Annotated in this window: 46 protein-coding genes, 1 CRISPR repeat array and 1 other annotated feature; of the genes, 6 read left to right on the top strand and 40 right to left on the bottom strand. The window is 34.4% G+C overall.

The genetic code is table 11. The features are described from left to right. Positions 1-105 precede the first annotated feature (105 nt). Positions 106-317: a binding site (T-box leader), on the bottom strand. Positions 318-363: 46 nt separating this feature from the next. Next, positions 364-918 carry a TetR/AcrR family transcriptional regulator C-terminal domain-containing protein gene (locus Q0E86_RS06090; RefSeq protein WP_295755347.1) on the bottom strand — a complete coding sequence of 185 codons (555 nt, stop codon included), beginning with the start codon at positions 916-918 and terminating at the stop codon, positions 364-366. A 10-nt stretch (positions 919-928) separates the two neighbouring features. Next, entirely contained in the window at positions 929-1,486 is a 558-nt protein-coding gene (locus Q0E86_RS06085; RefSeq protein WP_288518487.1) for a manganese efflux pump, read from the bottom strand. Between the two features lie 37 nt (positions 1,487-1,523). Between Q0E86_RS06085 and Q0E86_RS06080 the strand changes: the two genes are divergently transcribed. Continuing rightward, positions 1,524-2,618 carry an Mbeg1-like protein gene (locus tag Q0E86_RS06080; protein WP_295755345.1) on the top strand — a complete coding sequence of 365 codons (1,095 nt, stop codon included), beginning with the start codon at positions 1,524-1,526 and terminating at the stop codon, positions 2,616-2,618. Here the strand turns inward: Q0E86_RS06080 and Q0E86_RS06075 are convergent. The 13 genes from Q0E86_RS06075 to Q0E86_RS06015 all read right to left on the bottom strand — a co-directional run bounded on the left by Q0E86_RS06075 (position 2,615) and on the right by Q0E86_RS06015 (position 18,066). Further along, positions 2,615-3,241 carry an SdpI family protein gene (locus Q0E86_RS06075; RefSeq protein WP_295755343.1) on the bottom strand — a complete coding sequence of 209 codons (627 nt, stop codon included), beginning with the start codon at positions 3,239-3,241 and terminating at the stop codon, positions 2,615-2,617. The two genes, Q0E86_RS06080 and Q0E86_RS06075, sit on opposite strands and share 4 nt — an antisense overlap. After that, positions 3,228-3,521, bottom strand: a complete 294-nt coding sequence (locus Q0E86_RS06070) for an autorepressor SdpR family transcription factor (protein WP_295755341.1) — start codon at positions 3,519-3,521, stop codon at positions 3,228-3,230. The genes Q0E86_RS06075 and Q0E86_RS06070 overlap by 14 nt, the downstream gene beginning before the upstream one ends. A gap of 103 nt (positions 3,522-3,624) precedes the next feature. Next, on the bottom strand, positions 3,625-4,515 hold the full coding sequence (locus Q0E86_RS06065) for an O-acetyl-ADP-ribose deacetylase (protein WP_295755339.1): 891 nt from the start codon (positions 4,513-4,515) through the stop codon (positions 3,625-3,627). A 2-nt stretch (positions 4,516-4,517) separates the two neighbouring features. Further along, a complete protein-coding gene (locus Q0E86_RS06060; protein WP_117923966.1) occupies positions 4,518-4,811 on the bottom strand; it encodes a hypothetical protein in 294 nt (97 codons plus the stop codon). A gap of 51 nt (positions 4,812-4,862) precedes the next feature. Then, entirely contained in the window at positions 4,863-5,783 is a 921-nt protein-coding gene (locus Q0E86_RS06055; RefSeq protein WP_295755337.1) for a patatin family protein, read from the bottom strand. Positions 5,784-5,815: 32 nt separating this feature from the next. Beyond that, positions 5,816-7,177: a radical SAM protein gene (locus Q0E86_RS06050; protein ID WP_295755335.1), complete on the bottom strand. Its 1,362-nt coding sequence runs from the start codon at positions 7,175-7,177 to the stop codon at positions 5,816-5,818. Between the two features lie 202 nt (positions 7,178-7,379). Then, a complete protein-coding gene (bilR, locus tag Q0E86_RS06045; protein WP_295755333.1) occupies positions 7,380-9,383 on the bottom strand; it encodes a bilirubin reductase, long form in 2,004 nt (667 codons plus the stop codon). A gap of 8 nt (positions 9,384-9,391) precedes the next feature. Then, positions 9,392-11,314: an FAD-dependent oxidoreductase gene (locus tag Q0E86_RS06040; protein WP_295755331.1), complete on the bottom strand. Its 1,923-nt coding sequence runs from the start codon at positions 11,312-11,314 to the stop codon at positions 9,392-9,394. Between the two features lie 243 nt (positions 11,315-11,557). Further along, a complete protein-coding gene (rlmD, locus tag Q0E86_RS06035) occupies positions 11,558-13,177 on the bottom strand; it encodes a 23S rRNA (uracil(1939)-C(5))-methyltransferase RlmD (protein WP_295755329.1) in 1,620 nt (539 codons plus the stop codon). After that, a complete protein-coding gene (locus Q0E86_RS06030) occupies positions 13,174-13,935 on the bottom strand; it encodes a putative RNA methyltransferase (protein ID WP_295755327.1) in 762 nt (253 codons plus the stop codon). The genes rlmD and Q0E86_RS06030 overlap by 4 nt, the downstream gene beginning before the upstream one ends. Positions 13,936-13,986: 51 nt before the next feature. Further along, a complete protein-coding gene (gene thiI / locus Q0E86_RS06025; RefSeq protein ID WP_118320011.1) occupies positions 13,987-15,177 on the bottom strand; it encodes a tRNA uracil 4-sulfurtransferase ThiI in 1,191 nt (396 codons plus the stop codon). Then, a complete protein-coding gene (locus Q0E86_RS06020) occupies positions 15,161-16,291 on the bottom strand; it encodes a cysteine desulfurase family protein (RefSeq protein ID WP_295755324.1) in 1,131 nt (376 codons plus the stop codon). The genes thiI and Q0E86_RS06020 overlap by 17 nt, the downstream gene beginning before the upstream one ends. Then, the gene (locus Q0E86_RS06015; protein ID WP_040466092.1) at positions 16,291-18,066 is read right to left on the bottom strand and encodes a septation ring formation regulator EzrA; all 1,776 of its coding nucleotides are present in this window, start codon (positions 18,064-18,066) and stop codon (positions 16,291-16,293) included. Before Q0E86_RS06015 ends, Q0E86_RS06020 begins: the two co-directional genes overlap by 1 nt. 263 nt (positions 18,067-18,329) lie before the next feature. On the opposite strand from Q0E86_RS06015, the gene rpsD reads away from it, so the two are divergent. Then, positions 18,330-18,938: a 30S ribosomal protein S4 gene (gene rpsD / locus Q0E86_RS06010; RefSeq protein WP_003864353.1), complete on the top strand. Its 609-nt coding sequence runs from the start codon at positions 18,330-18,332 to the stop codon at positions 18,936-18,938. 89 nt (positions 18,939-19,027) lie between these two features. Here rpsD and Q0E86_RS06005 read toward each other — a convergent pair whose 3' ends face one another. The 7 genes from Q0E86_RS06005 to rdgB form a co-directional block, all read right to left on the bottom strand. Beyond that, positions 19,028-19,336, bottom strand: coding sequence for a single-stranded DNA-binding protein (locus tag Q0E86_RS06005; protein WP_003864354.1), 309 nt, complete (start codon positions 19,334-19,336; stop codon positions 19,028-19,030). Between the two features lie 174 nt (positions 19,337-19,510). After that, positions 19,511-20,764 carry an EF-P 5-aminopentanol modification-associated protein YfmH gene (locus tag Q0E86_RS06000; RefSeq protein WP_295755320.1) on the bottom strand — a complete coding sequence of 418 codons (1,254 nt, stop codon included), beginning with the start codon at positions 20,762-20,764 and terminating at the stop codon, positions 19,511-19,513. After that, complete coding sequence (locus tag Q0E86_RS05995; RefSeq protein WP_295755318.1) at positions 20,754-21,953, bottom strand: pitrilysin family protein; 1,200 nt, start codon at positions 21,951-21,953, stop codon at positions 20,754-20,756. The genes Q0E86_RS06000 and Q0E86_RS05995 overlap by 11 nt, the downstream gene beginning before the upstream one ends. 67 nt (positions 21,954-22,020) lie before the next feature. Further along, entirely contained in the window at positions 22,021-23,265 is a 1,245-nt protein-coding gene (locus Q0E86_RS05990) for an NlpC/P60 family protein (protein WP_295755316.1), read from the bottom strand. 207 nt (positions 23,266-23,472) lie between these two features. Continuing rightward, positions 23,473-23,853, bottom strand: coding sequence for a hypothetical protein (locus Q0E86_RS05985; protein WP_295755314.1), 381 nt, complete (start codon positions 23,851-23,853; stop codon positions 23,473-23,475). Positions 23,854-23,983: 130 nt separating this feature from the next. Next, complete coding sequence (locus Q0E86_RS05980) at positions 23,984-24,505, bottom strand: tRNA (cytidine(34)-2'-O)-methyltransferase (protein WP_288535878.1); 522 nt, start codon at positions 24,503-24,505, stop codon at positions 23,984-23,986. A gap of 2 nt (positions 24,506-24,507) precedes the next feature. Then, positions 24,508-25,083, bottom strand: coding sequence for an RdgB/HAM1 family non-canonical purine NTP pyrophosphatase (gene rdgB / locus Q0E86_RS05975; protein ID WP_288535881.1), 576 nt, complete (start codon positions 25,081-25,083; stop codon positions 24,508-24,510). Positions 25,084-25,175: 92 nt separating this feature from the next. On the opposite strand from rdgB, the gene Q0E86_RS05970 reads away from it, so the two are divergent. Both Q0E86_RS05970 and tgt read left to right on the top strand, forming a co-directional pair. Further along, a complete protein-coding gene (locus tag Q0E86_RS05970) occupies positions 25,176-26,315 on the top strand; it encodes an MFS transporter (protein ID WP_295755312.1) in 1,140 nt (379 codons plus the stop codon). A gap of 32 nt (positions 26,316-26,347) precedes the next feature. Continuing rightward, on the top strand, positions 26,348-27,559 hold the full coding sequence (gene tgt, locus Q0E86_RS05965) for a tRNA guanosine(34) transglycosylase Tgt (protein WP_295755310.1): 1,212 nt from the start codon (positions 26,348-26,350) through the stop codon (positions 27,557-27,559). Between the two features lie 47 nt (positions 27,560-27,606). Here the strand turns inward: tgt and Q0E86_RS05960 are convergent, their stop codons facing one another. Continuing rightward, positions 27,607-28,707 carry a methionine synthase gene (locus tag Q0E86_RS05960; protein WP_288535907.1) on the bottom strand — a complete coding sequence of 367 codons (1,101 nt, stop codon included), beginning with the start codon at positions 28,705-28,707 and terminating at the stop codon, positions 27,607-27,609. A 126-nt stretch (positions 28,708-28,833) separates the two neighbouring features. On the opposite strand from Q0E86_RS05960, the gene Q0E86_RS05955 reads away from it, so the two are divergent. After that, positions 28,834-29,868 carry a hypothetical protein gene (locus Q0E86_RS05955; protein ID WP_295755307.1) on the top strand — a complete coding sequence of 345 codons (1,035 nt, stop codon included), beginning with the start codon at positions 28,834-28,836 and terminating at the stop codon, positions 29,866-29,868. A gap of 23 nt (positions 29,869-29,891) precedes the next feature. Here Q0E86_RS05955 and Q0E86_RS05950 read toward each other — a convergent pair whose 3' ends face one another. The 17 genes from Q0E86_RS05950 to Q0E86_RS05870 all read right to left on the bottom strand — a co-directional run bounded on the left by Q0E86_RS05950 (position 29,892) and on the right by Q0E86_RS05870 (position 45,244). Next, positions 29,892-31,700 (bottom strand): Na/Pi cotransporter family protein, encoded by a 1,809-nt coding sequence (locus Q0E86_RS05950; RefSeq protein ID WP_295755305.1) that lies wholly within the window; start codon positions 31,698-31,700, stop codon positions 29,892-29,894. A gap of 158 nt (positions 31,701-31,858) precedes the next feature. Beyond that, positions 31,859-32,500: a site-2 protease family protein gene (locus Q0E86_RS05945; RefSeq protein WP_295755303.1), complete on the bottom strand. Its 642-nt coding sequence runs from the start codon at positions 32,498-32,500 to the stop codon at positions 31,859-31,861. Continuing rightward, on the bottom strand, positions 32,493-33,596 hold the full coding sequence (gene ychF / locus Q0E86_RS05940; protein WP_270742414.1) for a redox-regulated ATPase YchF: 1,104 nt from the start codon (positions 33,594-33,596) through the stop codon (positions 32,493-32,495). The genes Q0E86_RS05945 and ychF overlap by 8 nt, the downstream gene beginning before the upstream one ends. Before the next feature lie 18 nt (positions 33,597-33,614). After that, positions 33,615-33,806, bottom strand: a complete 192-nt coding sequence (locus Q0E86_RS05935) for a DUF951 domain-containing protein (protein WP_003864368.1) — start codon at positions 33,804-33,806, stop codon at positions 33,615-33,617. A 2-nt stretch (positions 33,807-33,808) separates the two neighbouring features. Continuing rightward, the gene (folD, locus tag Q0E86_RS05930; protein ID WP_295755299.1) at positions 33,809-34,663 is read right to left on the bottom strand and encodes a bifunctional methylenetetrahydrofolate dehydrogenase/methenyltetrahydrofolate cyclohydrolase FolD; all 855 of its coding nucleotides are present in this window, start codon (positions 34,661-34,663) and stop codon (positions 33,809-33,811) included. Next, entirely contained in the window at positions 34,663-35,112 is a 450-nt protein-coding gene (gene dtd / locus Q0E86_RS05925) for a D-aminoacyl-tRNA deacylase (RefSeq protein ID WP_295755297.1), read from the bottom strand. Before dtd ends, folD begins: the two co-directional genes overlap by 1 nt. Then, the gene (gene ispF, locus Q0E86_RS05920) at positions 35,109-35,594 is read right to left on the bottom strand and encodes a 2-C-methyl-D-erythritol 2,4-cyclodiphosphate synthase (protein ID WP_295755295.1); all 486 of its coding nucleotides are present in this window, start codon (positions 35,592-35,594) and stop codon (positions 35,109-35,111) included. Before ispF ends, dtd begins: the two co-directional genes overlap by 4 nt. After that, complete coding sequence (locus Q0E86_RS05915) at positions 35,587-36,102, bottom strand: nitroreductase (RefSeq protein ID WP_295755293.1); 516 nt, start codon at positions 36,100-36,102, stop codon at positions 35,587-35,589. Before Q0E86_RS05915 ends, ispF begins: the two co-directional genes overlap by 8 nt. 87 nt (positions 36,103-36,189) lie before the next feature. Further along, positions 36,190-37,254, bottom strand: coding sequence for a C40 family peptidase (locus Q0E86_RS05910; protein ID WP_295755291.1), 1,065 nt, complete (start codon positions 37,252-37,254; stop codon positions 36,190-36,192). 134 nt (positions 37,255-37,388) lie between these two features. Then, positions 37,389-38,135, bottom strand: a complete 747-nt coding sequence (tpiA, locus tag Q0E86_RS05905; RefSeq protein WP_003864374.1) for a triose-phosphate isomerase — start codon at positions 38,133-38,135, stop codon at positions 37,389-37,391. A gap of 18 nt (positions 38,136-38,153) precedes the next feature. Continuing rightward, positions 38,154-39,338, bottom strand: a complete 1,185-nt coding sequence (gene pgk, locus Q0E86_RS05900) for a phosphoglycerate kinase (RefSeq protein WP_295564085.1) — start codon at positions 39,336-39,338, stop codon at positions 38,154-38,156. A 107-nt stretch (positions 39,339-39,445) separates the two neighbouring features. After that, a complete protein-coding gene (locus Q0E86_RS05895) occupies positions 39,446-39,919 on the bottom strand; it encodes a 23S rRNA (pseudouridine(1915)-N(3))-methyltransferase RlmH (RefSeq protein WP_288535942.1) in 474 nt (157 codons plus the stop codon). A 46-nt stretch (positions 39,920-39,965) separates the two neighbouring features. Further along, complete coding sequence (locus Q0E86_RS05890; protein WP_295755288.1) at positions 39,966-40,664, bottom strand: AAA family ATPase; 699 nt, start codon at positions 40,662-40,664, stop codon at positions 39,966-39,968. Between the two features lie 106 nt (positions 40,665-40,770). Next, positions 40,771-42,738, bottom strand: a complete 1,968-nt coding sequence (locus Q0E86_RS05885; protein ID WP_295755286.1) for an ABC transporter permease — start codon at positions 42,736-42,738, stop codon at positions 40,771-40,773. After that, positions 42,731-43,498: an ABC transporter ATP-binding protein gene (locus tag Q0E86_RS05880; RefSeq protein ID WP_270463524.1), complete on the bottom strand. Its 768-nt coding sequence runs from the start codon at positions 43,496-43,498 to the stop codon at positions 42,731-42,733. Before Q0E86_RS05880 ends, Q0E86_RS05885 begins: the two co-directional genes overlap by 8 nt. 91 nt (positions 43,499-43,589) lie before the next feature. Continuing rightward, positions 43,590-44,579 (bottom strand): sensor histidine kinase, encoded by a 990-nt coding sequence (locus Q0E86_RS05875; RefSeq protein WP_295755284.1) that lies wholly within the window; start codon positions 44,577-44,579, stop codon positions 43,590-43,592. Continuing rightward, positions 44,576-45,244 (bottom strand): response regulator transcription factor, encoded by a 669-nt coding sequence (locus Q0E86_RS05870; RefSeq protein WP_295755282.1) that lies wholly within the window; start codon positions 45,242-45,244, stop codon positions 44,576-44,578. The genes Q0E86_RS05875 and Q0E86_RS05870 overlap by 4 nt, the downstream gene beginning before the upstream one ends. 218 nt (positions 45,245-45,462) lie before the next feature. Between Q0E86_RS05870 and Q0E86_RS05865 the strand changes: the two genes are divergently transcribed. Continuing rightward, positions 45,463-45,705: a hypothetical protein gene (locus tag Q0E86_RS05865; protein WP_295755280.1), complete on the top strand. Its 243-nt coding sequence runs from the start codon at positions 45,463-45,465 to the stop codon at positions 45,703-45,705. 526 nt (positions 45,706-46,231) lie between these two features. Continuing rightward, a CRISPR array of direct repeats spans positions 46,232-46,655; the repeat unit is 33 nt; unit sequence CAAATAATACAAATAAACTTAGTCCTCAAGAAC. Positions 46,656-46,750 lie beyond the last annotated feature (95 nt).

Raw genomic sequence — 46,750 nt, 5'->3', positions numbered from 1 at the left:
AACTAAAAAATCTAGTTATTTGATATTTTCAAACTTTTTCATAAATAATACTTGAATTTTATATAGTTAGCTTTTTCTTTTATCCATAAAAAAAGGCACTTGCCACAAAGGGACGAAGTGCTCGTGTTACCACCCTAATTTACCAGACAAATCACTTTGTCCAGCCTTAGTCACTGTCTATAAACAGCGCTTCCTTTAATGCAGGAAATACAAATAGCTCCAAGTCTTTATTCCCAATTAGTCCTACGCCTTTTTTCACCAACCAAAAGCTCTCTAAAGTATTTCTAAAAGGTACTCGCCCTCTTCATTGCCTTTTTATACGCTTTTATCCTACTAGACAATACACAATTTGTCAATTTAGATTTAGTCCTTATATCGAATATTTAATTCTTTAATACTGTTTTTAAATAAAACATCTATCTTAGCATAATATGTTTCTACATCCGGCTCAAAATTATGAGAAATCCAATACTTTAAAAAATATAATAAATCATTCGCATAATAATCCACTAGAAAATCCACCGTGAACCTTGAATCCATTCCACTCACATCTAAATAAGAAAATACATTTCTAAATATTTCTTTAAACACATTACTCATCAAGTCTTCAAAACCATTCTGACCTGTGATTCTGTAACAAGACTTAAAGAAGTCTCGATTATCACTTACCGTTTGAAAAATATGTTTAATGATTTGTGGATTCGTTTGATTTTCAAACCCCTTAAAAAACATACGATGAATCAAATATTCCAATGCCTCATACTTATCCATAAAATGATTATAGAAAGTTCCACGAATAACGCCTGTTTTATCGCAAATCTGTTTGATTGTGATCTTTTCAAAAGGCTTTTGTTGCATTAAAATATATAATCCCTCACTCAGAAGATCTTTCATTGTCACCTTTTCATTAAATGTCATGAAATCACCTCTACAATCGAATCAATTTTAAAATTAATGATAAACTCATAAATAAGTATACCGCTCCACAAAGAAAATAATAAGCCTTTTGATATCCAGCTCCATTATAATATCCAATATAGAAATGAATCATATACCCACAAAGAACAATTAAAAATAAGACGAATGATTCCATCAAAAAAGGAAGATTCATATAATAACAGCCAACACCAACTAAGAAACAATCCAAGCCACCAATTAACGCAAGCTTAATAATTTCCTTTGTATCAAACTCCTTTAGTCGTTCCACAAACTTTCCACGCTTAAAACTATAGATGATCATTCCATTTCCAAGGATTAAAAACACAAAAATCGCAACATACTTATTAAACGTTGCCCAAGGACGCCCAAATATATACATAGACATTCCATGTCCTAATAAAAACATACCTGCACTGCATAACGCAAAAATCACTCCATAAGTTAACACTTTTGAAAAATGAATATTACGAATTGTAGCCCCATGCTCTAGTGCACATACAAATACATCTAAACTTAGAAAAATACATAAAATCCCAAATATCAACATATACAATCCACCTTCACTAACCTTATTGTATACGAACTTGGATTATTTTAAAAATCGTGATGAACATATTTCAATAAATGTATTTATGAACTACAATAAATCTATGAAAAACATTATTGACTACATCAAAGAATACGGAAATTTAACCCTTGAAGAATACCCATTTAATAATGTGGACTCCCTGATTCTCTCACAAATTTCCTATATTAAATTTGAAGACTCAACCATTGACATTGAATCCGAAGTCCATCTATTAAGTGATTTTGAAAATGAAATCAATGATTTATGTACTAATACACGAGTACCCGAATTAAACGAAGAATTATTCCTTCAAATGATTCATTCACTACGATGTGAAGCCATTACGATTTCTCATCTACAAACCAATTTTGATAAAGACAATGAAAAACAATTCTGTGCCATGACACTTCACTTACCCAACCAAATTGACTACATTGCCTTTCGCGGAACTGATGCTAGCTTTGTAGGATGGAAAGAAGATTTCAATTTATGCTTTCAAGAAAATATTCCCAGTCAAATATCTGCCTTAAACTATGTGAACAACCATCAAACAAAACACAAACTCATTTTAGGCGGACACTCCAAAGGAGCAAACTTAGCCCTATATGCAGGCATCCATACACACAATCCAATTTATTGTATATACAACCATGATGGACCTGGATTTCTTACACCTTATCAAACCGATAAGAAAATATTTAAGACCATACCACAATCTAGTGTATTCGGACTCATTCTAGAAGAAACAACCAACTATCAAATCATTCAAAGTGATGCCATATCTATCCTTCAACATGATCCATTTACTTGGTGTGTTGAAAACGGAGACTTTATTTATCTAGAACAAAATGATCAACTCTCCAAACACACCCAAGCCACTCTATCAAACTGGCTTAGATCTATTGATGTCAATACCCGCAAACAAGTCATTGATACCATCTACTCTATCTTTTCAAATTATGAAAATCCAAAAGATTTAAGAAAAAATATTGATATGGTTGAAATCATTAAATCCATTCAAAATGTAGATAGTCAAACCAAGAAAATGATTATTGAAACCATTCAAGTCTTATTCAAATGCATTCAAAACGAAATCAAGCGAGGATTTTAGATTCCTCGCTTAAATAATATATAGCTATAAATACATGGAATAATAGTTGCCACAAGAATCACAACAATTCCCATAGTCACATAACCGAGTAATCCAAGTATTATAAATAAAATTCCAGCAATCACCATACAATAGCCACCCACACGATTGGATAACACCCAGTTTTCATCACTATTTAATGCCCACGATGTTTTAATTCCAACCGCATAATTCCGTTTTACTTTCGGCAAATAATTACCGAGTACTATCAATAAAATGCCAACAAGAATATTCATCACAAAACTTACATCAAACGAATATCCCAAACCAAAATAAATAATCGTCATACTTGTTACAATACAAACAACAGGACAAATCATAAATAAAATATTCATCATAAAATCCGGAATATTACTTCTTTTTGGATCTTTTACCGTCACAAAACAAGTAAATATATGAATTGCCAAACACAAAAACAACATACCAAACAGCCCCATAAACTTAGGCATTGTACCATCGACTTGACCATTTACATCAAAATGAGTTGGTACAACATCTGGTAGTTGATTATAGAAAACTAGATTCAATGCCAAAGGAATCAAAAACAAAACTAAACTAAAATTAAACCATTTATTTTTCAACATCTTCATTCCCTCCAATAAAAGATTTAAAATAACACAACATCTCTTCAAATACCGATGCGTTGATTTGATAAAAAATAAAATTCTTATCCTTCTCTTCACTAATCAAACCCGCATCCTTTAAAAGCGACAAATGATAAGAAACCGTAGCCTGGCTCATATCAAAATGACTCGCAATATCTCCAGCTGACATCTTGCCTTTCTTTAATAAGTTCAATATGTCTCTTCGTACTGGAGCACCTAATGCTTTAAATGTTTTTTCAAACAAAGTATCACCACCCATTTACTATTTAGAAATATTTCTAAATAGATTATACTCTACAAGAAAAACATGTCAATACTATTTAGAATATTTTCTAAATAGATAGCAAAAATAATCAGGAAGACTACTCTCCCTGATATGTTGTATATTTTTGATATTCCTTTGTCGTTTCATCATCAAAACAATACAAACTGATCTTCATTGTATAATCACTATTCGCATCCAACCAATCCGCAATCGTCTTTAATACAAGGGGCACTGCCTTTTCTACAGGATAGCTATAAATTCCACATGAAATAGCAGGAAATGCGATAGTATGAATATCATACTTACGAGCTAAACTCAAACTATTCCAATAACAATCCCTCAACATATGCTCATCTTCATGTTGACCCGAATAAATTGGTCCTACTGTATGAATCACATACTTTGCCTTTAAATTATAGCCCTTAGTAATCTTGGCCTGACCTGTTTGACAACCATTTAATAATCTACACTCTTCTAATAACTTAGGACCAGCCGCTCTATGAATAGCGCCATCGACTCCACCGCCACCTAAAAGCGATTCATTGGCTGCATTCACGATACAATCTCCATCAAAGGTTGTGATATCGCCTTTGACAACTTTGATTTCACTCTCCAAATTCTTGTTGTCTAAAATCATTTCGATCAACACTTTCGGCAAGAAATATGAATCTTTCCAAGGATTTAATACAACACCACTTACCCCTTGTGTATCATGCACCATATTGAGTACATCCATTACATTTTGATTTAAAGTTTCTGTGGTCTGACCCAAATCCACTTGAGCCTGTGTTGTAAAAGCGACAAATACATCTTGACCATCATCCAATGACAATCTTCGATATACTTTTTCACCTTCTACATCGCCAACTGGAATAATAAATTGTTTTTGTTCCTTAGCCAGTTTTCGAATATGCGAAAGAACCTCCATATTCTTTTCTCTTGTTCCCTCTTGATATAATTCTTGAATCAATGTTTCTAATTTTTTCATACCTATTTCCTTACTACAAATGTCAAACTAAAAGGAAAAGCTCCAATCACATCTTGATAGATCGAGTCATCAATAAAGAATCCTTCTTTCATTGCGCTTTCCTTTAATAGTGAATCAAGCGAAATAAATTCTTCTTCGCTGATTTTAAAATCATTAAAACAATACCCATCATTAAAACGCTGATAGTTAAATACTTCATCCATTAAATCCCAAGTACTCACTTCACTACCATCTTCTAATGTATCCATATAATTTAACAATTCATTTACAATTTCTTGTTGTCTTTCTTGTACCATAAAAATCACCTACACTTATTCTAGCACAAAATGAAAAAGAGGCATGGCCTCTTAATCAATTTCTAAATATTCTTTTACTTTTTGAATCTGATTTAAACCATCCAAATATCCCATGTAGTAAAGATCAGCTAGCTTATCCACATCCCCCTCTACACGCGATACGTTGACCGGCTTACTTGGAGCAATTGTAAAGATACGGCCCTCATTTTCAAGCTGGATCAATTCATCACACTGCTTGTTGTAGTCACTATTCATGGATTCCAACTTCTTTTCTAAAGCTGGATATTCAGCATATAACCTTTTTGTCATTCTTTGAACTAAAGGATTCGCTTCACTTTTGCGATACTCTCTTTGACGCGTACGAACCACAATAATCTTTTCATATCCATGATCCAATGCCCATTGATACGCTATCTTATCACTGCAGCCACCATCTAAATATAGACCATCCTCAATTTCTACCATCTTTGAAACATAAGGCATGGTTGCACTAGCTTGTACAGCTTTAAAAATATCTTGTGACTTGTTCTTACTAAAATATTCAGGTCTTCCCGTTTTACAATTCGTACATACCGCAATAAAATCACGCGTAGGATTCATAAAACGAGGTGTATTTAATGGATCAAAATATTGTGTACCTTTGATTAGAAAATCAAATCCGATAATTCCCTTATTGTTTTTTAAAGCTTCTAAACCAACATACCGAGAATCATGACGATATCCTAAATTAATTCTAGCACTACGACCAATTTGACCAGCCACATAGTTAAATCCGTTTAATGCTCCTGCACTTGTACCAACCGTACACTGCATATTGATTTCAAACTGCATTAGAGCATCCAATACGCCTGATGTATAGAGTCCGCGAAAAGCTCCACCTTCAAGAACAATACATCCTGGAACGATTTTATTTGAAGTATTTCCGTTTGGAAGTTTGGATATTCCCGAAAAACGTTTATTATTCTTCTTCATAACATCCTCCTTCTTAGCTGAAAATTTTAAACTCATTTTTTTAATTTGTCTACTTCTTTTTGTTCATTCCAAAGCTTATCGGCCATTGGCTTCCAGTCTTTAGCATAAGGAACTGTCTTTTCTAATAAATGATCCACATCTTCTAAGGATTCATAATCTGTATTCACAGCCTTACTTTGTTTAACTAACTCTTGAATGCGACCTGCATTTTCAAGCATTGGACAAGGCCTCAACATATTTTCATTAAATGGTTGATTATCATGGTAAGCCTGGAACAAAGGTGATCTTAATGCATCTAGTAATGTTGTATCATGAATATTACAGTTTGAATAATGAATGAATACACATGGTTCTACATCACCTTTGGCATTGATATGTAGATATCTTCTACCTCCGGCAATACATCCACCAACATATTGCGCATCATTTTGAAAGTCCATTGTGAAAATTGGTTTTTCACTTCTGAACTTACGAATCTGATGATATACATACGCTCTTTGTTCTGGTGTTGGAAGCAATTCCTTAACAGCCCCATTTCCAACAGGCATATAGTGGAAGAACCAGCAGAATAAAGCACCTGAATCAATCATTAAATCAAAGAATTCATCACTTGCGATATCTTTATAATTGGCACTTGTATAACAAGTACTAATCCCAAATGGCAATTTATGTTTCTTTAATAATTCCATGGCACGCTTTACATTTTCATAACAACCCTTACCACGTCTAGAATCATTGGCCGTTTCAAAACCTTCCAAACTAATGGCTGGAACAAAGTTTTTCACACGCAACATATCCTGACAGAATTCTTCATCAATCAATGTACCATTTGTGAAAGATAAGAAGGCACAGTCTGGATGCATTTCACAAATCTTAATAACATCCTTTTTACGTGTTAAAGGTTCCCCACCCGTATAAATATACATGTAAGTACCTAATTCTTTGCCTTGACGAATAATCGAATCAATATCATCTAATGTTAGATTTAATTGATGACCATATTCAGCTGCCCAGCAACCTGTACAATGTAAGTTACATGCGGATGTTGGATCTAATAGTACAGCCCAAGGAATATTACAATTATATTTTTCAGACAACTCCTCTTGTTTAGTACTACCATTTAATGATGCATTAAAAATAAAGTTTTTAAATACAGCTTGACGCACACCAGCGTCTAAATCATATAATTTTAAAATATAGTCATACCAAACACCTTTTTCATCGATTTGTTCACGAATCAACTTACGTTGTGATCCATACCAACCTTCAGGCATTACTTTATCTACTAAATTCATTAATTTAGGAATATTTGTTTCTGGATCCTTCTCTAAATATTTTAACGCTTGATTCATACCAAATTTTTGAACACTACTCTGTAAAGAACTAAAATTCATAACTCTTCCTCCGGTTTCATTTATAATTTCATTCTAGTTCTTTAAAAATGAGTTTTTAATAGACAAATCTTCAAATGTGTAAAATTTATGAGCTATGGTCATTATATTTATACAGTTTTGAGATATATATTTATATATGATTTATATATTTATGAACCACGGTCATTTTTTGTGAAAAAAAGAAGGTGTTTAAAACACCCTCTTAGATTTCATTGGCAGCCTTATATCCTGTACGAATTGCACTTGCGATATCTGCGGTTCTTTCGCCACTGCAGTCTCCTACATAAGTGAATGGAACAGTTAATTGATTATCATCAAATACATTCTTTTTAGAACCTAACGCATTTACGATTGTATCTGCTGTAATTTCAACATTCGTTTCATCTTTTGTATTCACTGCATAGATTACATTATCTTTAATTTCACTAACACGTGTATTCACAAATTTTAAAACATTGTGCTTTTCAAAATCAGCTTCCATCAATGGTAATACTGTTTCAGATTCTTGTGCCGCAATCTTATCCATCATTTCAACAATTGAAACTTCTAGACCTTTATTTGCCAAATATTCAGCGGTTTCAGCACCAACTAATCCACCACCTAAGACAACACATTTACCAGATACTTCTTGACCATTCAAAATATCCCAGCTTGATACGACATTTGAATTTTCTACCGACATAGGAAGATCCATATTGTGAGCACCAATTGCCAAGATAACATGATCAAATCCATTTAATTCTTCCATTGTTGGTTCGTGGTTCAATTGAATATCCACTTTACCTGGTAATAATTTTTCATAATATTGAACCGAACGTAAGATCTCATCTTTTCTAGGTGGAACGGATGCGATATTGATTTGTCCACCTAAACGATCTGATTTTTCAAATACAGTTACTGTATGTCCACGTTTATAAGCTACACGAGCTGCTTCAAGTCCTGCAAGACCTGCACCAACGATTGCGACATTCTTCGTTTCTGTACATGGTTTAATGAAGATTGTTTCTTCATCTCCGTTTTCTGCGTTTAATACACAACTTAAGTAACGACGAGATTGGATGGCATCTACACAACCTTTATTACAGTTCAAACATTCACGAATGCATTCACCTGAGCCTACTTTATTTGCAATATCTGGATCTGTTAATAAACTTCTACCATAGCCAATCATATCTGCCGTACCATCTTCTAAGATCTTTTCACCAGCTTCAACACTGACTACACGACCCACTGTTGCGACAGGACAAGAAACAACAGCTTTCACTTTTTCACAAGCACCTAAAGTCCAGTTGTAAGGAACAGCTCCCATAGGAGGAATTGTATCTCCCATGTTTCCTGTATGGTTAGCTTGAGCCACTTGAATCATATCGATTCCAGCTGCATCTAACATTTTCGCAAATTCAACAGCTTCATCTTCTAATAAACCACCTTTACCACGTAAAGATCCATCTGGATTGACTGTGATAATTGGAAGTTTATATTCTACCATCATTCCAGGAGCAGCTTCTTTGATGGCTTGTAAAACTTCTAATGCATAACGCGTACGATTTTCTAAGCTACCACCATAGTTATCTGTACGATGATTCAATAATTTGGAACACAATGAACCAAGTAAACGGTCACCATGGATTTCAATCGCATCAATACCAGCTTTTTGAGCTTTTCTAGCACATTCTGCAATACTGTTTTTGATAGCTGTTAATTGTTCAACACTAGCCTCTGTCACAAAGTGCTGCATATCATGATGTAATTTTGCGTATGCACCCTTTGTCTTTTCATCACAGATTTTTTGTTGTTTTTCAGCCTCTTCTAAATCATTGGCAGCCTTCGCTTTTGCCGCCAATTGACCAGCAATACCCGCTTCCATAATCATTTTTCCAACACCTTGCACATCATATTCTGGGTGGAACAATTGTAAAGCAACTTTACAATCGTATTCATGTAAGGCATCTGCCAATTTTTTATACATTTCAATTTGCGATTCATCATATAGTTTTGGTGTTGGACTTGCCGTACGAACCGGTGCCACATCACCAATAACAATATAAGAACATCCACCCTGTGCAAGACGAGTGTAGAATGCCAATGAACGAGGTCCAATCGATCCGTCTCTTTCTTCATATCCTGTTGTCAAAGGAGGAAACATAATTCTATTTTTAAAAGTTAAGTTACCAACTTGGATTGGTTGTAGTAATTTACTTGTCATAATTTCTCCTAGATATTTTTCGCAATTTCATGCGCATTTGTAATCGCATCTTTTAAAGTTCCAACTTTTTCACAATCACCAATATAGTGCACATTTTCACCTTCTACTTCAACTTTCTTAGGTGCATATCCAACTGCGAAAATTAAAGTATCCGCTTCAGTGATTTTGTGTTCAACACCCTCTTTTACATACGTAATTGAGTCTTCATCTACACTTGTTACTTGTGCATTCAATTCAATGCGAACACCTTTCTGCATCAATCTTTGAGTCAATCTAGATTTTGCAGCTCCACCTTCACCAGGCATTAAGTTGTTTGTCATTTCTAATAATGTAATCTTACGATTCATTGGGAATAAGTCATTAATTAATGGTGCTAAATAATCAGCTGTTTCACAACCAACACTTCCACCACCTAATACGACAATATTACGTCCTGGATATTTCTTTCCTGATAATACATCGTCTGCAGTCATCCAGTTTTTAAATACTTTGAATGGAGGAATTTCTTTTGGAGTAGCTCCACTTGAACATACGATTTCATAATCTTTAAATTCATTTTCAAGCATTTCTTTTGTAACTTCTGTATTTAAACGAACTTCAATACCTTCATGATCCAAACGACGAATCATAAATTTAATTACTTTACACAATTCTTGTTTTGCGATTGGAACAGCCGCAAGACGCAATTGTCCACCAAGTTCATTTGATTTTTCACAAAGAACAACTTCGTGTCCACGTTTTTTGGCAACATAAGCTGCTTCCATACCAGCAGGACCACCACCGATGACTAATACTTTTTTCTTATCTGTAGCTTCTTCAATCGTATCATCTTCAACACTTGGATTTACTGTACATCCAATACGTTTACCCATCATGATACCGGTTAAGCAACGTCCACATCCAATACATGGACGAATGTCGTCTACTTTTCCTTCAAATGCTTTATTTGCGAATTCACTATCACATAAGTTTGGACGTCCAATCATACACATATCACATTTTCCATTGGCAATTAGTTCTTCGGCCATCCAAGGCTCATTAATACGTGCGACAGTCGCAACTGGGATATTCACATGTTTTTTAATTTCTTCACTTGAGTGAGCGTGAGGTGCAGCACTTGTTCCTGGAGCAGGCATACTTGATCCACGTTTGATTGTGTTTCCACCAGAGACGTGAATAAAATCAACTCCAGCTTTTTCTAGTTGCTTACAAACATAGATTTGATCATTTAATGTCAATCCACCTTCACTATATTCATCACCACTAATACGAACGTCGATAATAAAGTCATCTCCACAATATTTACGAACGGATGCGATAACTTCTAAGCATAAGCGTAAACGTCCATCAATATTTCCACCATATTCGTCTGTACGTTTATTATATAAAGGTGTTAAGAAACCTCCTAATAATCCGTGGGCATGAGCACATTGAATTTCAACACCATCGCCACCCGCAATCTGAACACGGTGAGCCGCTTGACCGAATTGATCAACGATTGTATGTAATTCTTCAATGGTTGCAGGTCTTGGTGCACTTTTTGCATAGTAAGGACCTACACAGCTTGGAGCAATCAATTGAGGTGTTCCAGGTACTGGGAATGCCATATAAGCTGGGTGGAACAATTGTGCTAAGATTTTAGTTCCATATTGGTGTACGCCATCTACCAATTTTTTCCATCCCGGAATAAAACTATCATCATAAATTGACATATCTCCAGGAAGATATACATACGTTGGTTCTACAGTTACTACTTCAGTAACGATAAGTCCTACTCCACCTTTTGCACGTGCAGAATAGTGTGCCACTAAATCATCTGTAACATATCCTTTATCAGCCATGTTTGTTGAAATAGGTGGCATAAAAATACGGTTTTTTACTGTTGTTTTACCAATTTCAATTGGTTCAAATAAATGTGGAAAATTATTCATTTTCTAAACTCCTCCTCATAGATTCTTGTTATTTTACTCACAAATAGACGCAAAAAGTCTATCTCTTTTTTTGCATATTATTATGAATTAAAAAATAAAAAGAATGCGCTATCAGTATTAGTATAACGTATTTGTTAACACAAAACTATATTTTTAGTTAATTTGTGAACTTTTTTAGTTAGGTGTACTTAACAAAATCCAATAAAAAAAGGACTTCAGTTTCAATCTGAAATCCTCAATTCTTTATTTTCCGTATCTACGATTGGGTTTGTCGTCTGAAAAACGTTTTGGTTTACGATCATCGTCAAATCTACGTCTAGGTTTGAAGTCACCATCTTTTCGATCATCAAAGCGACGTCTTGGTTTGAAGTCTCCATCTCTTCTTCTTAGTTTATCATCATCAAATCTTCGTCTAGGTTTGTACTCGCCGTCTTTTCGATCATCAAAGCAACGTCTTGGTTTGTCATCATCGAATCTGCGTCTTGGTTTGTAGTCACCATCTCTTCTTCTTGGTTTGTAGTCACGATCTTTTTTATCATCAAAACGGCGTCTTGGTTTATAGTCATCATTACGAACAAGTAGCGTAACACTTTCTACATGAGGAGTTTGACTAAACATATCGACTGGTTGAATCTTAACAATACGATACTCTTTCTTTAATACACCCAAGTCTTTTGCCAAAGTAGCTGGATTACAAGAAACATAAATCATCGTTTTGATCTTTGATTTTAAAATGGTTTCCTTCATTGTATCATCCAAACCAGAGCGAGGAGGATCCACAATCAATGTATCCACATCTTTTTCTTGAACTAAATGTGCTAACGCACTACCTGCATCTTCACAAATAAAAGATACGTTATCGGCATGATTTAACATCGCATTCTCATTGGCATTGTCCACTGCATCCTGAATGGATTCAACACCAATAATTTCATCCGCTTTATCTTTCACGAATAAACTGATGGCACCAATTCCACTATACGCTTCAACAGTTGTCTTTGATTTTGGCATCCAATCTTTAACCACATTATAAAGATTCACGGATTGTTTCGTGTTTAACTGGAAGAATGATCTAGGAAGTAAAGAAAATTGAATATCTTCTAATTGAAGATGTATCTTTTCTTCTCCCCAAATAAAACGCATATCACCAAACACTTCGCGCTTTGTTTCTGTTTTTACACTTTGCCAAATGGATACAACACCCTCTAATTGAGTTACATCATGAATAAATTCTTCACTTAAATCTTCTTTTCCCGTCACGAAAATGATTTGAATCTTAGAATCAAATTCCTTCATAACTAACGTACGATAACCTGTTTTCTTTTTATCATCATACATCTTTAAATGATGTTCATTCATAATTTTTAATACTTGTTGACGAGTCTGTTCTAAAAGTTTTGAATGCACATAACACCTTTCCATCTTTTGGAAATGATTTGTGTCACGCTCATACATTCCTGTATATAACTCACCATATTCTTCACCAAAAGGAAGCTTACAACTATTACGATAAGACAATGGTTCTGGATTTTTTAGAATCGGCAAGATGCGACCATTATAATCCGCATATTTAATTAGAGTCTCTTTTAGATTTCCCTCTTTCATCTTACATTGAGCCGGATACTTCACATGCATCAAGGCACATCCACCGCACTCTTTCCAAATTGGACATAAAGGATAACGACGCTTTGAACTCTGTTCAACTAAACGAGTCATTTCACCAATCAAGTATGTATCTTCATCACTTTTAATATCAAATTCGATGACTTCTTCTGGAATGGCATTTTCAATAAATACTGGCTTGCCTTCATGAAACGCAATTCCTTCACCGTTGATTCCCCATTTTTTTATTGTAGTTTTCATATTTTTTTGTACACAGTTACGACAAATTCAAACGTAACCTCTAACCTTTCTAATTCTTTTACACGATCAAGACCAGCTTGACTCGTTTTATATCGATATGGTGTCATTTCCAATAATGCCCATACATCATCAACCATTTTCGTTTCTCGAATGATTTCTTGACTCACCAACTCATATTGTTCTTGTATTTCAGGCATTTCATTCTCGTAGGGTGTGTCATACAACACTTCTTTTAATTCAAAACAATGCTTAGGCCCCGGACCCACTACGATCCAATATCCATTTTCTTTGAGAATGCGATAGATTTCATCTTGGCCTAAAGGCACAAAAATACTTGTAACACAATCTATACTTTCATTTGAAAAAGGCATATCAAATAAACTACCCACAATATATTGTGTATGTTTATCTTGTTTAGAAGCATGAAGAATCGCTTCTTTACTCAAATCGATTCCATAGCTTTGATCAAAGTTTGCACCTATCTCTTTGGTGTAATAGCCCTGACCACAACCAGCATCTAAATAGACATTTCCCTTCGCCTTTTCCTTTACATATTGACGCATAAAATCATAATAATCGTTTTCCAAAAAATCCGTACGCGCTTTCACCATTAAAGCATTATCCCCATGATTCTTTGTTTGTTTGCGAGATAAGTTCACATAGCCTTGTTTAGCACAATCAAAAGAATGATTATTTTCACATCGAAATGTTTTATTTTCTTTTATTAGTTTCTCTTTACACACCGGACATATCAACATAGAAAGATTATAACATAAAAGAAAAAGAGAAGTGCTTAATTTTCACTTCTCTTAGAATAAATCTTCTTCAACCTTAACTGGATGTACCCAAATATCTTCTGTATTATCTATACAATCTTGTACCATCTTGTCAAAATCCCATTTTCCCTCATATTTTTCGCATTTATCAACACGAGGTTTTGTGACTGGATTTTTAGGTGTAAAGATCGTACAACAATCTTCATAAGGAAGAATACTTGTTTCATAGGTTCCAATCTTTTTAGATAGATTAATAATCTCAACTTTATCCATACAAACAACTGGACGAATAATTGGCATGTTTGTGACATCATTGATTGCAAGCATACTTTCTAATGTTTGACTTGCGACCTGACCAATTGACTCACCAGTAGCGATTGCTTGCGCATGTCTTTTTTGAGCTAGACCTGTTGCAATACGCATCATCATACGACGCATCAATGTGATTGCATAACTTTCATCCGCATTTTGATAGATTGCCAATTGAAGATCTGTAAATGGAACAACATGAACTAAAACATCACCTTGATAACCAGATACAAGTCTTGCCAGTTCCATAACTTTTTCTTGTGCATTTTGTGAAGTATATGGAGGAGATGCATAGTGAATACATTCAATATGTACACCACGCTTCATCATTAAGTAGCAGGCAACTGGAGAATCAATTCCGCCACTCAATAAAACCATGGCCTTTCCACCAACACCAACTGGATATCCACCAGCCCCTTGAATACGATCTGTCATAATATAGGCTGCATCTTGGTGAACTTCAACAACAATTTTAACATCCGGATTATGCACATCTACTTTCCAGTCACTGTTCTTTAAAATTTTAGTGGCTACCTTACGATTAATTTCATCCGAAATATAAGGGAATAATTTATCGCTACGACGTGCAGCTACCTTAAATGTTTTTGGCGTTGTTAAATCTAAAGATTCATAACAAGCATCAATGATTTGATCTAAATCTGGTTCCACTTTAATAGCCAATGAGAAAGATGAAATTCCAAATACTTTCGCTAAAATGTCACTAACCTGCTTAGAATCTTCATCATGAAGGTAAATATACATACGATCATGTTGTTTTTCAAACTCTAATGTTGGAAATGCTTTTAAAGCCTTACGAACATTATCATAAAGCGCCTTAATAAAGTTGTTACGGTTTTTTCCTTTTAAACTCAATTCGCCATAACGAATCAAGATATGATTATAACGATAAGCCATAATTCTCTATAATCTCCTTACATGTTTCTATAAAATATTTTGCCTCTTCCAAAGTATTCTCATAAGAAAAAGATAAGCGAATTCCATGTGTCGCATCAAATTCCGATTTGTGCATAGCCAATAAAACTTCAGAAGCATTGGTATTTTGTGAAGAACAAGTACTCTTTGCGGATACACAAATTCCCTTCTGATCCAAAGCATTCAATAAAACTTCACTTGTGATTTGATCAAATGAAATATTTAGAATATATGGAATCGCACTCAAAGGTGAATGAATGTGTGCACCATCGATTTTAGACAATTCTTCACGCAAATATTGATTGATTTTTGAAACATGAGCATACGCACTAGATTGTTCTTCTAAAGCCAAACGAATCGTTTTTGCCAAAACAATATTGGCCGGTGCATTCTCTGTTCCTCCACGAAGACCTTGTTCTTGTTGCCCACCTTGAATAATTGGTACAAGCTGAATCTTCTTTTTCTTCATTAAAATGGCACTTCCCTTTAGTCCATGGATCTTATGTGCCGAAATGGTTGCCATATCTAATTTATCGAAAGGAATATCAATTTTCGAAAAGCTTTGTACACAATCCACATGATAAACACAAATTGGATTTTGATGTACAATTTTCTCCAATTCTAAAATAGGATTGATAGCTCCCATTTCATTATTCACATGCATAACAGAAACTAAAATTGTATCTTTACGCATATGCGCTTTTAAACATTCCGGTGTTACAATACCTTCTTCATTAATTGGAAGGAATTCTACTTCAAAGCCAAAACGCTTTAAAAATTCCATCGCATGACGAACACTTGAATGTTCAACATTACTTGTTAGTACATGATGACCTCTATGTTCATTTGCCAAGGCGTATCCAACAATAGCCAATGTATTGGATTCACTAGCTGCTGAAGTAAAAATGATTTCACTTGGATCTACATGAAGCATAGAAGCGATGTTTGATCGACTCTTTTCCATGAGCGTACTTGCCTGACGTCCAGCCGCATGCAAACTATCTGGATTGCCATAGCAAGTTTCTAACATTTGCCCATAAACACGACGAACCTCTGTACGCACAGAGGTTGTCGAAGCATTATCAAAATAAATCATTACTGCACCTGATTCATAACAGCAGGATCTTTTTGAGCAACTAATTTCTCATAAATTCCTGGGTGCATGTTTTCGATTGCCTGAATCGCAATCTTAAGTGCACGAGTATATTCTCCATTTTGGAAGCATAACTCTGCACGAGTTAAATCCGAATCCATTTGTGCATGCGTACTACGGAAACGGTTACCAAACACAATCGCATTTTCTACCATAACGGCAACACCGACTAAATTGTTTGCGTTATTGTATAACTTATATACAAAGTCGATGGCATCCTGCAAATCTGCATTTAATGTTTGTACATCTAATGGTGAGTGATCCAACACGACACGAACACGTTGAATCAAGCGTTCGCCTTCTTTTAAATCTGCAGAAAATTGAGATGAAATACTAGGTAAATGACGTGTTACTGTATTTAGACGCACTTCATTTAAAATCAATTGTAACTTAGTCAATTGTTTTTTAGCACGTGATTCATCACTACTTGCTCCCACTAGCATTTCTTTCATATCCTTGACTTGATCGTGGAATTCATTAACATCTTCTGAAAATTTACGATAACCATGAACTACATCTACGCTTGGACGTTGATTTTGTTTCAATTCATTTTGAATTTCATCACGACGCTTTTCTAAATCTTCCATTTGGATTTTTGCCAAAGAGAAACGGTGTGTCCAATCCTCTAAACCAAAACGGTCTTTGATGTTGGCATAAAGTGCCATGATTTCCTCAAGTTCCTGACCAATGACATTAACAATATCTAAATTTGATTGAAGACTCACATGAATTTCTTCATATGCCTGTTTTTCATTTGTCACATCGTCCTGTAAAGCTAAGATGTGATCTCCAATGATTTCCAAGTTTTCTTGTGCCAATTCAAATTCACCAGCATCCAATTGATCAATTGTACTTGCCAATGCATTTTGAATGGTTGTTAATTTTTCTTCTGGTTCTAAATAAGATAAGTCGATATCTTTTTCTTGTAATTCCTTGATGTGCAAACGAACTTCGTTGATTGCACGAGGCAATACATTTTTGGCCTTTTCATAGAGTCCAGGGAAGGCTGCAATTTTAGAGCTGATCTCATCCACCATTTTTGAGATTTTTTCTTGTTCTTCCTTCGCCTTATTAAATTCAGAAGCAAACATCCATTCTTCAAAATTAGAGAATTCATTTTCGATTTCCTCTAAACATGAATCTACATAATTCACAGATCCATAGAATGAAGAACGATTATCTTGATAAACAGTTTTCACATTACGGAAACGCTCCTTTAAAGCATTTGCCGATTCACGAACTTCTGTTTCACGAGCTAAGATGTGATCCAAAGATTGCGTAACAATACGAATTCTTTCTTTTGTTTCATCCATCATTGTTTCTAAATCATCCATTGCACGCATAGACTTGCGTAAACGATGTCTAGAAACATAATCATCTGCTTCATTGAACAAATCATCACATGCACTCAAGTTATTTTGACAAGTATCATATTTTGGAGTTAATTTTTTAACTTTATCCATGATATCATCATTCACTCTTGCGAAAGCTGATGCTTTGTTGAACTTATAGGCCAAGGAATTGTTACGAATTTCATTCATTTCAATTTCAAGATCTGAAAGTCGTTTCGACGCCTTTTTGCGTTTGATCATACGCATAATGATCCAAACCAAGATCAAGACTAAAATCGCTATGCAAAGATAGATGATTACAGTCACAGAAAGTTGATTTTTTATGAATGCGTATACTGATCGAAAGAAATTCAAAACACTATCCATAGTGGTACCTCCTTGCAAACCATTCTTATTATAGCAAAACTTCAAAATCATTGCATCATTTTCTTGATTTTATTAATGTTCTTTGATATGATACATAAGCATAAATTGATAGCAGCATACAAAGTTAAAGGATATGCGTTACAGCACTAAGCGATATGAGTAAGCTAATAGCTGATAGCGGAAAGTATCATTGTTAACACAGCCTTTAAAGATTTGTACTGTTATTGTTTTATGAATGATATAAAACAATAGGAGGAAAAATTATGTCAAGAAACACAGGAAGCATTTGGAAAAAGTCTCGTCGTCTTGGTTTCTCAGTTTTAGAAACTGGTGAAGAATTAACTCGTCGTGATACTATTCCAGGACAACACGGTTCACCTCGTCGTCCAAAATTAACAAACTACGGTATCCAATTACAAGAAAAACAAAGAATTCGTCACACTTACCAATTAAGTGAAAAACAATTCTACAACACTTACTTAAAAGCAAGTAAAAAAGCTGGTTCAGCTGGTGAAAACTTCTTAGTAATGTTAGAATCTCGTTTAGATAACATCGTTTATCGTATGGGATTTGCACGTACTCGTCGTGCTAGCCGTCAGTTAGTAAACCACGGACACGTATTAGTAGATGGTAAGAAAGTAGATATCCCTAGTTTCCAAGTAAAACCAGGACAAGTTATCGAAATCCGTGAACGCGCTAAAAACTTAAGCGTAATTAACGAAGCTTTAGAAGCTGCAACAGCAACTGTTGATTTCGTAGAAGTAAACAAAGATGCTAAGAAAGGTACTTATGTTCGTTACCCAGAACGTAAAGAACTATTCACAGCTCAAGAAATCAACGAATTGTTAGTAGTAGAATTCTACAACCGTTAATCTTAGACATGATAAAAGAAAGAAGCGATTTGATTCGCTTCTTTTTTTGTGGATGTGTTTTCTTATTTTGTGTATTTCTCTTTATTTTACTAACGTAAAAAATCAATTTTTTCAGCTACAAAGCCATAGTTTAAGTATACCTTTTCATCCTTTTGGTATTTACGCGAATGAATACGACCATTGATTCCTACATAATCACCAATTTTACACGAAGCACTTACCGTTTCTGCTAGCCCTCGCCATACTTCAATGACCATATCATCATTTTCATAAACTCCATCCGAATTTGGAAAGTTACGCTGCACCCTAACAGGAAGCTCACAAGTCTTCAAACCATTTGTTGTTTCCTTTAAAACAGGCATTTCCGTAATTTTCCCCACGATACTAAACGCATTCATAATTGATTATCCTCCTTCAATTCTGACCACCATTTTCATCACCATCCTTCTTCAAATGTATTGTACAAACATCCCTTATATAAAACAAACGACCTATTTCGTCTATAGGTCGCTATTTTGTACATATTTCTATTGTTTTCAGCCTCTAATTTGACAAAAATAACGCAAATTAGATCAGATAGAGTCATTCGGAAGAATTTTTGTCACACATACATTTGAGAAGTCTAAATCCTCTAAATAAGAAAGAACCTTTTCTAAAGACATCTTTTGAATGCGCTCTAAACTATCCATATAATCAAAATTTTCAAAATGACTTCTTAATAAATCATTAGCCAAACCATCAAAATGATTTAAGCCTCTTAAATTATTCGCTACCGCCTGCGCACGCAAAGATTGATAATCTTCATTCGATATTGTTTTCTTCTTCACCTGCTCTTTTACAAGCTCTATAAAAGCCTCTGGATTCGTCGTTTGTGCATAAAATAAAACATAACTATGATCTGTCGTAAAATCAGCTTCTGCTCCTACAAATTGCGTAAAGATTCTTTGATCCAGCCATTCTTGAAAGTTAGGATTCAAAGGCCCCATTAAAGAATCTAGCCACATATTTACCGCAAAATCCTTTTCAATACTCTCAATAACATTTGAACAAGGCTTCATTTTAAATCCAACACACACAAAAGGCTGAGAAATATCCATGGTATCCACAAATTCTTTACGGTTGACTTCAATCGGTTCCTCTTTAAAAACACGTGAAATCTCTTTATCACACTTACTCTTAACACCCTTTTGACATTCTTTGATCCAATCCATAATTTCATTTGTATCTTTTCCAGTGATACCTACAAGGCACAATTTACTTGGATCATAATTCAATTCATAAAATTGTTTAAGATCTTCCATACCCATATTCTGAATATCTTCCTTAGATCCTAATACATCTACTTTCATCGGATGATTCTTATATAAAGAGATTAAAGTCTCTTTATATAGACGCTGTTCAGGCGATTGTTGATACATATCATATTCACTTAGAATAATACCCTTTTCTTTTTCAATCGTTTTGTCTGTCACATCTAGATTCTCGACAAAATCAAACAACAACTTTAATGGTTGTTTCACATCCGCTGTCGTTGAAAAATAGAATGCCGTTTCCGTATATGAAGTATAAGCATTTGTCGAACACTGCAAACCCGCAAACAATTCACTGACATCTTCTCCATCCAAATAAAACATTTGATGCTCTAAATAATGAGCCAAACCACTCTTATGATGAACAAGTGTTCCATCCACATTTTGATTGATGTCAAAACCACCAACTATTGCCCCCAAAAGAAAGAGTGATCTTTGATAATCTGGCTTATGCACAAGTAAAACTTGTAAGCCATTCGGTAAAGTTTCTTTCGTTAAATCCAAATTATAATTCATTTTCGTTCTCCGCAACAATGGCTACTGATGCCAAATTCATTTGTAAGGCAACACGCGAAATATCTTCCTTTGTCACCTTCATAATTCTTTCAATTCTTTGTTCCGTTGTAAGCTGACGGTGCAACAAATCATCTAAAAAAGCTTGGGCAATTAAAGAGAGTGGTTGATCCAATCCTCCAACAAGGCGATCTTTAAATCCCATTTTCGCAATTTCTAAATAGGCATCGTCATAATCCATATTCAATAATCGATCAATTTGTGTTTCTATTAAATTCAATACTTTAGTAACATCTTTACGATTTACACCCGTATGAACAAGTAGCGCCCCATCAAAACGAATAATCGATGAGCTTATCGAATAACAAAGACTATTCTTTTCACGAATCTCATCAAACATCAAATTCTTTTGACTTTGTCCTAGAATACTACATAAAATCAATTCTGCCTCATAGTCTGCACTTGAAATATCCACACCAGTCGAATATACTTGCGAAATACAAGTTTGAGAAATATCCTTTTCAAATGTCTTATAACTCGTTTCCACTTTTGGAAGCAATGTTCTTTCGGAAATAAAAGGACAATGCGAATCCAAAGAATCAATAAAGTCATATAATTCTTGATCTACATATCCACAAATATAGAAATGCTTCGCCATATCCATATAGAGTGTATACACTTGTTTGACATCTTTTAATGTAAGTGTTTCTAAATCTTTTAAACTACCCTGTACAGGAATTGAAATGGAATGCTTGTCATGAGCCATTTCAAAGGCATACATACAAGATAAGTTAGCTGGATCATCCATTTGTGCTAATAATCTATTTTTCAATAAATATACAGACTCTTTGAAGTTTTCTTCATCCAATACCGAATGAAATAAAGCTTGATCCATAATATCTTTGATTTTATCTAAATAATTCTCATCTTCAATCCAGTCTGGACGAACAAATTGAAAACGCACATCCACTTGAATCATATCTCCATAAGAAGTTAATCCATAAGATATTTTCGTTCCATAAGCTAGATTTAAAGTCGAAGCTAGTTTTTGTTTGGAATCCATCTTTTCTGTTTTTGCCTTCATCATATATACAAGTACATTGAGTGCTGTAATTGTATTTCGTTGAAATGGCATCATGGTTTTACAAGAAACATAGACATCGCTAAATTTTTGCGTTTGAATATAGTTCATACAAGACCTCCTTGAAAATATATTATTGATTTTACCACAAATATAAAAAAAAGGTTAGAATTGAATTCTAACCTACATGAACATATGCGATCAATGCATTACCACATGAAACAGATGCCTTTACAGTTTGGTTACCTAACCATCCACCATGAACAGCCATTCCATTTCCAATATAAATCGCAACGTGACCTGAATAAACAATAATGTCACCTGCAACTGGACTTGATGTAATGCGTCCTAAACTTAAATATTGTTCAGGAGAACCGTGGAAATTAATTCCTACAGCGGCTAAAGCATTTGTGACTAACATTGTACAATCTTGACTCGCACCCACTTGATTTAAAGCTGCAGCAGCAATAGCTGAAGAACTTACACTTGGAGTCGATGGTGCATAGTTATTGTTGTAACTATTGTTTGTAGAACCACCTGTTGTGCTTTGTGTTGGTGCTTGTATAGTATTTGTACTTGTACTTGTGCTCGTGTTTGTGTTAGTTGTAGTACTTTGAGCCGGTGTACTTGTAGTGTCTTGAGTTGAAGAATCCTGAGAAGGAGTTATTTCAGTCGCAACACCATTTTCATCGATCTTATATCCATCTTTTTCGGTATTCTTAATTAAATTACCATTTTCATCGAATGCGTATTTAGCTCCATCAATATCTAAGAATTGATTCTTAGTGACTTCACCATTTTCTGCATAATAATAATCCTGACCGTTGATTACTTGCCAACCAGTACGGAAGATTCCATCTTCCCCAGTGAAATATGTTTTTCCGTCTACATCAAATTGACCTGTAGCCATCTTTCCATCTTCACCAAAATAATAGTCCTGGCCATCGATTTTTTGCCAACCAGTTACGCAATTTCCTTTGTCGTCAAAATAATATTTTGCGCCATTGTCTTCAATCCAGTTTGTTGAAGTCTTGTTTCCTTTTTCATCGTAGAATGACTTACCATCTTCACTCCAACCATGAAGAAGAATACCTTCTTTTTGGAAATTGTATTCACTGCCATGAATTGTAACAGTACCTGTTGCTGCAGTTCCATCTGCTTGGAAATAATAAGTTTCATCAGAAACATTTTGCCAACCAAACTGCATTTCACCCTTACTATTGAAATAGTAAAGTTCATTATCGACTTTTGTTAAACCAGTAGCTGTTTGACGATTTGATTCTAAAATATAATAACGATCTGCGCCTTCACCATGCCATCCTGGTTGAACTTCTTTGGCATACATTGTCGAAACAATTGGACCAGAAGTCAATAGACATAGGCTTACGGCTAAAATTTTACTATGTTTTTCGATAAAATTCATCATATCACCTCTTCGTTACAACACCTGAAGTTTAACAAGGATTCTTTTTTGTTGCAAATTTTCGCTTAAAAATCATTTGCACTTTTTAGTAATTTATTTCTTAATTTTTCCTTAATAAGCTTTATATAAAGCACTTAATTCTAAATTGTGGTAAATTGTGTGATTTTATAAAAAATTGTACATAATTTAGTAAATGTATAAAGATGTTTATAAATCATGAACAAATTTATCAAAATCCAAGATCATTATTGAAAGCGTATACAGTAAAACGATAGAAGTCATCATCAAACATATAAAAGTGCCTAAAGATAGCCATTTTAAACAAGAAATTACCAAATACACACTTTTTGAATGCAATGCTTTTACGATCCAAAACAAGCCCCAAACATACTTAATTCCATTAAAAACAACCACAAATCGAAACTTTTTTATCAATAAAACAATGCCTGCAACACCCAATATGTCTATTAGTTTTATACAACAAATGAGTTTAAATACATTCAATGATGGATTTGAAATCACATAATATATAATACGAATAAATACACTCGATTGATATGTACTAAGTTTTGCCTGTATACTAAACAAACTTTCATAATCATACAAAAAAAATAATTTGCCAAACAAAATGAGCTGCCATACATTCTGCCATAGCCAATATAGACAAAGAAAAAATATAAAAAGAAAGATTCGCTTTTCAAACGAATCTATACATTGATCAATCGACCTTAAGATTTTCAAGCCAATCCTCTCCCTTAAGCTCTTCATGTGTACTAAGTCCAGGATAATCAAGTTGACGTAACACTTCATACACAATAATGGCAGCACAATTGGACAAGTTCAAGCTTCTTGCGTTTGCGACCATAGGAAGACGCATACAAGTATCTAAGTGTCCTTGAAGGATCTTTTTATCTACACCCGTACTTTCTTTTCCAAGTACTAAATAAATATCGCCCTCTTCTTTTGTGAAATCAAACTCACTTGGAGCCTTTTTTCCATAACGAGTCATAAAATAATAATGTTCACTTGGATTTTCAGCTACAAACGCATCCCAATCCTTGTGAATATGAATATCGGCATCTTTAATATAATCCATTCCTGAACGACGCAAATGTTTTTCATCCAAAGAAAAACCCAATGGTTCAATCAAATGTAGCCTAGAACCTGTGGCCATACAAGTTCGAATAATATTTCCTGTATTTTGTGGAATTTCCGGTTCATACAATACAACATGCAACATACTTATTTACTCCAATCTTTCAAAAATTTTTCTAAAGCGATTCCTCTATGAGATACACTATTTTTCTTTTCTTCACTCACATTGGCAAGTGTTGTCTTAAATTCAGGATAATAGAAGATAGGATCATATCCAAATCCATTTTCCCCTTCCAATTTATCGTGAATCAAGCCTTCACATTCACCACGATACACATGTTCTTTTCCTTCTTCATCAATATACGCAATTACGCATACATAACGAGCTGTACGTGTCTTTCCTTGTACTTGATCTATAATATATTGATTCTTAATATCATAGCTTGTGTCTTCCCCTAAAAAACGAGCTGAATAAACACCCGGCTTTTTATCCATCGCATCCACTTCTAAACCTGAATCATCACTAATCACAGGTTCATGTAGTTCATTAAATAATGTACGAGCTTTGATCAATGCATTTTCTTCAAAAGTTGTTCCATCTTCAATAATATGGATTTTATGATCTAAATCCTTTAAACATTTCACTTCACAATCCTTCAACATTGTTTGAAATTCTTCCACTTTATGTGCATTGCTCGTCGCAATCCAAATTGTTTTTTTCATAAATTATCACCGATATATATTATAGAAAGAAAAAATAGTGTTTTCAATATGACATGTGGTAAAATAGTAAACGTTTTTGAAAGGATGATTTAATGAATAAGAAACAATGGATGCCACTTTTAGGTATGACAATAGCCGCATTTATATTTAACACTTCTGAATTTATGCCCATCGGCCTACTTACCGATATTGCCCAAACCTTTTCAATTACGCAAACACAAGCAGGTACAATGATTACCATTTATTCCTGGGCTGTTATGTTATTAAGTTTACCACTGATGATTTTAGCTTCTAAATACAACTACAAGAAGATCTTGCTGACGACCCTCTTCTTATTTGGTCTTGGACAAGTCATCAGTGCCATTTCAATGAACTTCCTTATATTAATAGCAGGAAGACTTGTCGTAGCTTGTGCCCACGCCATATTCTGGTCGATTGCCAGTGTCATTGCCGTAAGACTTGTCAATGAAGAAAAACGAGAATTTGCGATGAGCATGATCGTTACAGGTACAAGTGTTGCGATGATTGCCGGTTTACCACTTGGAAGAATGATTGGTCTTTTAATTGGTTGGAGAATCGCCTTCTTAATTGTAGGTATCATTAGTATTCTACTTTTATTTTTCCAATCCATTTATTTCCCTAAATTAAATTCAAACGCTGCTTTTTCTTTAAACGAACTTCCTCAATTATTAAAGAATAAACAACTCATCACCATCTATGGAATTTCTTTATTATTTGCGAGTGCCTACTATACAGCCTATAGTTATATTGAACCATTCTTATCGCAAGTCGCAAATCTATCAAACAATACAATTACACTTGTTCTATCTCTATTTGGTGTTGCCGGTATTGGTGGAAGTATCTTATTCTCAAATTTCTACAATAAAAATCGAAAAAGATTTATCTTAACTTCACTGTGTTGTTTAAGCCTTGTCTTATTCTTATTAAAACCAAGCACAATCACCATGATTACACTTATTTTTATTTGTATTATATGGGGAATGAGTTCTACTGCATTTAATGTGGCCTGTCAATCAGAAACAATGCTTGCGACAAATGAAAACACAAGTGCTATTGCGATGTCCATCTTCTCAGGTATCTTTAACTTAGGAATTGGTTTAGGATCTTTTATCGGTGGACAAACTATTAATCTACTTAATATTCAATCCATTGGATTTGTTGCCGGTATAATTGGTGTAGTCAGTGTAATCTTTTATATAAGACGTGGCTAATATATGATAAAATAAATAGGTTGGAGGATTTTATGGAATATAAAAATGACAATAAATTTTATTTTGAAATTGAAAAAAGAATTCCTGGCCAATTAGGAAGAGCCGGAATTATACATACACCTCATGGAGACATCAAAACCCCTGCATTTATGTGTGTGGGAACACATGGTGAAGTTCGTTTTGTTTCTATGGAAGAATTAAAAAGTATCAATGCCCAAGCTATGCTGAGTAATGGATATCATTTAAGAAATATTTCCCCTGAAATTGCTGAAAATGGAGGGCTATCCGCATGGTCAAAATGGAATGGTCCAACCTTAACGGATTCCGGTGGATTTCAGGTCATGTCTTTAGGTTCGGGTTGTGGCAAAGTTGTCAGCATGAAACGTGAAGACAATATGAAGAATACCGAAGAAGAAAAACGTTTGGCCCATGTCACAGAAGATGGAGTACACTTCCATGATCCATTTACAGGACAAGAAGATTTTATTGGCCCTGAAGAAAGTATGCAGATTCAATGTCGTATTGGAGCCGATATCCATATGGCCTATGATGAATTAACATCTTTAGCCGATACGTATGAATATAACGTGGAATCTTTGGCAAGAACGGAGCGTTGGGCAAAAAGAAGTCTAGATGAACATAAGAAGCATTGTGATGATCTAGGCTATCATCAATCTTTATATGGTGTCATTCAAGGTGGTCGTTGGGAAGATCTAAGAAGATCTACATGTAAAAAATATGCACAGATGGATTTTGATGGTTATGGCTTAGGTGGAGCTTTCTTAAAAGAAACATTAGGTGATATTTTAACTTGGTGTAATGAAGAACTTCCTGAAAATAAGCCAAGACATTTATTAGGTCTATCACATCCAGATGATATTTTGATTGGAACTGAGAATGGCGCCGATACATTTGATTGTGTAGCTCCTACAAGAGAGGCAAGACATGGAAGATTGTATACAATGCATGGTCCAATCAATCTATCTAAATATAGAGATAGCGATGAAATCATTGATGAAGGTTGTGATTGTCCGACATGTCAAGCTAAGATTACACTTGGTGAATTAAGAAGACTATGGAAATCTCAAGACCGCACGGAATCTGCCAAATATTTTGAACTGGCTTCTATGCATAATCTTCGTTTTATCATCCGTCTTACAGAACAGGCTAGACAAGCTATTTTAGATGGTACATTTAAAGAATTCAAAGAATCTTTCTTAAAGTCATATTATGGGAACAATTAATTGTTCCTTTTTTTGTGACTAAAAAAAGAGAAATCAAAAGATTTCCCTTAAATAAAGTCTTGGCAAGATACCAATAAATCAATTTTCTTCCATTGTGTTTCTTCATCAATGCAGTTACCTTCTTCAACAGAGGCAAATCCACATTGTGGAGAAAGCGCAATATTATCTCCGACTACGGCTTTAGCTTGTTCATAACGTGCTTTAATCGCATCGTGCTCCTCTAATTCTGGACGTTTTGTAGAAATCAAACCAGCCACAAATGTGCGGTCTGTACCTTTTAAAACAGCCCAAGGATCAAAGGTTCCACTACGAGCATCGTCATATTCTACAAAATAACCATCATATGGAATACTTGCGACTGATTTTGCGATTGTATCATAGAATCCATGGAACAATGGATTTCCTTTGAAGTTTCCTTTACAGAAATGTGTTGCGATCTGCATGTCTTCTGGACGATTTTCCAAAGCCTTTGTACTTACACGCACAAACCAATCTAACACTTGTGCTTTTGTATAACCCAAACCTTCTACCTTTGAAACAAACGTATCATCAATCATATATGTCCATGAAGTATCATCAATTTGAATATAGCGACATCCATGATCGTAGAAATCACGAATGGCAGCTTGATATGCCAAACCAATATCTTCAATCACGGCTTCAATATCCGTACCATAATATGGTGTATCTTTAATACCTAATTGTAAGAAATGATCAATCAAAATCATATTCGGTCCAGAAATACATTTCTTAGCCTCTACTCCATATTTACTAGCTTCCTTCTTTAGAAAATCCCATGCGTACATTTCTTTATGTGCCTTATTAGGATCATAAGAAATCTTTCCTTCAATCATACCCAATTCAATATGATTGTTTCTTCCATTAATAAACTTATCTAAGTGTTTTGTGGTAAAACCATCAAATTCTTTTAACCAATCCAAATGCCACCAGCGACGACGGAATTCTCCATCTGTCACAAACTTTAATCCATGTTGTACTTCCTTCGCTACCAATTTTGCGATTTGTTCATCTTCAATATCACGTAATTGTTCATATGTGATTTCATTATTATTAAATTTAGCACGCGCCTCTTTAATTTCTTGTGGTCTTAAAAAAGATCCTACAATATCATATTTAATATTCAACATAAGTAAATTTCCTCCAATGACATTATTTTATCATTTCTAACTGATTATTTATAATATTTAAAAATATGTACTTGTTATAGTTTTTATCTATAATCAAAAAGTAAAGAATATGATAAAATATCTTCTATGAACACAAAAGAATATATACTCCATCAATTTCAAACATATCCACAACTAGAACTACAAGATTTAATGAAATTCTTGTATCAAAGTAGTTTTGGATGTGAACACCTTGTTTCTGATTTTTCTAAAGTCAAATCCAATATTGAACTAGAACTACAAACGAGTAAAGATCCATATGATTCAATTGAAGAATTAGATGGAGACTATGTACGTCTACATTTAAATTATGGCTTAACTGTAAATACACTCAGTACTTTATTTATACTATCTAGCCAGCAAGAAAAACATGGAATCAAACAACTTGAAGATAAGATTCAAACTCTTTTAGATCTTATCTTCGACAATACTCTTCCCTTTTCATTCGAACAATCTAAGGATTTACTTTTAAAATGGAAAAAAGAGGGTTATCCTGCAATTCATCATTCAGATACGTTCAATCAATTGTATCATCCATCCTATCGCTTAATTCATAAAAAGTATCTTCCATTTCTAGAACTATTTAAATATATAGATAACGAACATCCTTCTATGATTTCCATCGATGGTCGTTGTGCTTCTGGTAAAACAACACTTTCAATGCTTTTAAAACAAATATATGATTGTAATGTATTTAAAATGGATGATTTCTTTCTACAACCTTTTCAAAGGACAAAAGAAAGGCTTGAAAGTCCTGGAGAAAACGTGGATCATGAACGTTTTGAACAAGAGATATTGATTCCATTATCAAAACATGAAGATGTGAAGTTGTGTAAATTTAATTGTTCAACTATGTCTATAGAGCATGCTATCTTGATTCCATATAAACCATTCAATATTATAGAAGGCTCTTACTCTATGCATTCTAGTCTTCAAAAATATTATGATTTTTCCGTTTTCTTAACAGTCAATAAAGATGAACAAATAGAAAGACTAAGAAAAAGAAATCCAAAGATGTTGAATAATTTCATTCAACAATGGATTCCTTTAGAAGAAGCCTATTTTAATACTTTTTCAATCCAAGACAAATGTGACATTCAAATTAATACATCAAAGGCCTGATTTCTCAGGCCCTTTTTTAATTTCTATTCAACTTGATCGTCTTCCATACTTACAATACGACCTTCTCTTTGTCCAAGATCATATTTTTCGCGATATTCAGCCAACGTCGTTTTATAATCATCACCCTCAATCGCATATACTTTTGAATCGTGAATGTGGATATCTGTATCTTTTTCACGAATCTTGACCAAGGCCACCATACTACTTGCACAGTGTGTGGCAATACGGTTTAAACTATTCAATAAATCATTGAATACTGTACCTTCTTCAAGTCCACAGTTTCCTTGAGATAAACGTTCAACGTGACGTAATTTCATTTCATCACATAGTCCACGAATGACAATTCCAAGTGGAGATACACGTCGAGCCAAATCTAAATCATCTTCTAGATATGCATGGTATGTCATATTCATCGATTCACGAACCGCTTCCATGACAAGATTTAATTCATCCATAGCCGCTTCTGACATTTCCATACGATTTTCATTGATACTCTTTGACATCTCGGCAATATCTGCCGCGTGATCACCAATTCTTTCAAAGTCACTAATAGTATGAAGATATAATGAGGCTTGTCTTGTTTGTTCAGTATTTAATGCTTGTTTTGTAAGTTGCATCAAATAAGAACCTAAACGCGCTTCATATTTATCAATCAATGTTTCTTTACGATGTACTTTCTCATATTTTTCCGGTCTAAATTCATTGATCAAGTTCATTGAACGATTCACATTATTACGAACCTTTTTAGCCATACCATTCATAACACGATGACATTGAGCAATAGCTAAGGCAGGATAAGGAATCAAACGTTCTTCTAATAAATCAAAGTCAGCCTGTTCTGCTAGATCTTCTGGACTGTCTTTGACAATACGCATCAATAATTTTTCAATTTGAGGAATGAACCAGAATAAAACTAATACATTTCCACAACGAATCGCTGTATTCATTAATGCAATATTTACTGGGGACATAACTTTATTCAAAAAATCATAGTGCATAAATAGATTTGAACCATAGAATAAGATAGACCAAATAATCATACCAAATAAGTCATTGATCAAATATTCTAATGCGGTACGTTTACCATTCTTATTTGCACTTAAGGCAGAAATCAACACAGGACATGCAGCACCAATACCAATTCCTAAGTTAATTGGGAAGGCTGCAGCAAATGTCAATGAGCCTGTCATTGATAGTGCCTGCAAAATACCGATGGCAGCACTTGCACTTTGTAGAACCGCTGTAAACAAAATACCAATAAGAATACCCATGACTGGATTTGAGAACATTGTAAGCATACTAATGAATGTTTCATTTGTTCTTAAAGGTGAAACTGCTCCACTCATTTGTTGCATACCCGTCATTAAAATCGCAAAACCTAGCATGATATTTCCAACATTTTTATGTGTAGTACGTTTTCCAAATGTTTTTAAACAAATACCAATAAACGCAAACAAAGTTGTGATCGTAGCCGTTGAGAATAGGCTTGCGATACCACTAGATCCACCAACATAAGATAAACACAATATCCAACCAGTAATACTTGTACCAATATTAGCACCCATAATAATACCGATTGCTTGTCTTAGTTTCATCATACCTGAGTTAACAAAACCAATGACCATTACTGTCGTAGCACTACTAGATTGAATAACAGAAGTAACACCTGCACCTAGGGCAACACCTTTTAGACTTGTGTTTGTCATCTTGTACAAGAATGCTTCCAACTTATTGCCAGCTACGCTTTTTAGTCCATCGCCCATTAAAGACATACCGAACAAAAATAACGCAATGCCACCTAATAGGGATAAGACCATTGTAACTATTTCCATCTTGAACTCCTTTTATAAAATGAATATTTTATTTTCAATTTTTACGCATATCGCGACGCCTTTATTATGCAATAAAAATAATGTCAAAACAATATTAAATTTATGTTAATTTTTAGTTAAATGTAATTTTTTTCTGAAAGCGTTTAAAAAAGATGACTTTAGAAACCTAAAATCATCTTTGCGATCATTTCAAAAAATTGGATCATATTTGAACGTAACATACCAAGTGGATAGTCTAATAGACCTGTAAAAATCAAAAAGATAAATAAGAAGTTCATCCATGGTGCACCATCAATAAATTTATAATATTGATCATCTGGTAAAAACGAAAATAATATTTTCGATCCATCTAGTGGTGGTACTGGAATCAAGTTAAAGATTCCAAATCCTGTAGAAATGAGTCCTGTATACGTCAATGTATTCGATACAAAATAACCCACACTTGTCATCATAAATTGAGGTGCAAATTTATAAAGTGCATAAAATAGGAATACACAAATAAAGCTTAGAAGAAAATTTGCGACTGGACCCGCAAAACTTGTCCAAATAATCCCAGTTTTTGCATCCTTATAATATCTTGCATCGATCGGAACGGGTTTTGCCCATCCAAATCCACATATCAGTAGACAAACAAGTCCTAGCCAATCCACATGCTTAAAAGGATTTAAACTTAATCTTCCCTCTAATTTAGCTGTAGGATCACCCATCCAATAAGAAACTAAACCATGTGCCGTTTCATGAATCGACATAGATAGAATAACGGCAATCACCAAATAGATAATATTTTGTAGACTAAACATTAAATCTAAAGTGCATTACATCGCCATCTTGAACGACATAATCCTTTCCTTCTAGACGTAGACGTCCTGCTTCTTTGATAGCTAATTCGCTACCTAATTCATCAATATCATCAAAGCGATATACTTCGGCACGAATAAATCCCTTCTTGAAATCTGTATGGATAATGCCAGCACAATCTGGTGCTTTCATCCCTTTTTTAAATGTCCATGCACGACATTCATCTTCTCCAGCCGTTAAGAACGTACATAAATCTAATACGGAATAGGCTTCTTGAATCAATTGGTCTAAACCAGAAGTTTCAACACCCAATTCTTCTAAGAAAGCATCTTTTTCTTCTTTATCTAAACCAGACAATTCTTCTTCCATTTGTGCACATAAGGCAACAACTTGATTATTTTGACTTTGCGCATACTCCTTTACTTGATTATAGTAAGCGCATGAATCTGGATCCATGATACCTTCATCATCTAAGTTGGCAACATAGATCATAGGTTTCGCTGTCAATAAGTTATAACCCTTCATCAAAATTTGTTCTTCTTCATTTAATTCTAACGAACGCGCTGGTTTTCCTTCTTCTAAAACAGGTTGAAGACGATCCAATAAAGCAAGTTCATCTAAAGATTCTTTATCTTTGTTTGTCTTTGCCTTACGTTCAATCTTACTTCTACGATTTTCAATTGTTTGAAGGTCAGCCAAAGTCAATTCTAAGTTGATAATTTCAATATCACGAATTGGATCCACACTATTTTCTACGTGTGTAATATCTGGATTGTCAAAACAACGAACCACGTGACAAATCGCATCTGTTAAACGAATGTTCGATAAGAATTGGTTACCCAACCCTTCCCCTTGACTAGCTCCTTTTACTAATCCTGCAATGTCAGTAAATTCAAATGTTGTATAAATTGTTTTTTTAGGATTAAAAATTTCAACTAAACGATCAATACGATAGTCTGGTACTTCTACAACACCTACATTGGGTTGAATTGTCGCAAATGGATAGTTTGCGGCTTCCACCTGAGATTTGGTGATAGCGTTAAATAAAGTCGATTTTCCAACGTTAGGAAGACCAACGATTCCTGCAGTTAATGGCATAAATTCAATACATCCTCTCTATTCTTCTTCATGTCGAATTACTTTTTTCAATTTCTTTTCAAATTTTTGTCTAGGCATTAGAACACTAGCTCCACAACCCAAACACTTAATTCGAATATCAGCACCCATACGAATAATTTTCCATTCTGTGGACTTATGACAAGGATGCTCTTTTTTCATTTCTACAATATCATTTAATCCATATTCCATAATTATTCTCCTTGCGTATGCATTTTATATGCATCTAACGTATTCGATAATAACATACAAACTGTCATTGGACCAACACCTTTTGGCACTGGACTTACATAACTCGCCTTTTTCGCAACTGATTCAAAGTCACAATCCCCAACAAGTTTCCCATTGACACGGTTGATTCCCACATCAATCACGACAGCTCCTTCTTTTACCCAATTTTCATTGACCATTTGACTAACACCCATCGCAACAATCAAAATATCAGCTTGTGAAGCAATCTTTTCAATATCCGGCGTCTTTGAATGAACAATTGTTACTGTCGCATTGCGATTTTGAAGCAATAATGCGACGGGTTTTCCAACCAAATTACTTCTTCCACAAACAACCGCACGTTTTCCAGATAGATCTTTATATCCAATCGAATCAAGCATCGCCATAACGCCTTGTGGTGTACAAGGAATAAAGCCTGGGCGATTTGTCAATAAACATCCTGCATTCATGGGGTGTAAACCATCCACATCTTTTTGTGGATCAATCAATTCTAAGGCGGCCGTTTCATCTAGATGTTCTGGTAATGGCATTTGTACTAAAATACCATCCACTTCTGGATCTAGATTTAACTCTGTAATCACCTTACTTAATTCTTCTTGCGATACATTTTCATCTAAGCGAATCGTTTGTTGAAGCATCCCAATAGAAGAACAAGCCTTTTCTTTACCACGAACATAAGACATACTAGCCGGATTATTTCCAACAAGCACTACACTTAATAATGGTAATCTTTTTCCTTGGGCACGAATGTCATCAATCTTTTGTTTCATTGAAGACTTGATACTATCTGCCAGTGTATTTCCATATATAATTTCCATTAAAACAACTCCTTTGAATCCAATACAATTGTGACTGGACCATCATTCAACAATTCAATCTTCATATCCGCTCCAAATATACCTTTTTCAACATGCATACCTTGATCTTGTAGCTTCTGATTGAATTGATCATACAATACAGTTGCCAAATCTGGTTTTCCTGCATTTGTAAAACTTGGGCGATTTCCCTTCTTACAATCGGCATATAAAGTAAATTGTGAAATAGATAGAATACTACCACCTACATCTTGAATGGATTTATTCATCTTTCCATTTTCATCTTCAAAAATACGTAAAAATAAAATCTTATGAATCATTTTATCCATGATTTCTTCTGTATCCTCATTATTAAAACCTACAAAAAGACAATAACCCTGATCAATTTGACCTGTCACTTGCCCTTCAACTGTACATTTTGCGTTTTTTGCCCTTTGAATTACAACTCTCATCCTTTTTTCTCCAATATACAAACACTTAAACTCACTATGCCCTCTTCATTTCCTACAAAGCCTAGCTTTTCACCCCGAGTAGCCTTGATGGAAATATCTTCCATATCACAATGTAAAACGTTTGCGATATTTTCTCGCATAGCCATAATATGTGGTGCCATTTTCGGTCTTTCGGCCAAGATTGTCGCATCCACATTTCCAATTTGATAGCCCATTTCATTCATCATTTCATAAATATGAGCTAACAAATCTAAACTATTCGCTCCTTTATATTTAGGATCCGTATCCGGAAAATGCTTTCCAAGATCTCCTAAGGCAAGTGCGCCTAGAATACTTTCACCAACCGCATGCACTAAAACATCCGCATCGGAATGTCCTAATAAGCCTTTTGAGTGTTCAATTTCTATACCGCCTAGAATGAGCTTACGGCCCTTGACAAGTTGATGAATATCTACGGCCTGACCAATACGTATATTATGCATAAATCACCTTAGAAATTCTTTCAGCGCGTTTTGAAAGTTCTCCATCTCTATAGCCTAAAATACAATGTCCAATACCTTCATAAGATTCTGGTAAGCACCATTTTTTCTTTAATTCTTTGCCAAAATCCGTTTTAAAAACTTCTTTAGCACGATGGATCCAACATGAGTCAACACCTAAGGCATTGGCTGCATTCATTAGATTGCCCATAGCTAAGACTCCATCATATAAATATGTCGGTGCATTTGTATCCGCAAATACAATAATCATACTTTTAGCCCCATAGAAAGGATCGGATGTAGAATTCATAGCTTCTGCATTCTTTTTCGATAGTTCATGCATCAATTCTTCATCTTCTACAACCACAAAGGCATAGATTTGACGATTCATTCCACTAGGCGCAAATTGACCTGCATATACTATTTTTTCAATTAAGTCATGACTGACCTTTTTATCATTATATTTTCTTACACTTCTTCTTTCTAGAAGATTTTTATAAGCTTCATTCATATATTTTAGCCTCCAAAACTACCTCATATTATACAATACAACGACACTAAAAAAAAGCCTGGCAAATTGCCAAGCTTAAAATTTCAATTATCTTACTACACGAATATATTGCGGATTACCCATACCGTCTTGATATGCACTAGCTTGTACAGTCTTACCTTTGTAGTTTCCATGTATAGCTTGTCCATTTCCAATATAGATAGCGATGTGGTCAACACCACGTCCACCATTGTTGTAGTAAATCAAGTCACCAGCTAAAGGACTATCTGTATAATATCCATATACACCTTGATATTGATCTGGCCATAATTGATATGCATCACTTACACCCGCATTTGCCAATGCTTGTTGTACAACTTGAGTACACCATAATCCATCCGTAACACCGACTAATCCTTGAGCTGATGAAGAAATACGATCACCTAAGCTAGAAGTTGTTTGTTCTGGAGCTGGTGTTACAGTTTCTTCAGGAGCAGGAGTAACTGTCTGATCTGGAGTTGGAGCTGGAGTTGTTGTATCCTCACTTGGTGTCTGTTCTGGAGCTGCAGGAGCTTCAGGAGCTGGTGTTGGATTTTGTTCTGGAGTTGCAGGAGCTTCTGGAGCAGGTGTTGGATTTTGCTCTGGAGTCTGTTCTGGAGCTGCAGGAGCTTCTGGAGCAGGTGTTGGATTTTGCTCTGGAGTCTGTTCTGGAGCTGCAGGAACTTCTGGAGTTTCAGCAGTATCCGGAGTTACAGTAGTATCCGTTGTTGTATCAGTAGTTGTTTCTGTTGTTTCTGTTGTTTCTGTTTTAACTTCTTCAGTTTGAACAGGTGTTTCTTCTACAACTGCTTTTTCTTCTGTTTCTTGTTTTACAGCTTCTTGACTAGCTGTCGCTACTGTTTCTTTCACTTCCCCTGTAATGTTACTTGAAACGCTAGCAGTAGTGGCATTTTCAGTTTTTGAAGAGTTTACTGTACCATCTTCTGAGAAATAGTAAGATTTTCCTTCAATTTCTTGCCATCCTTTAGCTACAGTTTTATCTTCATTTACGTAACGATCGCCATGCCATCCTGGTTCTTCCTTGGCTGCAACCACTGTTGCGACAACAGGGAAAGCAGATGCTACACAAAGAATTGCTGCGACTTTTTTACCATTATTTTCTACAAAATTCATTTTATTCTACCCCCTATTTAAAATAGTTCATGATTAGTTTATCACGAAACGACCTCTCAAACAACCCTAAATTTACTTTTTGGTTAGAATGGACTAAAAACAAAAGGCCTCAAAGAGGCCTAAATGATCATCAATTATTTTGTTTTTTCAATGATTTCTGTGAAGCTATCTTCTTTCAAACTAGCACCACCAATTAATGCACCATCGATATCTGGTTGAGCCATATATTCAACGATGTTATTAGGTTTAACACTTCCACCATATTGGATACGTACTTTTTCAGCAGCTTCTTCACCATACATAACCTTAACTTGGTCACGTACGATTTTACAGCAGTTTTCAGCAATTTCAACTGAAGCAGATTTTCCAGTTCCGATAGCCCAGATTGGTTCGTAGGCAATAACCATTTCACCAACACATTTTGGACATAAGTCAGCTAAAGAACCAGCTAATTCTTCACGAATTACTTTTTCTGAGTTTCCAGCATCATAATCAGCTTCTGTTTCACCAACACATAAGATTGGAGTGATTCCAGCTTTGATTAAACGTTTTGCTTTTTTGTTTACTGTTTCATCAGTATCACCGAACATTTCACGACGTTCTGAGTGACCGATAATGCAATATTTAACACCCATTTCTTCTAACATAGGAACACTAACTTCACCAGTGAAAGCTCCACTATCTTCAAAGTGGCAGTTTTCAGCAGCTACAACTAAGTTTTTAGCGTGATCCAATGCAGTTCTTAAATCAGTGAATGGACATCCAATTCCATAAGTAGCATTTTCGCTAGCAGCAACACCGTCAACAGCTTCGAAGAAAGCTTTTGTTTCAGCGTTGTTTTTGTTCATTTTCCAGTTTCCAACGATAATAGGTTTTCTCATCTTAAGTACATCTCCTTATTACTTTTCGCTGATAATAGCGATACCAGGTAATGTTTTACCTTCCATATATTCCAAACTAGCTCCACCACCAGTTGAAACGTGAGAGAATTTGTCTGCATATCCTAATTGTTTTGCAGCAGCAGCAGAATCTCCACCACCGATTACTGTAATAGCATCTGGTAATTCAGAGATTGCTTTACATACTTCTTCAGTACCTTTAGCGAATTTAGGCATTTCGAATACACCCATAGGTCCATTCCATACTACAGTTTTAGCACCAGCTAAAGTTTCTTTGAACAATTCAACAGATTTAGGACCAATATCTAATCCCATCCATCCATCAGGAATTTGTCCAGCATCTGCTACAGAAGTGTTAGCTTCTTCACTGAATGCATCAGCGATTACGTTATCTACAGGAAGAACTAATTTGTCTCCAGCTTTTTCTAAATATTCTTTTGCTAAATCCAATTTGTCATCTTCAACTAATGAAGTACCAATTGAACCACCAACAGCTTTAGAGAATGTATAAGCCATTCCACCACCGATGATAACTTTGTCAGCTTTTTTCAATAAGTTGTCAACGACATCGATCTTACTAGATACTTTAGATCCACCAATGATAGCTACGAATGGGTGAGCTGGTTCATCAACAGCTTTTCCTAACATTGTAACTTCTTTTTCTACTAAGAATCCTAATCCGTTTTCTTTAATATTTGTAGGGATACCTACAGTAGAAGCGTGCGCACGGTGAACAGATCCGAATGCATCTTCAACGAATACTTCACCTAAGCTAGCCCAATATGCACCTAATTCAGGATCGTTTTTGCTTTCGCCTTTTTCGTAACGAGTATTTTGCATTAATACGATTTCACCATCAGCTAATGCATTTACAGCGTTTTCTAATTCTTCACCACGAGTTACTGGGCAGAAAGTTACTTTTACATCTGGTAACAATTCTTGTAAACGTACAGCTACGCATTCCAAGTTGTTTTTAGCTTTGTCTTCTTCAGTCTTAACTTTTCCTAAGTGAGACATCAAAATAACTTTAGCTTTGTTTTCTACTAAATATTTAATTGTAGGTAAAGCCATTACGATACGGTTATCATCAGTGATAACGCCATCTTTTCTTGGCACGTTAAAATCACAACGTACGATGACCTTTTTTCCAGCTACATCAAGGTCTTTAACAGTTCTCTTTGTCATGTATATTCCTCCTACTGTCATTTTTTTGCACATCCATTATATCACTACATAAATTGATTGACTAGTTTTTCACAAGCAAAAAATTCCACAAAAAGCGCTTTCATCACTTACTTGTGATAATTACGACCATTATTGATCATAAAACCACGATAAATTTGTTCCAACATCAAGACCCGCGTCATCAAATGTGTAAAAGTTAGATCCGATAATTTCCAACGATAATTTGCTCTCGAAACTAATTTTTCACTCGGTCCAAGACTGCCCGCAATCACAAAGACAATATTTGAATACTTCATTTGCCACATATCCAAATTCTTCGCAAACGCTTCAGAATCAATCATCTTGCCATGAAGATCTAATAAGACCACAAAATCCTGGTCTGATAATTTTTCCAGAACACGATTTCCCTCTTTTTCTTTCACCAATAAAACTTCGGCTTCTCTAGAAACATGCTCATTCGCCTCATCCTTTACTTCAATTTCACTAAACTTACAAAAAGCTGATAATCGCTTCATATATTCTTTTTCTAAAGACTGTAACGCCTTATCCTTATTCTTTCCAATCGCAATTAATTTAATCACAATAAACCTCCAAACAAATACATTATCCTAAAAACATAAATGATTTTCAAATTTCATTTTTTTTAATATCTTCCACAAAATAATCATACCGATCCAAAAACAATTTCATCGTTTGATAGCTAGAAGTTGATTTATAATCCACTTCTTCTACCTTACCATCATCAAATGATAAGATTTGAGCATCCGGAAACCCTAATAATATAGGTGAATGTGTCGCAATGATAAACTGACAATTTTGTTTCACGCACTCCTCAATCAAGTATAATAATGCCAATTGATTCTGACAAGATAAAGCTGCTTCGGGTTCATCCAAAAAGTAAAGTCCATTTTTATTTGTTTGTTTCATCAATACAGAAAAGAAACTCTGACCATGCGATTGATCATGATATCTTTCAGAAAAAACACCACGATATTCCATTTCCTTAGTTGCCACATTATAAAAGCTTTCTGCACGCAAGAAATACATCCAATCCGGTTTTCTAGAACGCCACAAACGCATATGTTTGTGCAAACTAGAATACGAATCATACGTAGAAAAATCATAGTTCCTTGTTCCACCTTCTGGATTCAATCCATTTTTAATCGCAAGTGCCTCCAACAAGGTGGATTTACCGCTTCCATTTTCTCCACAAAAGAAAGTCACCGGCTTATTAAACATGAATTGATCGATACTTCGAATACTTTTAATATCGGCCACATAATCATCAATTTCATCCCACAAGATGTCAAATCCGTTTATAAACATATATATCACCTAAAAAAATAGTACTCTATTCGAGTACTAAATTCCATGATGATTCACATAATAAATATAGATACATAATCCAATCAAGAGAAACCCTAATATCCAATTAAGCATTTCTTTTTACAATTCCATAATAGATTTTTGAAGTTAATACATAAATCACAATGTAGACTAGCGCAAAGGCCACAAAACAGAATATTGTCGTACGAATATAAAGCCATGAATCACTCACAAATAATAAATGAAGTAGCTTTTCAATCATTGGATACGCAAAACAAACATGAAGCCCTGCCACAAGTAATGGCATAAAGAATACCGTTAATACCTGTGAATGAATAGCCTTCTTTACATCTTGTTGTTCAAGACCTACTTTTTGCATGATCTCAAAACGATCCTTATCTTCATAGCCTTCTGTAATTTGTTTGTAGTACATAATCAGAATGGTTGCCATGATGAATAAAAAGCTTAAGAAGATTCCAATAAATAAGATGCCTGCATATAATTCAATCAAACCTTGTTTCTGATCCAATTTACTTAACCAAATAAAATCATTTATATTCTCATTCTGACCTAACTTTTTAATAACTTCACGCTCATTCGCATCACAATCAAACGAATAATAAGCACGTATTGCACTCGCATTATCGCCATACACATGTATCTGATCTTGTTGCATCTTCTCTAAAGTCTTTTCTGAATTCACAATAATATAATAATGTTCTGTCACATTGGGATTGCTCTCATCCATCTTCAAGTGGTCCAATTGTTTTTTTACAACATATTCTTTTCCAAATAAAGATAGAGTCTTTTCCTTAATCGTCTCTACATTAGAATACACATAAATTTCATTCGACTTTAAAGAACCCTTTATATTTTCATAGTCCTGAATGTCCTTTAGTGGAAGACAATAAAATTCTTGAATTTCATTTACGGCATTCATCCCCTCATTCCGATAATCCGTAATCAAAGTTCCATTCTTTAAATATCCAGCATAGCTCAATTCTTTATACGCAAGAAGATTCTTTGGAACGATGCCCATACGAATCAATTCTTCACTCATTTCATCAAAATCAATATTTGAAGCATCCCCATATCCATTTCCCATTACACTTCTAGGATATTGTGAATCCACAGCACGATCAATACTTGACCACATACTTAGTGTTGTCGACAACATGACTAAGACCATCGTTGAAAGAATACAAATATTGGCTAGTCCTACCGCATTTTGTTTCATACGATACATCATGCCAGAAATACTAATAAAGTGATTTGTCTTATAGTAGTAATTCTTGTTTTTTTTCATTAATTTTAAGAAAGTCACTGATATAGATGTAAATAATAAATACGTTCCAATAATGACAAGTACAACAGCCACAAAGAAAAAATAGAATGCCGTTAAAGGATTTTTAGTCGTAATTGATAAATAGTATCCAATACCTAGACAAAGAATACCAACAATAGATAGAAACCATTTTGCCTTAGGCTCTTTTTCACCCATATGACTCGAATGAAGCAATTCAATTGGACTTGAAATATGAATACGAATCATAGAATAGAAATAAATCAAAATATAAATCAATCCAATCACAAGAACACATTGTCTCATACCTATAAATGAGAAATAGAAACCAAGTATAATATCTGCACCAATCATTTTTGCGATGATTAAAAACATCGCTTTATCAAACAAGATACCTAAACCAATGCCTAAAGCTAATGATACAAATAAAGTAATCGCAGTTTCATAAAACAAGACGCGAGCTAAGTGTTTCTTTTCCATTCCTAATATAGAGAATAACGCAAATTCTTTTTGTCTTCTTTTAATTAAAAAACTATATGTATAGAACAAGAAGATAAACGCAAAGATTTCAATAATGACAACACCAAAGCCTAACATCTGCGTTAGTTGCATTGCCCCTAACATCTCATTTAAGTTTGGATTATTTGCCAAAGAAACAACCATATACAACATCATTGTCGTTAAGACACTCGTTAGTATATAAGGAATGATGGTACGCGCATTCTTTTTCAAATTATCTACAGCTAAATTTAAATAGAAAGCTCTACTCATGATGAACACCACCTGTAGCTAGTAGTGTCAACGTATCACTAATACATTGATACATCTGATCTAAATTTTTATTTCCCTTATAAATTTCATGGAAGATTTTTCCATCCTTAATAAATAGAACACGAGAAGCATGACTTGCTGCTTTTGTCGAATGGGTTACCATTACAATCGTTTGTTGATTTTCATTGATAGTTCCAAATAAATGTAAAAGTTCTTCTGTACTCTTTGAATCCAAAGCACCCGTTGGCTCATCGGCCAAGATCAAATCTGGATTTGTGATGATGGCACGCGCCACGGCAACACGCTGTTTTTGACCACCACTTATTTCATATGGAAATTTATCCAAAATATCTTCAATTCCTAATTGTTTGGCGATTGGAGTCAATCTTTCTTTCATTTCCGGATATTTTTTCTTACTTAAAACTAAAGGCAAGAAAATATTATCGCGATTATTAAAATTATCTAATAAATTAAAATCTTGGAATACAAAGCCTAAATGTTCTCTTCGAAAGTTCGCAATTTCCTTTTCTGAAATATGCGTAATATCTTTACCATGTAGTAAGACTTGTCCGCTTGTTGGTTTATCTAAAGCAGCCAAGATATTTAATAAGGTTGTCTTACCAGATCCAGACTCACCCATGATAGCTACATATTCACCTTTATTCACGCTAAAATTAACGTTGGTCAATGCCTGTACTTGATTCTGTGTAAATCTTGTTGTATATACTTTTTTCAAATTTTTTACTTCTAATAATGCCATATTCATTACCTCCATGTACACCAAAATTCTACAAAGAATCCAAAAATACAGCCATCGATTCAGCTAACACTATCCTTACAAGATTGTAAGATTACTCTATTCTTCCTTCAAAATGCGTAAGATCTAACAGGACTCGAGTTCCTTTACCAACACTTGATTCAATTCTGATTTTATGATTCAACATATCTAAAATATTCTTACACAAATATAGACCTAGACCACTGGCTGTTTTATCACTACGCCCATTCATACCTGTATATCCTTTTTCAAACACACGATTTAAATCACTTGCACTAATACCAATACCATTATCTTCAATCACTAAAATATGTTTAGACTTCATATATATAGATATCAAACCATTTTCATTGGTATATTTAAGACTATTCGAAAGAATTTGTTCCAACACAAACACAAGCCACTTTTCATCACTCAAAATAGCATCTCCGGTTTCTTTAAAATGTAATTGAATGTGTTTTCGAATAAATTCTGTTGAGAAACGGCGAATCGATTGTCGAATCAAATCATCCAATTCTAATTCTTTAAATAAGAAATCGGTATGCGTACTATTAAGTCTTAAATAAGCTAAAACCATATCTGTATATTGATCCATACGTAAGAGTTGCAACTTAATTTCACTACGACTTAAGTTCTCATCTTCAAGTAGTAATTTCATAGCGGCAATGGGAAGTTTAGCCTGATGCACCCACATCGTAAAATAATCTTCTAGATCATGCATTTTATTTTCTGAAGAAATAACATACTCATCATGATTGTCTTTCATAGCCACTAAGATTTTATAATAGTCTTCTCCCATCAATGAAGAATCTTGAAGATCACAAGACAAAGAAACATTACTATTGGATTGAAGTGTTACTAGTGTTTGGTGTTTCTTATAATATTTGTAGTAATCAAACAAGAAACAAACCACCAATAAAACACATAAAATCATAAAGGCATATGTAAAAGCTTCAAGTTCTAGATTATAGAGTTTAAATACACATAAACAGATCAAAACACTTACAACATAAATCATTATAAAAAATAATCGATCTTTTAAATAATGGCCAAATAATTTCATACCTTATATCCCAACCCTTTTTTTGTTTGAATAAAATCCACAATGCCAATACTCTCTAACTTTTTACGCAAACGATTCACATTCACACTTAATGCATTTTCATCCACATAAAAATCCGTCTTCCACAAACATTCCATTAGACTATCGCGAGATACAATCATCCCCTTTTTTTCCATAAGTAAACGTAAGATCTTTGCCTCATTCTTACTCAGTTCCATTTGAGAAGATTGAAAACTTACTGTATTATCATCTAAATTAAAGCGTACACCTTGATATTCAAGAATATTATGATTGGATACAAAGTCATAGCTTCGTCTTAATATTGCCGTAATTTTAGCAGCTAGAACATTTAAATCAAATGGCTTGCACACAAAATCATCCGCACCCTTAGAGATAGCCATCACAATACTCATATTGTCTGTAGCACTTGAAATAAAGATAATTGGAACTTTGGATTCTTCACGAATCTTTTCTGTCCACAAATATCCATTCAAATAAGGCAGTGTTATATCCATTAATATTAAGTCTGGATTAAAGGAATGAAATGCATCCATCACATTATAAAAATCAACCACTCGATAAACATCATAGTTCCAAGATTTAAGAAACGATTCTAACTTTTTTGAGATGAGTTCATCATCTTCTACAATCAATATTTTATACATAATCTCACCCACTTTATTATACTGCAAAGCACAAAAATTCTTTCTAACAATAGTGTAAGATAAGACCAAAAGGAAGTGATAGTATGATCTATCTTCAAATGTGAATTCTCATTCTAGAAATCGGATTATGTTATTTAATTAACAACGTATTAAAGGATACATTAAACAAAAAAATACGATACGCCATTTGTATCGCATTACTATTAAATTGTCGAAATATGCGTACATATAAAGCCATGTGGGCTATACATGCATTATTTTGTTTACTTGTATTACTAGCATTATTCAAAAAAAGAAAACCAATCATCTACATACTTCTTTCAGCCATCATGTCCACATCCATCGTTACTTTTGGTTCTATGAATATGTATACCATCCATAAAACCACCTACAATATCACAACAACAAAAGAAATCACAAACACCAAATTTCTATCTACTTGGCAAAGACTTCGTGGATGAATCCACATCCAAAGATGATATGGAAATTCTATTTAAACAACTCGGAAGACTTACTAAAGTAGCCCCTGTTTATGGCAATCACGAAAACAAAATAAAATTCACAAGAAATAAACTCAATCACTAAAAACAACATTACCATTCTAAATGATCAAGAAATACATTTTAATAATATAACTCTAATCGGCAGAAAAAATTACACAAACAAAAATCGCAAGAAAACAAAAGACTACAATCTTACAAACAAAACCTACAACATTGTCCTAGACCGTCAACCACAAGGAACAAGAGAAAACATTAAAAATAATGTCAACCTTCAACTCAGTGGCCACACCCTCAACGGTCAAATGTTTCCACTCTCTTATTCTTACCATTTACAACCCAACTTTGTGGGTGATTACGGAAAAGAAACATTTAAACACTACACAAAAAAATCATTAGCTCAGGCCTTGTTGGCTGCGGTTTTCCTATAAGAACAGAGGGTGTATGTGAGTATGTAGTAGTTAATATTAAACAAGATCAATAAAACCAAATAATGCAAATGAAAATCCCCCTTAAGAACTACCATAAGGATTTTTGCCAGAAAAAACACCAAATAATACAAATAAACTTAGTCCTCAAGAACATTTATGTTGAAGCGTTAGGAACTCCAAGGTTCAAATAATACAAATAAACTTAGTCCTCAAGAACCGCTGATCCACAGATTTGTTCCGTCAAAGGGGTTCAAATAATACAAATAAACTTAGTCCTCAAGAACCATGCAGCATTGAGGAAATTGAAGAAATTGTTCAAATAATACAAATAAACTTAGTCCTCAAGAACGATGGCAAGGCTGAGATATTTGCCGTCTGCGTTCAAATAATACAAATAAACTTAGTCCTCAAGAACCCTCTTACAAAATAGCGGTCGCAATCCTTGTTCAAATAATACAAATAAACTTAGTCCTCAAGAACAGAATCACTATAACGGCTATAACCTTAACTTTGCAGAATTTGTATAACTAAAAAATAAAAGAAGCATTAGTAGCTAAATTCACCAATGCTTCTGT

The sequence above is a fragment of the uncultured Holdemanella sp. genome (assembly GCF_934754935.1).
GTDB lineage: Bacteria > Bacillota_I > Bacilli_A > Erysipelotrichales > Erysipelotrichaceae > Holdemanella.
The sequence above is the reverse complement of the archived record's forward strand: the minus strand, read 5'-3'. Positions and strand labels throughout refer to the sequence as shown.

Bases quoted from the DNA above. Each gene is read 5' to 3' on its own strand.
- Q0E86_RS05865 (WP_295755280.1), top strand. From the start codon at position 45,463: ATGCGTACATATAAAGCCATGTGGGCTATACATGCATTATTTTGTTTA.
- Q0E86_RS05880 (WP_270463524.1), bottom strand. From the start codon at position 43,498: ATGGCATTATTAGAAGTAAAAAATTTGAAAAAAGTATATACAACAAGA.
- Q0E86_RS06065 (WP_295755339.1), bottom strand. From the start codon at position 4,515: ATGAAAAAATTAGAAACATTGATTCAAGAATTATATCAAGAGGGAACA.
- Q0E86_RS05890 (WP_295755288.1), bottom strand. From the start codon at position 40,664: ATGTTTATAAACGGATTTGACATCTTGTGGGATGAAATTGATGATTAT.
- Q0E86_RS06085 (WP_288518487.1), bottom strand. From the start codon at position 1,486: ATGTTGATATTTGGGATTTTATGTATTTTTCTAAGTTTAGATGTATTT.
- Q0E86_RS05945 (WP_295755303.1), bottom strand. From the start codon at position 32,500: ATGTTTAGTCTACAAAATATTATCTATTTGGTGATTGCCGTTATTCTA.
- pgk (WP_295564085.1), bottom strand. From the start codon at position 39,338: ATGACAAAGAGAACTGTTAAAGACCTTGATGTAGCTGGAAAAAAGGTC.
- Q0E86_RS06090 (WP_295755347.1), bottom strand. From the start codon at position 918: ATGACATTTAATGAAAAGGTGACAATGAAAGATCTTCTGAGTGAGGGA.
- Q0E86_RS05950 (WP_295755305.1), bottom strand. From the start codon at position 31,700: ATGGAAATAGTTACAATGGTCTTATCCCTATTAGGTGGCATTGCGTTA.
- Q0E86_RS06075 (WP_295755343.1), bottom strand. From the start codon at position 3,241: ATGTTGAAAAATAAATGGTTTAATTTTAGTTTAGTTTTGTTTTTGATT.
- Q0E86_RS06050 (WP_295755335.1), bottom strand. From the start codon at position 7,177: ATGAATTTTAGTTCTTTACAGAGTAGTGTTCAAAAATTTGGTATGAAT.
- rlmD (WP_295755329.1), bottom strand. From the start codon at position 13,177: ATGAAAACTACAATAAAAAAATGGGGAATCAACGGTGAAGGAATTGCG.
- thiI (WP_118320011.1), bottom strand. From the start codon at position 15,177: ATGGCTTATCGTTATAATCATATCTTGATTCGTTATGGCGAATTGAGT.
- Q0E86_RS06060 (WP_117923966.1), bottom strand. From the start codon at position 4,811: ATGGTACAAGAAAGACAACAAGAAATTGTAAATGAATTGTTAAATTAT.
- Q0E86_RS05870 (WP_295755282.1), bottom strand. From the start codon at position 45,244: ATGTATAAAATATTGATTGTAGAAGATGATGAACTCATCTCAAAAAAG.
- bilR (WP_295755333.1), bottom strand. From the start codon at position 9,383: ATGACAAGTAAATTACTACAACCAATCCAAGTTGGTAACTTAACTTTT.
- Q0E86_RS06070 (WP_295755341.1), bottom strand. From the start codon at position 3,521: ATGGGTGGTGATACTTTGTTTGAAAAAACATTTAAAGCATTAGGTGCT.
- Q0E86_RS05935 (WP_003864368.1), bottom strand. From the start codon at position 33,806: ATGGAATATGGATTAAATGATATTGTAGAAATGAAAAAAGAGCATCCT.
- ychF (WP_270742414.1), bottom strand. From the start codon at position 33,596: ATGCCATTAACTGCAGGAATCGTTGGTCTTCCTAACGTTGGAAAATCG.
- Q0E86_RS05995 (WP_295755318.1), bottom strand. From the start codon at position 21,953: ATGAACTATATTCAAACGCAAAAATTTAGCGATGTCTATGTTTCTTGT.
- Q0E86_RS06055 (WP_295755337.1), bottom strand. From the start codon at position 5,783: ATGAAGAAGAATAATAAACGTTTTTCGGGAATATCCAAACTTCCAAAC.
- Q0E86_RS05875 (WP_295755284.1), bottom strand. From the start codon at position 44,579: ATGAAATTATTTGGCCATTATTTAAAAGATCGATTATTTTTTATAATG.
- Q0E86_RS06005 (WP_003864354.1), bottom strand. From the start codon at position 19,336: ATGAATGCGTTTAGTATCGTGGGGAAAATTACGGAAATGCCTGTTTTA.
- Q0E86_RS06020 (WP_295755324.1), bottom strand. From the start codon at position 16,291: ATGATTTATTTTGATAATGCTTCGACAACCTCTGTGCGTACAGAGGTT.
- folD (WP_295755299.1), bottom strand. From the start codon at position 34,663: ATGGAAATTATATATGGAAATACACTGGCAGATAGTATCAAGTCTTCA.
- rpsD (WP_003864353.1), top strand. From the start codon at position 18,330: ATGTCAAGAAACACAGGAAGCATTTGGAAAAAGTCTCGTCGTCTTGGT.
- Q0E86_RS05970 (WP_295755312.1), top strand. From the start codon at position 25,176: ATGAATAAGAAACAATGGATGCCACTTTTAGGTATGACAATAGCCGCA.
- tpiA (WP_003864374.1), bottom strand. From the start codon at position 38,135: ATGAGAAAACCTATTATCGTTGGAAACTGGAAAATGAACAAAAACAAC.
- ispF (WP_295755295.1), bottom strand. From the start codon at position 35,594: ATGCATAATATACGTATTGGTCAGGCCGTAGATATTCATCAACTTGTC.
- tgt (WP_295755310.1), top strand. From the start codon at position 26,348: ATGGAATATAAAAATGACAATAAATTTTATTTTGAAATTGAAAAAAGA.
- Q0E86_RS06030 (WP_295755327.1), bottom strand. From the start codon at position 13,935: ATGTTGATATGTCCGGTGTGTAAAGAGAAACTAATAAAAGAAAATAAA.
- Q0E86_RS06000 (WP_295755320.1), bottom strand. From the start codon at position 20,764: ATGAATTATAATTTGGATTTAACGAAAGAAACTTTACCGAATGGCTTA.
- Q0E86_RS05910 (WP_295755291.1), bottom strand. From the start codon at position 37,254: ATGAATTTTGTAGAAAATAATGGTAAAAAAGTCGCAGCAATTCTTTGT.
- Q0E86_RS06015 (WP_040466092.1), bottom strand. From the start codon at position 18,066: ATGGATAGTGTTTTGAATTTCTTTCGATCAGTATACGCATTCATAAAA.
- Q0E86_RS05980 (WP_288535878.1), bottom strand. From the start codon at position 24,505: ATGTTGCATGTTGTATTGTATGAACCGGAAATTCCACAAAATACAGGA.
- Q0E86_RS05915 (WP_295755293.1), bottom strand. From the start codon at position 36,102: ATGAATGAAGCTTATAAAAATCTTCTAGAAAGAAGAAGTGTAAGAAAA.
- rdgB (WP_288535881.1), bottom strand. From the start codon at position 25,083: ATGAAAAAAACAATTTGGATTGCGACGAGCAATGCACATAAAGTGGAA.
- Q0E86_RS05960 (WP_288535907.1), bottom strand. From the start codon at position 28,707: ATGTTGAATATTAAATATGATATTGTAGGATCTTTTTTAAGACCACAA.
- dtd (WP_295755297.1), bottom strand. From the start codon at position 35,112: ATGAGAGTTGTAATTCAAAGGGCAAAAAACGCAAAATGTACAGTTGAA.
- Q0E86_RS06040 (WP_295755331.1), bottom strand. From the start codon at position 11,314: ATGAATAATTTTCCACATTTATTTGAACCAATTGAAATTGGTAAAACA.
- Q0E86_RS05955 (WP_295755307.1), top strand. From the start codon at position 28,834: ATGAACACAAAAGAATATATACTCCATCAATTTCAAACATATCCACAA.
- Q0E86_RS05990 (WP_295755316.1), bottom strand. From the start codon at position 23,265: ATGAATTTTATCGAAAAACATAGTAAAATTTTAGCCGTAAGCCTATGT.
- Q0E86_RS05885 (WP_295755286.1), bottom strand. From the start codon at position 42,738: ATGAGTAGAGCTTTCTATTTAAATTTAGCTGTAGATAATTTGAAAAAG.